The sequence below is a fragment of the Undibacterium sp. YM2 genome (assembly GCF_009937975.1).
Classification (GTDB): Bacteria; Pseudomonadota; Gammaproteobacteria; order Burkholderiales; family Burkholderiaceae_D; genus Undibacterium.
In genome coordinates, this window is sequence record NZ_AP018441.1 from 1094892 (window position 1) to 1152562 (window position 57671).

The 57671-nt window shown below is 50.6% G+C and carries 43 protein-coding genes (2 of these 43 cut by a window edge); 30 read left to right on the top strand and 13 right to left on the bottom strand.

The features are described 5' to 3' along the window. The 3 genes from UNDYM_RS05030 to UNDYM_RS05040 all read left to right on the top strand — a co-directional run. On the top strand, positions 1–761 hold the 3' portion of the coding sequence (locus UNDYM_RS05030) for a sugar phosphate isomerase/epimerase (protein ID WP_232063701.1). It extends 67 nt beyond the left edge of the window; only the last 761 of its 828 coding nucleotides appear in the window; its start codon lies off the left edge, out of view; the stop codon is at positions 759–761. 83 nt (positions 762–844) lie between these two features. Next, a complete protein-coding gene (locus UNDYM_RS05035; protein WP_232063703.1) occupies positions 845–1927 on the top strand; it encodes a hypothetical protein in 1083 nt (360 codons plus the stop codon). Between the two features lie 133 nt (positions 1928–2060). Continuing rightward, positions 2061–3152, top strand: coding sequence for a hypothetical protein (locus tag UNDYM_RS05040; RefSeq protein ID WP_162040070.1), 1092 nt, complete (start codon positions 2061–2063; stop codon positions 3150–3152). Positions 3153–3176: 24 nt separating this feature from the next. Here UNDYM_RS05040 and UNDYM_RS05045 read toward each other — a convergent pair whose 3' ends face one another. The 3 genes from UNDYM_RS05045 to UNDYM_RS05055 all read right to left on the bottom strand — a co-directional run bounded on the left by UNDYM_RS05045 (position 3177) and on the right by UNDYM_RS05055 (position 5628). Beyond that, positions 3177–4409: a hypothetical protein gene (locus UNDYM_RS05045; protein ID WP_162040072.1), complete on the bottom strand. Its 1233-nt coding sequence runs from the start codon at positions 4407–4409 to the stop codon at positions 3177–3179. 77 nt (positions 4410–4486) lie between these two features. Beyond that, positions 4487–5059: a 2OG-Fe(II) oxygenase gene (locus UNDYM_RS05050; protein ID WP_197740980.1), complete on the bottom strand. Its 573-nt coding sequence runs from the start codon at positions 5057–5059 to the stop codon at positions 4487–4489. Next, positions 5059–5628, bottom strand: coding sequence for a 2OG-Fe(II) oxygenase (locus UNDYM_RS05055; RefSeq protein ID WP_162040073.1), 570 nt, complete (start codon positions 5626–5628; stop codon positions 5059–5061). The genes UNDYM_RS05050 and UNDYM_RS05055 overlap by 1 nt, the downstream gene beginning before the upstream one ends. A 156-nt stretch (positions 5629–5784) precedes the next feature. Between UNDYM_RS05055 and UNDYM_RS05060 the strand changes: the two genes are divergently transcribed. The 4 genes from UNDYM_RS05060 (at position 5785) to UNDYM_RS05075 (ending at position 11905) form a co-directional block, all read left to right on the top strand. Continuing rightward, positions 5785–6537 carry an NUDIX domain-containing protein gene (locus UNDYM_RS05060; RefSeq protein ID WP_162040074.1) on the top strand — a complete coding sequence of 251 codons (753 nt, stop codon included), beginning with the start codon at positions 5785–5787 and terminating at the stop codon, positions 6535–6537. Between the two features lie 283 nt (positions 6538–6820). Next, on the top strand, positions 6821–9772 hold the full coding sequence (locus UNDYM_RS05065; protein ID WP_162040076.1) for a LodA/GoxA family CTQ-dependent oxidase: 2952 nt from the start codon (positions 6821–6823) through the stop codon (positions 9770–9772). 2 nt (positions 9773–9774) lie between these two features. Beyond that, positions 9775–10878: a tryptophan 7-halogenase gene (locus tag UNDYM_RS05070; RefSeq protein WP_232063707.1), complete on the top strand. Its 1104-nt coding sequence runs from the start codon at positions 9775–9777 to the stop codon at positions 10876–10878. Between the two features lie 130 nt (positions 10879–11008). Beyond that, on the top strand, positions 11009–11905 hold the full coding sequence (locus UNDYM_RS05075; protein ID WP_162040078.1) for a hypothetical protein: 897 nt from the start codon (positions 11009–11011) through the stop codon (positions 11903–11905). A 61-nt stretch (positions 11906–11966) separates the two neighbouring features. Here the strand turns inward: UNDYM_RS05075 and UNDYM_RS05080 are convergent, their stop codons facing one another. The 3 genes from UNDYM_RS05080 to UNDYM_RS05090 all read right to left on the bottom strand — a co-directional run bounded on the left by UNDYM_RS05080 (position 11967) and on the right by UNDYM_RS05090 (position 16828). Beyond that, positions 11967–13160 (bottom strand): PLP-dependent aspartate aminotransferase family protein, encoded by a 1194-nt coding sequence (locus UNDYM_RS05080; RefSeq protein WP_162040079.1) that lies wholly within the window; start codon positions 13158–13160, stop codon positions 11967–11969. Further along, positions 13157–14542 (bottom strand): cystathionine beta-synthase, encoded by a 1386-nt coding sequence (locus UNDYM_RS05085; RefSeq protein ID WP_162040080.1) that lies wholly within the window; start codon positions 14540–14542, stop codon positions 13157–13159. The genes UNDYM_RS05080 and UNDYM_RS05085 overlap by 4 nt, the downstream gene beginning before the upstream one ends. A 951-nt stretch (positions 14543–15493) precedes the next feature. Continuing rightward, entirely contained in the window at positions 15494–16828 is a 1335-nt protein-coding gene (locus UNDYM_RS05090) for an MFS transporter (protein ID WP_162040081.1), read from the bottom strand. An 858-nt stretch (positions 16829–17686) separates the two neighbouring features. Here UNDYM_RS05090 and UNDYM_RS05095 point away from each other — a divergent pair. Further along, positions 17687–19024 carry a GH1 family beta-glucosidase gene (locus UNDYM_RS05095; RefSeq protein WP_232063709.1) on the top strand — a complete coding sequence of 446 codons (1338 nt, stop codon included), beginning with the start codon at positions 17687–17689 and terminating at the stop codon, positions 19022–19024. 94 nt (positions 19025–19118) lie between these two features. Then, positions 19119–19865: a DUF6882 domain-containing protein gene (locus UNDYM_RS30465; RefSeq protein WP_232063710.1), complete on the top strand. Its 747-nt coding sequence runs from the start codon at positions 19119–19121 to the stop codon at positions 19863–19865. A 58-nt stretch (positions 19866–19923) separates the two neighbouring features. On the opposite strand, the gene UNDYM_RS05105 is transcribed toward UNDYM_RS30465, so the two are convergent. Both UNDYM_RS05105 and UNDYM_RS05110 read right to left on the bottom strand, forming a co-directional pair. Beyond that, positions 19924–20400, bottom strand: a complete 477-nt coding sequence (locus UNDYM_RS05105; protein ID WP_162040082.1) for a cache domain-containing protein — start codon at positions 20398–20400, stop codon at positions 19924–19926. A gap of 215 nt (positions 20401–20615) precedes the next feature. Then, on the bottom strand, positions 20616–23045 hold the full coding sequence (locus tag UNDYM_RS05110) for a TonB-dependent receptor (protein ID WP_162040083.1): 2430 nt from the start codon (positions 23043–23045) through the stop codon (positions 20616–20618). A gap of 286 nt (positions 23046–23331) precedes the next feature. Between UNDYM_RS05110 and UNDYM_RS05115 the strand changes: the two genes are divergently transcribed. The 4 genes from UNDYM_RS05115 to UNDYM_RS05125 all read left to right on the top strand — a co-directional run bounded on the left by UNDYM_RS05115 (position 23332) and on the right by UNDYM_RS05125 (position 26305). After that, positions 23332–23532 (top strand): hypothetical protein, encoded by a 201-nt coding sequence (locus UNDYM_RS05115; RefSeq protein WP_162040084.1) that lies wholly within the window; start codon positions 23332–23334, stop codon positions 23530–23532. Between the two features lie 18 nt (positions 23533–23550). Further along, a complete protein-coding gene (locus UNDYM_RS31030) occupies positions 23551–24039 on the top strand; it encodes a tryptophan 7-halogenase (protein ID WP_255456532.1) in 489 nt (162 codons plus the stop codon). Beyond that, complete coding sequence (locus tag UNDYM_RS05120) at positions 24036–25130, top strand: tryptophan halogenase family protein (protein WP_255456533.1); 1095 nt, start codon at positions 24036–24038, stop codon at positions 25128–25130. The genes UNDYM_RS31030 and UNDYM_RS05120 overlap by 4 nt, the downstream gene beginning before the upstream one ends. A gap of 152 nt (positions 25131–25282) precedes the next feature. Beyond that, positions 25283–26305 (top strand): LacI family DNA-binding transcriptional regulator, encoded by a 1023-nt coding sequence (locus UNDYM_RS05125; RefSeq protein ID WP_162040085.1) that lies wholly within the window; start codon positions 25283–25285, stop codon positions 26303–26305. A 117-nt stretch (positions 26306–26422) separates the two neighbouring features. On the opposite strand, the gene UNDYM_RS05130 is transcribed toward UNDYM_RS05125, so the two are convergent. Next, positions 26423–27382 (bottom strand): phospholipase A, encoded by a 960-nt coding sequence (locus UNDYM_RS05130; RefSeq protein WP_232063712.1) that lies wholly within the window; start codon positions 27380–27382, stop codon positions 26423–26425. A gap of 735 nt (positions 27383–28117) precedes the next feature. On the opposite strand from UNDYM_RS05130, the gene UNDYM_RS05135 reads away from it, so the two are divergent. The 9 genes from UNDYM_RS05135 to UNDYM_RS05175 all read left to right on the top strand — a co-directional run bounded on the left by UNDYM_RS05135 (position 28118) and on the right by UNDYM_RS05175 (position 38973). Continuing rightward, positions 28118–28747, top strand: a complete 630-nt coding sequence (locus UNDYM_RS05135) for a TetR/AcrR family transcriptional regulator (RefSeq protein WP_162040087.1) — start codon at positions 28118–28120, stop codon at positions 28745–28747. 140 nt (positions 28748–28887) lie between these two features. After that, the gene (locus UNDYM_RS05140) at positions 28888–30042 is read left to right on the top strand and encodes an efflux RND transporter periplasmic adaptor subunit (RefSeq protein WP_197740981.1); all 1155 of its coding nucleotides are present in this window, start codon (positions 28888–28890) and stop codon (positions 30040–30042) included. Positions 30043–30044: 2 nt separating this feature from the next. Further along, entirely contained in the window at positions 30045–33245 is a 3201-nt protein-coding gene (locus UNDYM_RS05145; RefSeq protein ID WP_162040088.1) for an efflux RND transporter permease subunit, read from the top strand. 40 nt (positions 33246–33285) lie between these two features. Then, entirely contained in the window at positions 33286–33936 is a 651-nt protein-coding gene (locus UNDYM_RS05150) for a protein-L-isoaspartate O-methyltransferase (protein ID WP_162040089.1), read from the top strand. Between the two features lie 27 nt (positions 33937–33963). Beyond that, positions 33964–34287 carry a rhodanese-like domain-containing protein gene (locus UNDYM_RS05155; protein ID WP_162040090.1) on the top strand — a complete coding sequence of 108 codons (324 nt, stop codon included), beginning with the start codon at positions 33964–33966 and terminating at the stop codon, positions 34285–34287. 23 nt (positions 34288–34310) lie between these two features. Further along, positions 34311–35636: a TolC family outer membrane protein gene (locus UNDYM_RS05160; protein ID WP_162040091.1), complete on the top strand. Its 1326-nt coding sequence runs from the start codon at positions 34311–34313 to the stop codon at positions 35634–35636. A 132-nt stretch (positions 35637–35768) separates the two neighbouring features. After that, a complete protein-coding gene (locus UNDYM_RS05165) occupies positions 35769–37028 on the top strand; it encodes an efflux RND transporter periplasmic adaptor subunit (protein WP_162040092.1) in 1260 nt (419 codons plus the stop codon). A 42-nt stretch (positions 37029–37070) separates the two neighbouring features. Further along, positions 37071–38300, top strand: a complete 1230-nt coding sequence (locus tag UNDYM_RS05170; protein WP_162040094.1) for an ABC transporter permease — start codon at positions 37071–37073, stop codon at positions 38298–38300. Next, the gene (locus tag UNDYM_RS05175) at positions 38293–38973 is read left to right on the top strand and encodes an ABC transporter ATP-binding protein (RefSeq protein ID WP_162040095.1); all 681 of its coding nucleotides are present in this window, start codon (positions 38293–38295) and stop codon (positions 38971–38973) included. Before UNDYM_RS05170 ends, UNDYM_RS05175 begins: the two co-directional genes overlap by 8 nt. Positions 38974–39041: 68 nt before the next feature. Here UNDYM_RS05175 and UNDYM_RS05180 read toward each other — a convergent pair whose 3' ends face one another. The 4 genes from UNDYM_RS05180 to UNDYM_RS05195 all read right to left on the bottom strand — a co-directional run bounded on the left by UNDYM_RS05180 (position 39042) and on the right by UNDYM_RS05195 (position 45358). Beyond that, positions 39042–39902, bottom strand: a complete 861-nt coding sequence (locus tag UNDYM_RS05180; RefSeq protein WP_162040096.1) for a metal-dependent hydrolase — start codon at positions 39900–39902, stop codon at positions 39042–39044. 87 nt (positions 39903–39989) lie between these two features. Next, a complete protein-coding gene (locus UNDYM_RS05185) occupies positions 39990–40787 on the bottom strand; it encodes a helix-turn-helix domain-containing protein (RefSeq protein ID WP_162040097.1) in 798 nt (265 codons plus the stop codon). 191 nt (positions 40788–40978) lie between these two features. Then, a complete protein-coding gene (locus UNDYM_RS05190) occupies positions 40979–43078 on the bottom strand; it encodes a TonB-dependent siderophore receptor (protein WP_232063714.1) in 2100 nt (699 codons plus the stop codon). A gap of 165 nt (positions 43079–43243) precedes the next feature. Continuing rightward, positions 43244–45358 (bottom strand): TonB-dependent siderophore receptor, encoded by a 2115-nt coding sequence (locus UNDYM_RS05195; protein WP_162040098.1) that lies wholly within the window; start codon positions 45356–45358, stop codon positions 43244–43246. Between the two features lie 204 nt (positions 45359–45562). On the opposite strand from UNDYM_RS05195, the gene UNDYM_RS05200 reads away from it, so the two are divergent. From UNDYM_RS05200 to UNDYM_RS05235, 8 genes are all read left to right on the top strand, one after another. Beyond that, a complete protein-coding gene (locus tag UNDYM_RS05200; protein WP_162040099.1) occupies positions 45563–45955 on the top strand; it encodes a hypothetical protein in 393 nt (130 codons plus the stop codon). A gap of 77 nt (positions 45956–46032) precedes the next feature. Beyond that, positions 46033–46899: a PhzF family phenazine biosynthesis protein gene (locus tag UNDYM_RS05205; RefSeq protein ID WP_162040100.1), complete on the top strand. Its 867-nt coding sequence runs from the start codon at positions 46033–46035 to the stop codon at positions 46897–46899. A 547-nt stretch (positions 46900–47446) separates the two neighbouring features. Then, positions 47447–50245: a TonB-dependent receptor gene (locus UNDYM_RS05210; RefSeq protein ID WP_162040101.1), complete on the top strand. Its 2799-nt coding sequence runs from the start codon at positions 47447–47449 to the stop codon at positions 50243–50245. An 84-nt stretch (positions 50246–50329) separates the two neighbouring features. Further along, entirely contained in the window at positions 50330–51838 is a 1509-nt protein-coding gene (locus UNDYM_RS05215) for a tryptophan halogenase family protein (protein WP_162040102.1), read from the top strand. Between the two features lie 96 nt (positions 51839–51934). Continuing rightward, a complete protein-coding gene (locus UNDYM_RS05220) occupies positions 51935–53134 on the top strand; it encodes a cation:proton antiporter (protein ID WP_370529440.1) in 1200 nt (399 codons plus the stop codon). A 365-nt stretch (positions 53135–53499) separates the two neighbouring features. Further along, positions 53500–54864, top strand: coding sequence for an MFS transporter (locus UNDYM_RS05225; RefSeq protein WP_162040104.1), 1365 nt, complete (start codon positions 53500–53502; stop codon positions 54862–54864). A 21-nt stretch (positions 54865–54885) separates the two neighbouring features. Further along, complete coding sequence (locus tag UNDYM_RS05230) at positions 54886–56583, top strand: alpha-amylase family glycosyl hydrolase (protein WP_162040105.1); 1698 nt, start codon at positions 54886–54888, stop codon at positions 56581–56583. 30 nt (positions 56584–56613) lie between these two features. Continuing rightward, on the top strand, positions 56614–57671 hold the beginning of the coding sequence (locus UNDYM_RS05235) for a TIM-barrel domain-containing protein (RefSeq protein WP_162040106.1). 1351 nt of this gene lie beyond the right edge of the window; only the first 1058 of its 2409 coding nucleotides appear in the window; its start codon is at positions 56614–56616; the stop codon falls past the right edge of the window.

Here is a 57671-nt window from a genome sequence, read left to right on the forward strand (position 1 = left end):
TCATTGCCAAGGTGCTGGAAGCTGGTTTTGATGGCATAGAAATGTCTTTGCCTATGGATGTGGCTGAACGCGATGCCTGGACAGCAGCGATTGCGGACGCCGGTCTGCAGCTGATCGCCCAGCAATGGGAGACGGTCTTTCACAGCGATTTTGCCGCGCACAAGCAAGCGTTGAATAACTTGCTACGCAATGCCAGCGCCGCAAAACCCCTGTTCGTGAACACCCATACCGGCAAAGACTTTTACACCCAGGCGCAAAACAATGAATTGCTGAATCTGGCTGACGAGATAGCTGCCGAAACCGGTATCCCCATCGTCCATGAAATCCATCGCAGCCGCTTCAGTGGACATCCCATGTTGCTCTTACCCTATTTGAAGCAGCGCCCACAATTGCAACTCAATGCAGACCTCTCACACTGGTGTTGTGCCTGTGAATCCCTGCTCGAAGACCAGGCGCATATACTGGAAAAAGTGTTCCCGTATGTGCGCCACATCCATGCCCGCGTCGGCCATAGCCAGGGGCCGCAAGTCAATGATTTCCGTGCGCCTGAACATGCAGCCGCCTTGCAACAACATTTATCCTGGTGGGATACCATCATCATCCAACAGCGTGCGTCAGGCAAACAGCAGATCACATTGACACCAGAGTTTGGACCATCACCTTATACGCCAAGCCTGCCTTACACAAACCAGGTCGTATCAGATGCCTGGGAATTGAATGTGGCGATGATGCAGTTATTGCGTTCTCGATATCAAAAATGAATTGAAGTTGTGGCAAGTATCTATCTGTGACATCATGCGTGCCTGAAGCTAATATTGCATGCCGGATCCGGCTCCTGGATATGATGAAAACTGTGCCCGAAACTTATGTGTTCACCTGGAAGAAAAATCAATATTCCTGGATATTATTGCTGTTGCTATCCGCGCTTACAATGAGCCTGTTCGCTGGGCTTTTTGGGCTCAAATATTGGGACTTGGTAAAGCTCGGAGATTACAAGAAGATAGCTCCACAATCACTAATTCCTTTGGCTGCTCTTCCCTTGGGCTTTGCCTTTCATTTTGCGATGCAGAAGTTCTTTCGTTCCGCCAGATTAATTGTGGATAGCTCCGGTGTACGTCTGGAGCAACTGCCTGGTCAAGGTCCGGCAATAATGAAATTCCTTGAAAGAAAAATTCTCTGGGCTGACGTGAAGAGTGTCACCTATCTGTCAAGTTTCGAGCTCATTCATTTGCGCTCAACACCGACAATGCAGCCTATGAGTATCAGAGTAAAGGAATGGCAGTTACAAAAGCCGGATATCACTCTCAACGCCAGGAATGCTGAGCCTGATTTGATCAAGCTGTTTCGCGAGTTGGAAGTCTTTGAATCTTTTTCCAAAGATAACAGTTTTGATGCGGCTACCTTTGATTTAATGAAACACCCTGCAACAAAAAAATTGCTATTGCTGAATGGCGGCCTGGTGATATACAGCTTCCTGGATAGCATGCTGCAACACGAAGGCTATGCTTTTTTCAAGCCCGGCCCACATGAATTGGCAGCCATGTCCGCTGCGGCGATTGTGGCTGGTTTGTTACTCAAGGCCAGAGTGCGGGATTATATTCCCTCGGGTATCGTTGCTGGGCTGGCGATGATGGCTGCGATAACATTTGGTGTCGCCAGTTATGTTGGAGGTGTACGCATTAATCAACTTGCAGGTGGTCCCTTGCTGGAAGCCAAATACCATCGGGATGAAAAATGTCTGAAATTACTGCCGGAAGATAAAAGTCTTCCAGTGGTTGAATATACCGAAATGACCACGGATTATTGGTGCAGCAGGGGCATTGATGAAGTCCAGACCGTCAGGGTGCGCAAAGGTTTGTTTAACTCTTATCAATTTGATTTACGAGAGCAGACAAAGGCAATTCGCGATTACAAACAAAAATCCTGATACTGGTTGCCATTGGGTGTGCAGCAAATGCCTGCTCTTGAAATTCATACTACTGAGGCCAGTGTCTGCACCATCAGATACAGAAACAGCTGGTTCAAATGTAAATCTTCAACGATAGAACAATATATCAACCATGCCTGCTAGTTATGTATTCGTCCAGAAGCAAGATAAGCATACCTGGGTCAAGCGTTTGTTATTTGGCACACTGTTATTGTTTCCTTTTATCGCATTTTTTCTTTGGATGTTTTATCAGAATTTGCTAAAATCGGAAATGCTTATTCGCATTCTGGCTGATTCGTCATTTCCTCCGGTATTTGTCCTTGCTCTTATAGCAGCGATTGTCTCCGATGATGTAGCAAAAATCTTTTATCGCTCCACCAGTTTGCACATAGACGATGTGGGTGTGCGTTTAAAACTGCCGCCAAAGAGTAGATGGGCTATCCTTGGCTTTCTTGAAAAAGATATAGCTTGGACAGAACTCAAAGATGCAACTTATGTTGAGCGTTTTCAGCTTGTTCAGTTACGCCCCCAATCTGGCGCACGTTTCCTGAATATCAGGCTTAAAGATTGGCAGTTGCAAAATACAGTCAGTAATTTGAATAGTGGGAATGCTGAGCCAGACTTGTTGACAGTTTTTCGTGAATTAAAAATCCTGGAAAAATACCCGGCCAATAGTCAGCTTGTAGAAGCAAATTTCGATTTGACGAAACATCCCGCAACAAAAAAATTATTGTTTGGAATTGCAATTTTGATCGCCTACAGCTTCGTCGATACGATGTTGCAACATGAAGAATATGCCTTCTTTAACCTCCATTATTTTTTGCCACATATTGTTTTTGGCGCGACTTTTGCGGTCGTGCTGATGGGCTTAATGTTCAAGGCAAGCAAACACGCTTTCATCCCGCGTAGTAATGTCATTGGCTTGGCGATCCTGAGCGGGCTGGTGTTTGGCGTTAGCAGCTATGTAGGCGGTATTCGCATTAATCAACTGGTGGGCGGTCCTTTGCTGGAAGCCAGATATCATCGCGATGCGAGTTGCCTCAATTTGCTGCCTGAAGACAAGAATCTTCCCGTGATTGAATATCCTTACCATGCCAGAAAGTACTGGTGCAGCAAAAATATTGATGAAGTCCTGACTGTAAAAGTTCGTCAAGGTCTGTTTGATCTGTATCAGCTTGATCTCGGAGAGTGGAATAAGGCAATCGGTCACTTTAAGAAGTCCTGATGCCGGTTGCGTTCCTGAGATGATTTAATCTTCAAAAGCAAACCGGAACTCGCCCGGTGGCAGCATCAATTTAGGCGGCGTTTTTCCTGCTTGCACCATCACTACATCGGCAGGCATGCCATCTGCCGGTTCTGACTTGTGGTAGGCATAGATCAGGCGGCGCCCTGTGACCGGTAGTAATTCTTTTGGAATCTCTGTGGCTGTAAAACCCGCCAGTGTCCCCAGCCAACTGGCTCTGCCAGTGACGGTGTTGGTGGAATATGCAGGGTAAATGACCTGCATATCGACGAGCTTATTGTCGATGCCCAGTTTCAAATATTGTTGCCCGCCAGATTTGAGAACAAAGGGTTTATCTTGCACCATCCTGGCAACAGCAGCTTTATACAACTTGCTTTGCCGTGTTGAATCAACATGCTCATACATGGCGGTCTGGTCTATCGTCAGTGGATTGATACCCGTCAGCCTTTTTAATTGCGCCGCCATTTTGGATTTGTCATCATCAGTTTCTGTTACCGGAAATTCATAGGCGTGACCATAGCCTACATAGATGAGGACTTTTGCCTTTGGGTCTTGCCTGAAGATTTTTTGCACCAGGTTCTTCGCCATGCCTGATTCACGCGGTCCATTAACTGGCTCGTAGCTGACAAACTTCCATTGATCGTGCATGGCATCTCGCAAGAAATTAGCATACGTGGATTCTTTAGTTAAAATTCCCGCCTTTTCGCTGACGTATTGTTTTTGCAAAGGGAAGTCGTCATACATATAGAAAGCTTCACAGGCCAGGTAGGTGTAACCTGCTTTCTTTAATTCCCGTGCCAGCTTCATTGCAAATGCTCTATGCATGGGCACATGATGTGCTTCGTTTAAAATGACTACCTGTGTTTTTTGGGCTTCGCGGACGATGGCGGTAATAGCATCTTCAGCCTTAGCATTATTGATGCTGTCGAATTCACTGCTTGTCGCTGGAGCGTCTTCAACAGGCATTCGATTGAATGCAGCAACCGCACCATCAATATCACCCACCATTGAGCGCATCAATCCTAAAGTCATATATCTGGAATTAAGCGTTAAACGTTTCGCTTTATCATCGCGGTAAGTTTTGACCTCAGCTTCCCGTAGTTCAGTTTCTGCTGCTGTTAGTTGTTTTAAGCGTGTTGCATTTGCCGTTGCGGTATCGCTGCCGCCTGCTTGTGCACATAAATGGACCAGGAAAAACAGTCCGGCTAAACACTTCAATTTGAATTGATTGACGACCATGCCTGGCAAACTCCTGGTGTAAAAATGGCAGATATCCACTGAGGTTTTATCCGACGCAACCTATTGCGTCTATCCTCTCAATGACATTCTGCCATCTTCTTGTACATCACGTCAGTACGCAAGACATATTTGATGCCAGCATCAATAGCAGCGCCCTGATGCGGTATCAAGTGAGGGAAAAGCAGCGCCATGCCAGCTTCAGGTTTGATGTCGGCAAAGCGGAATGCAGTATGGCCGCCTGCATAATCTGCATTCAGATAAATCAACAAGGTAAAGAAGCTGCTTTCGGCTTCTGTTCTTTTGAAATTGAGATCATGATGCCATTTGAAATACTGGCCAGCTTGATAGCGATAAAAACGGAAGCGCTCATTCAGGCCTGACAACTTCCATTCCTTTAATTGCGCCGGCAACATCATGCGGGCGCGTTCAAAAATCGACGCTGCAAGCATGGTGTCGTCGAAAATGATGCGGTCATTATTGCGCACCTGATCTTTCCCGCTTATCCCGGTTTTGACCTGTATAGCAGCTTTTTCATACTGCATTTGCTCGCTGCAAGCTATCATGCGCCTGCATTCTTCTTCAGTCAAAAAGCCTTTGATGCTATGCACGCCTGAACCATGGTCATGCACTTCCATGTGATTGCCTGCCATTATGCTGCAGGTGCATTTGTAGCTGCAGCCTTGCGGTACATGACATCCGTGCGCAAGACATATTTGACGCCGCTTTCCACAGGGGCACCCTGATGCAACATCATGTGCGGGAAAACCAGCGCCATACCTTTTTCTGGCTGTATGGTTTCCCAGCGAAAGGATGTGCTGCCGCCAGTGTAGTCACCATTGAGATAAATCAGCAGAGTTAAAAAGCTGACTTCATCTTCATTGCGGGCATAATTGCCATCCTTATGCCATTTAAAATACTGCCCCTCTTCATACCGGTAAAAGCGAAAACGCTCATTCAGGCCCAGCAAAGTCCATTCCTTTAATTCTGCAGGCAGGAACAGTTTTGCTCTTTCAAAGATCGCTGCTGCCAGGATTTTGTCATCAAAGATGACGCGGTCATTATTGCGCACATCTTTATACATACGCATGCCTGTGCCAGTCTGTATCATGGCTTCTTCATAGCCCATTTGTTCACTGGTAAAGATCATGCGTTCGCATTCTTCTTCAGTGATAAAGTTTTTGATGCCAAATACGCCTGCACCGTAGTTATTGAGTTCCATATCGTTCTCGGTTTTGTTTCGTCCTGACTATAATATAAGATACTTTGTTGTAAATTTCAACTAAGTTAGTTTTAAATATTTACGAACTTAGTGACGGATTTGTACTAAATCCAGCTATCGCTTACAATGGCGGTATTGAATACTCAGGGGAAAAGCATGGCGACTGCTAAGCAAAGCGAAAAAGAATTTCTGCTCAATTACAATATCCATGACTATGATGTGCCTTTGACGAGTGTGGATCTGGTGATTTTCACGATCAGGGACCAGGCTCTGCAAGTCTTGCTGGTCAAACGTGGCGATCATCCCTGCAAGGGGCAGTGGAGTTTGCCTGGTGGCTTTATTGATATCCACAATGATGTCGATCTTGATGGTGCTGCTTTGCGCAAGCTCAAGGAAAAAACCGGGGTGGAGGCGCCTTATCTTGAGCAACTCCAGGGCTTTGGCAGCCGCAACCGTGATCCGCGTGGCTGGTCTACTACCTTTGCTTACTTTGCCCTGATTTCTTCTGACCGCATCACGCTCAGCCATGGCGGCAATGCTGATGCTGTGCGCTGGTGCCCGGTCGATTCGGATGAGGGCCTGCCCAAGCTGGCCTTTGATCATGCGCAGATACTCGATGTGGCAGTCCAGCGCCTGCGCAACAAGGTGGAATACACATCCCTTCCTGCGCATTTGTTGCCGGAAGAGTTCACGCTGTCTGAGCTGCAGCGTGTGTACCAGGTCTTGCTAGGGCGACTGGTCGATAAGAGCGCGTTTCGCAAGCGCATCCGGGAAGGTGATTTCCTCGAAGAGTTGCCAGGCAAATGGCGTCTGGGCAGCAATCGCCCGGCTCAACTGTATGGCTTGCGCAAAGGTCAGGGTACGGTCTATTTCAATCGCCTCATGACGGGTGAAGTCGGAGCAAAATAGTTTTTCCTCCATCTTTAGTTTGGGGCGTTTTGAACTAATGCCCCAAACCAACATCGTCAAGTTTTGTCAAAAGTGCACTTCTGCACGCATCTAAACTTGACGAAAATTTAATATTATCAAATAATCATCCTGCATTCCTGATTTTCATGTTTGCCCGTAATTTAAAACAATGAGCATTGCTGCGCGTTGTGGTGAGTTGCGGGCAAATGTCCGCATCAATAATGCGCACCAGCCAAAACTAAAGCTGGCAATTGCGCATTCAGTACAAAAAGGGAGACAGTGTATGAGCAAAGATCAAGACCCCATTCCGCCATGTTTTGACCAGGCCAATCAGGCACCTGAGCGCTTGACCGAGATGTTCGTTGGGATAGCACAGGGAAACCGTATCAGACTCGGCCAGCGTCCGGCGGAGCGTGCGGTGTTCCGTAAATTGCATGGGGTTGCCAGCGCCAGGCTGGTCATGGAAAAGAAGATACCTGCCAAACTCAAGGTCGGCGTTTTTGCGCATGAGAGCCTGGACGCCTGGGTCAGGTTTTCCAGTGACACCACACCAACTTCACCTGACCTATATTCGACTTTGGGGATAGGTATCAAACTGTTTGGCGTGCCCGGCCCCAAGGCGCTGGGTGATGATGGCGACACGGCTGACTTCATCATGCAAAACTTCCCGGTCTTCTTTGTCGATAATGCCAAGGAGATGGTGGAGTTTACTTATGCTGGCGTGGTTGCGCAGGATTATCCCGGCTATCTGAAAAAACATCCCAAGACTGCAAAAATACTGGACCAGATGGAAAAGGTCGAGGGCAGTACCCTGACCACGACTTACTGGGCCATTCTGCCTTTCCAGGCCGGGAAAAAAGAATACGTCAAATACCGCTTGGAGCCAGTGACACCACCAGAGAATGTGCCGAATGATGAACGCGATTACCTGGCCGTTGATATGTGCAATCGCCTGGCCAAGCGTGAATACCAGTTCCGCTTCATGGTGCAACTGCGTACCAATCCCAAGACCATGCCGCTGGATGAAGCAACGGTGGAATGGCCAGAATCAGAAAGCCCTTTCATTCATGTCGCCACTCTGATCTTGCCGCAGCAGGATATCAGCGTGCGTGGACAGTCTGAATATGGCCAGGGCCTGGCCTTCAATATCTGGCGCGTGCCGCCAGAGCAGGCACCAGTGGGTTCCATCGCTGAAGCCCGCAAGGTCGTGTATGCAGCAGGTGCAGATGCCAGGCATGAAGCCAATGGGCAAAGCCTGCAAGACCCGCGTGAACCGCGTTCCCCGACTGCGGGCTGCCCCTTTCACGCAGTAGCGCAGGCAAAAGCAGAACCAGTCGTCAAAGACACTTGCATCGTCAAGGCCGTGATTTATCCCTCCATAGGCGTCGCACGTGTAGGCACCAGTGAGAAGGAATGGTTTTTGGGGCCAGAAGTACCTTATCCAAAACCAGAGGCACCAGGCTATTACCGTGACGCCCATAAAAAACTCAAACGCCAGGGTGCCAGGTTCCGAGTGTATGGTGTGAATGCCAAAGGCGAGATCGTCAAGGAACTGAATGCCGACAATGCAAAAGTAGAGTGGCAGGTGCAACTCGCCAATACCAAGTCAGCATGGTATGGCTTCCAGCTGGCGCTGGATATTCCAGAAGCCGCATCTGCACCGCAAACCACCTTGCGCAATGCGGCAGTGCCCGACAGGACCATGTTGTCCATTACGCCCAAGCAAAGAAAAGTCAGCGGTAAAAAATCCAAACCGCAGCGTTTTGATGATGGCAAATTCATGGGCAAGCCTGTATATCTGGGCGAGGCTTTCACTGATGAGCAAGGTCGTTTGATTGTACTGGGTGGGCATGGTGTATCAGCCTCTTACGATAATAGCCGCGCCATCACCTTTGCCAATAATGAAGGCTGGCATGATGATACTTCTGACGGACCCATCAATGCCAAGGTTGTCTATGAAGGTCTGGAATTGATGGTGGAGCCGTCCTGGGTCGTGGTTGCTCCTCCCAACTATGCGCCACAAAGAAAATCCGTGCGTACCATGTGGGACTTGATGCGCGATGTTGCCATCACTGCCGGTACCTTGCCCAAACCAAAGCGGCCCAGCTTTACTTTCGATATCCTGCCCCTGTTTGAGCGCCTGCATGGTTTGCAATGGGTGAATGCTGGCTTCAATGCAGGTTTTGGCTGGAAGGGCATGGTGGACCTCACGAGTGCGCAGGCATTGTCGCGCCTGGCGAGTACCAATACCGCCTATGTAGAATTGCGCCGTACCATCGCCAACCAGTTCCGCAACTATGAAGTCGATGCCTGGTCACCCAAGCCCTGGCCGTGGTTGTATGGTGATGCCATGGCTATCCCCGCTGCGCAAACGCCAAGGCAAAATGCCTCGCTGACGGCGACTCAACTGGCCATGCTGATGGAATGGGCAGAAGGCAATTTTGTAGAAGACTACGACCCTGATCGCAAACATGCTGAACGTATAGACCAGGTGCCGCTGGAGCAGCAAGGCGACACCCTGACGCAGGCAGCGCTGGACTTTTGTCTGGCCGATGCCTTTCACCCAGGTTGTGAAATGACTTGGCCAGTGCGTGCCAGCACCATGTATATGGCACCCTTCCGCTTTGCTCATGCCGTCGATGGCTGGATTGCGCCTGGCCTGGGTGAGATACTGACCAGCGATGGCGTTACTATACCTAATGGCCCCTTGTACGGCCAGCAGGCGGGCGGCATCACACGCTGGATGGCTGTGCCATGGCAGACGGATACTGCAAGCTGCCGCTCTGGTTACGATAAGTCTTATGACCCTTATGTACCGAGCTTCTGGCCAGCCCGCGTGCCCAATCAGGTTTTGACCAAGCAAAACTATGCCGTCGTCATGGATGAGAAAAAACCGCTGGGTGAAAGGCTGGCCGCATTCGCCAACCGTGCCTCGTGGATCAACCCGCTGGGCAGCACCAGTTATACCGACCAGATCAATAATATGATTCATCATTTTGATCATCTCGGTGTGGTGGAAGTGCATCCCGGCCCATCTGATCATGCACACTTCCCGGCGGAGTTTGAAGTCGAAGACCAGCACATACCTATCGCCGACATGCCTGCACCAAATGCTCAGCATGTCGCACATGATGAGCATGCAAGGGTAGGGGCGGCAGAAGTGACGAATGCTGAATCTGTCGATATCATGACGATAGAAAAAGTACGCCGCTTCCCGCGTGGCCTGCATCGTTAGACGTGGGAACTTTGCAGATAGATGCCTTGGTACTGGGGGCAGGGCCTGCGGGCTCTGCCTTTGCCCTGAACCTGGCGCCATTTCAAAAAGTAGTGATGCTGGAAGCATCACCAGCAGCAGCCATGCGCATAGGTGAATCCCTGCCAGCCGCAGCCGGTAAGCTGCTGGCTGACATGGGATTGTATGAAGCATTTTTGCAGCAAGGCCATCAGCCTGCGCATTTGAATATCAGTCAATGGGGCAGTGATCTGGCAACAGAGCAGGATGCCATGCGCAATCTCGATGGGCATGGTTGGTATCTCGATCGCCACCGTTTTGATTGCTGGTTGCAGGATGTCGCGCAAGAGCGGGGTGCAGCTTTGCTGAGGCAAAGCAAGCTGCTGTCTTTTGCACCGGCAAAAAGCAATGCTGAATATTGGGATGCTGTCATCGCCGTGCAAGGCAAGACGGTGCAGGTAGAAACTAAAATGCTGATCGATGCCAGCGGCAGAAAGTCACTACTGACACGGCAACTGGGCATAGCCCGCAAAGCCACGGATAAACTGGTGTGCAGCTGGCTGGTAGGCAGGGACACTGACAATACAGCAGGCTCAAGCCACATCAGTGCCGAAGCTGGCGGCTGGTGGTATAGCTCATCCTTGCCAGGGCAGGGCCGCATTGTGGCGTTCTACACTGATGCCGATTTACCAGCAGCGGCAGCCTGCAATCATCAGCAAGGGCTATTGCAGCGTCTGCGTCAGAATCCGCAATTGACAGCCTGTCTTGATGAATATGGTTTTGTACCGGGACAGCAGCATGGATATTGTGCTGCCCATACTGCAGTGCTGGAACAGTTTGCCGGTTCCAATTGGCTGGCTATCGGCGATGCCGCGCTGAGTTTTGATCCTCTATCTTCACAGGGCATTTTTAATGCTTTGTACACCGGTCTCGCTGCAGCAGAAGCTGTGTCTCATTATGATGCTGACGCACAAGCTGGCTATATAGCTGAACTGAACTCCATACAGGCTGCCTATCTGCATCATCTGCGTGTGTGGTACGAGCAAGAGCAGCGCTGGGCTGATCAGCCATTCTGGCAACGCCGCAATACTTCTTTAACGCCTGCCTGAATTTCCTGGTTGCAAAATTGTAAGCAGACGTGAAGCGTCTGTATGCAATAAAACCCCTCAGCTAGAATTGTCGCTTTCTTTGTCTGGGATGGTGTCAGTGTCTTATTTCTTGCGATGCATATTATTGTCCATGCTCTTGTTTGCGACTGCCTGTTCCAAGACAGAATATGCCGATACTCTGGAGCCTGAGGCGCTGATGAAGCTGGTTTTCAAAGGCTGGCAAAAAGAGGGGAAAAACTCCATCGTCAAACCACCCATATTGAAAATCCAGGATGGTGACATCTCAAAGAAAGGCATGGAGCTGGAGCCGGTAAAGGTTTTTAAACTGGCTGAAGACAGGGCAATGATGCTGGTCAAGGCGACACCGACCAGTGTCGATCAGGTCAGCCGCGACGTACTTGCTGCCTACTGGTTCAAGCGCGACGGAGAAAAATGGTTGCTCGAAGCCAGGCAGGATGAGATTGATACCCTGTTGTCCAAGCATGAAATCAAGCTTGTTAAACTTGTTGATCTGGCGACATCCACGCAAGGGCTGCTGCTTGAATATGGTGGCCACCAGCATCAGGAAAAAAGTGCATGGACCAGGTTGTACAAATTGGGACAACATCAGCTCATCAGCATGCTGGCTGAAAATGAGGATTTTTTATCTTCCATAAATGCGTTCAATAATGCAGATTGTCTTGCGCGCATGAAGAAGGGCTTAGGTAAACCTGAACGCCTGCGCCTGAATGACAGGGATGGGAAGTCCGGTAATTGCCTGGATATCAAAGTCAAACTCCAGATCAAGCCAGGAAAATCCATGCCCGGTGAAATCGTATTGAGTTCAAATGCAAGGATGGTTGAGTACCGTGAAATTGCGCATGAAGAAATCTCCAGTGCTGATGAAGGTGGTGAGCCTTATACAACTTATGAAGTCATTCCCAGTACGCCACGCTCAAGTATGGTGTATCGCTTTGATGAAGCCAAAGGCAAGTATCAGTTAGTCAGCGGTAGCAAGACTTTCTTGCCGGACTGGTATCGCGAATAAAGCATGACAAGCCCGGTTATTGACACCGGGCTTGTGAACTGCTGCTTAATTAAACCGCATATCAGACTGCATCCAGCGCAGACTGCAAATCCTGCCTCAAGTCTTCCACATCTTCTATGCCTACCGACAGGCGTATGAATGAATCTGTAATGCCCAGCTTGGCTCTTTGTTCTGCCGGGATCGTTGCATGCGTCATGATGGCCGGATGTTCTATCAGGCTTTCCACGCCGCCCAGGCTCTCAGCCAGAGCGAATACTTCGCAACGTTCGAGGAAGCGGCGTGCGCCTGCCAGATCGGTATCAAGTTCTATGGAAATGATGCCGCCAAAGCCATCCATCTGCTGCTTGGCCAGTTCATGTTGCGGGTGGCTTTCCAGACCTGGGTAATACACCTTCTTGACCTTGGGCTGTTTTTCCAGCCAGCGTGCCAGGTCCAGGCCATTTGAGTTATGGCGTTCAACGCGGATATTGAGGGTCTTGATGCCACGCAAGGCCAGGAAGCTGTCGAAGGGGCCGGCGATCGCACCAACGGAGTTTTGCAAAAAGCCCAGACGCTCGCGCCAGTCAGCCTGATGTGCTTCGCCACCAACGATGGCAACACCACCGATGATGTCCGAGTGGCCATTCAGGTATTTGGTCATGGAATGGACGACGATATCGAAACCCAGTTCCAGCGGACGTTGTACCTTGGGGCTGGCAAAGGTATTGTCAGCTACGGCGATGATATTGTGTTCGCGGCAGATTTTTGCAATCGCCCGCAGATCAGCCAGTTTCAGCATGGGGTTGGTTGGTGTTTCTACCCACAGCATCTTGGTGTCAGGGCGTATCGCAGCCAGCACTTCTTCTGGCTTGGTCATATCCACATACGTGAACTGCAGGCCAGCGCTGCGTTTGCGTACGCGTTCAAACAGGCGGTAGCTGCCGCCATACATATCATCGCCGGCGATGATATGAGCGCCACTGTCGACGATTTCCAGCACCGTGGCAATCGCTGCCAGGCCAGAGGCAAAGGCAAATGCCTGCGCGCCGCCTTCTAGGTCAGCTACGGCACGTTCCAGCGCCCAGCGGGTAGGATTGTGCGAGCGGCCATAGTCCAGGCCCTTGTGGACGCCAGGGCTGTCCTGCACGAAGGTGGATGTCGCATAGATAGGCGGCATGATGGCGCCGGTAACCGGGTCGGGGAATTGCCCGGCGTGGATGACACGCGTGCCAAAGGCTTGCGGATGGGTAGGCTTCTTGTATTCGGGATAGCTCATGAAAGTGTCCTGCGCATATGGTTAAGAAGGTCAAAGCGGGTAATCAGGCCATAAAACTGCTTTTCCGGTTTATCGGCTGCAATGATGGCGACCAGGCCGCGGCCCAGTGTTGCGCGTAATGCAGCGATGCTGGCATCTGGTGCCAGGGTTTCTATCTGGCTGGTCATGGTGTCTTCCACTGCACTGCGGAACAGGCTGGCATCGGCAGATACTTTCAACAGCAGGTCTGATTCATCAATGATACCGATAATCGCGCCATCGCGTATGACAGGCAGTTGTGATATATCGGCACTGCGCATGCGGTTGAAAGCCACCATCAGGGTGTCGCTGGCGTTCACGCTGATGACGCCGCCTTCATCGTAACGGCGGCTGATGATATCGCGCAGGTCGTGATAGTTTTTACGCTTGAGCAAGCCCTGGTCTGTCATCCAGTTGTCGTTATACACCTTGGACAGATAGCGTGTGCCAGTGTCGCAGACAAAAGTGACCACGCGCTTGGGTGTGGTCTGGGTGCGGCAATAGCGCAGGGCGGCGGCCAGCAGGGTGCCAGTCGAAGAGCCTGCCAGTATGCCTTCTGCGCGCAGCAGTTCACGTGCCGTACCAAAGCTCTCTGCATCATCAATCGTATAGGCATGCTTGACCGAACTCATGTCGGCAATGCCGGGGATGAAATCTTCACCTATGCCTTCGACCGCCCAGGAGCCGCTGACTTCATTGACATTGCCTGTTTCTATGTACTCGGCAAGGATGGAACCCTTGGGGTCGGCCAGCACGAATTCCAGTTCAGGCTGGACCTTGTTGAAATAACGTGTCAGGCCCGTCAGGGTACCGGCAGAGCCTACGCCAACGACGATGGCATCGACTTTATGGTCAGTCTGTGCCCAGATTTCTGGCCCCGTCGTGGTTTCATGCGCTAGCGGATTGGCTGGATTATTGAACTGGTCGGCAAAGAAGGAGCCGGGTATCTCTTTGGCCAGGCGGGCCGCATAGTCCTGGTAATACTCAGGGTGGCCCTTGCCTACATCCGAGCGGGTGATGTGGACTTCTGCACCCATGGCTTTCAAATGCAGGATTTTTTCTGTGGACATCTTGTCTGGTACCACCAGCACCACGCGGTAACCCTTGGCGCGTGCTACCAGTGCGAGGCCCAGGCCAGTATTGCCAGCCGTTGCCTCGATTACGGTGCCACATGCCTGCAAGCGGCCTTCGCGTTCTGCAGTTTCTATCATGGACCTGCCTATGCGGTCCTTGATGGAGCCGCCAGGGTTTTGTGATTCCAGTTTGAGGAATAATTCACATGGCCCTGTATCAAAGCGGGTAACCTTGACCATGGGCGTATTGCCAATCAACGCAAGTACTGCGGGATCAGTTTGTTTTGTCATCTTAGTGTGCTCCTGGGTGCATACGATATGTTGCGACAGGTTTAGCATTTGTTTATGAGGCAGCTATGCTAGCTATTTCATCTCCTGAGGCTAAGGAATTTTTCCAACTAAGCATAGTTGGAAAATGATTTACTTGCATTTGGGTAAAACTAGTTTTGAGGTCAAAGTGGCAAGTATGGGGATAGTATAGCCATAGTTTGGAAAATTGCTGGGGTATATGCGGTTTGCTTATATCGAGGCTTTGAGTATTTATGTTTGTGCAATGGGGGGCTGGTTGAGGCACTAAGGATTATTGTGGTTTTATGTTATTCGTCAAATCGCTCTGATTTGAAGTCGAAGAGCGTCTGGCTTCATTTGGCTGATTGAGCAGCGCATGACTGCAATCTATATAACGTCATTCCAGCGTGCTTTTGGCTGGAATCCAGTGGCGTTCGTAGTGTACCGAGAGGTCTATTAATTTCAGGTTTGAGGGATTTTATGGATTAGATTTTTTAAATCCGCATACGTAATTTGCGATTGCAGGCCGGTGGTAGACCGGCAGCTACACACCTTTTTGCTTCGCCAAAAGGCGACCCAGGCGTCGATTCCACTGCGCCGCTTGCAAGCGGCTTAGATGTTGTCAGCGCAAAGCATGTTGCACGAAACCCCTGCTACACTTCAAACAGCGGCCCTTCTTAATCCATTTTCTGTACCGCACAAACGGCATCGACACATGCGAACTGCGGACAGTCAAACCCAACTGCAACGTCAAACCCAGCAGCAACATCAATGCGACCTTGATTTATATTCGTGAATGCACGGCGAATCGTCTAATGTCAGATGAGTTCATCCGGTCTATCCACAGCCCAAAAAAATAAATGCCGCGCAAGGCGGCATTGAAAGTGGGGGACTTGTTACTTTAAAGCGTGAACGGTTGGGACGAGCCGCCTTTATTTTGTTGTGTACTGCATGTCAGTTTTCTGTTTGCCCTTCTTTATGATGGAAGGGCGCAAACCAGCATACCGCAAATGAGGGGATAGTGGCCAGCATGACGAAGATGAAATAATTTGTATATCCCAGTAATTGCTGCAAGTGGCCACTGATGACGCCGGTGACCATCATACACAGGCCCATGAGGCCGGTGCCGAAGGCGTAGTGTGTCGTCGTGTATTTACCGGGGGCTAACTGCTGCATCAGGTAGATCATGAAACCGACGGAGCCAAAGCCAAAGAAGAATTTTTCGATAGCAACGCCAGCGGTGATTAGCCAAAGGCTTTCTGGCTGGAAGATGCTCATGACCAAAAAGCTGGCATTCGGGATATTCACTGCACAGCAGAGTATGAAAAGCGTCGGTTGCAAACCACGCTTGGCGACAAACCAGCCGCCGAGCAAGGAGCCGAGCAAAACGGCGATCAGGCCATACGTGCCATAGGTCAGCCCCAGCATTTCATTCGATAAACCCAGTCCACCCTTGCTGACGGGATCGACCATGAAGAAAGGGCCGATTTTTTCCAGGAAGCCTATACTGAGACGGAACAGGAAGGCGAAAGCGATCATCAGCCAGACATCGCGTTTCTGGAAAAAGGTGATGAAAGAGTCGCGCAAGATGAACAGGGCTTCACCCACATTGGCAGGTGTGTTTTCTGCCTTCGCACCGTCTGGCATGGTGCGCAGATGCCATGCTGCCATCAGGGCCATGACTCCAGCGACGATGAGGAAAATGATGCGCCAGGCATCCATCCAGTCTGCACCAAATACCTTGGGGTCATGATGGAAAAAATCGGTATGCAACTTGCCACTCAAATACACCAGGCCACCTGCCGCCACGATGGGGCCTATATTCCAGCTCAGACTCTGGATGCCGCAATACAGGGACTGTGCCTTGCTGTTCAGTGAGGTGACATACACGCCGTCAGCCGCAATATCCTGGGTGGCTCCGAGGAAGGAAATGATCCAGAACAGGCTCATCAGTATCAGCATGTAGTTCGGCAGTGACATGACCAGCGCGACACCGACAAAGCCGACGGCTATGATCAGTTGCGTGCAAATGACAAAGAATTTCTTGGTCTTGTACATTTCTACAAAAGACGCAAACAGAGGCTTGATGGTATAGGCGAGAATCAGGTAACTCGCATATTCAGCGGCCTTGCCATTGTCCATGCCCATGTTCTTGAACATGATGGCGCTGACATTGGTCAGCATCATATAGGCCAGCGCCATCGTAAAGTAAGTGGTTGGCACCCAGTACAAGGGCGACCTTCTGACCGGATTTACCGGCGGAATATTGACTTCTGTCTCAGTAATCATGGGCTGCACGCTTCTTTATAAGTAGGCGGCATGCCTGCCGGTTTTCCTTTCTGCATAGCCCGTCATGGAGCGATGCATGAAATGATGCTCACTTGTTATCTGCCAGTACAGAATCCTCTTTGTGGAGGATATGACCAGTCATGAATGACAAATGAGTTGGCAGGCTGTCTCGTTAATAGTTTTAATTGGAACCGGTCATCATTTATGAAAACCTTTTCAAGCGCAGAATAACATGAATTTTTAAAACGGAGCATTGCATTCGCAAAAAAATATAAACGGATACTGAAAATCTTCCCGGATTGATAGCTTGATTCCTATGGAGAACGTCTTGTTTACAGCGTCAGCCGGGCAATGGTGACTCAGGTATTTGAATTGAAATCGTGTTGTATTCTCAGCAGAGAAACAGGGGGTTACGAGTGAAATTGATTTCAGTGCAGACATTGGAGATATGCAGCATGCGGCATGACAAAATCTGCATTTTTGAAGCTGGTTCACAATTTTATAGAGGGATGAATACAGTTTGCGAAAGTCTGGCGTTGACAGCCTACATATCCGGTGATAAATTCCCATTTGTGAAAACGTTTTCAATAATTTGTTCAAATAATCTTCATGTTGATTGTTTTGAGGTGTGAGCAGCGATTTTCGTTTCTACCTTGATTAATGAGCAAAAAATCATTTTTTACGATAATTTGAAAACGGTTTCAAATAAATGCATGCTGCATTGACACCTGGGTTTGGGCCCGGTGTTTGCAAGAGGACGGCTTGTAGTCAATTCCTGAGCAATGAAGCATGACAACTTATAAGAACAGTATGCATGCTTGCCACAAGCAGCATGCAAATTTATCCAAAAAAGAGACCATGACTAATCCATCAACGATGCCCGAGTTTTCCCCTGCTTTTACCTGGGGCGTTGCCACCAGTGCCTATCAGATAGAAGGGGCCGCAGCCACTGATGGCCGTGGCCCTTCCATCTGGGATACCTTTACCCACACGCCTGGGACTATCATTGACGGCAGCACCGGCGACGTGGCTTGTGACCATTACCATCGCTATGCTGAAGACGTAGGTATCATTGCCGGCCTGGGCTTGAAGGCTTATCGTTTTTCCGTATCCTGGTCACGGGTGCAGCCCCTGGGTTATGGTGACTGGAATGAAAAAGGCTTCGAATTTTATTCCCGCTTGCTGGATAAGCTGGAAGAGCATGGCATAGCGGCCCACCTGACTTTGTATCACTGGGATTTGCCCCAGGGCTTGCAAGACCTGGGTGGCTGGCTCAACCGCGATACTTGCCTGCGCTTTGCCGAATATGCAGCAGAAATTGCGCGCCGCTATGGTCATCGCCTTGCCAGCATCGCTACTCATAATGAACCCTGGTGTACTGCCAATCTTGGTTATGGCAATGCTCAGTTCGCACCCGGCGTGGCGGATACTGCACTATCGATACAGGTGTCGCACCATCTTTTGCTGTCGCATGGCCTGGCTCTGCAAGCCATGCGCGCCATCAATTGTCCGGCCAAGCTAGGCATAGTCCTGAATCAGTGGCCAGCTATGCCAGCCACCGACTCAACTGCGGACATTGCCCAGGCAGAATGGGAATATGCACGTTCTGTACAATGGTTCATGGACCCGATCTTCAAAGGAACTTATCCACAAAAGGCGCTGGACCGCATGGATATGAGCAAGTTTCATGTGCATGCAGAAGACATGGATATCATTCGCCAGCCTCTGGATTTTCTTGGTGTGAATTATTATTTCCGTGCTTTTGTCAGTACCGACAATCCACCCAAGCAGCCGGAAGGCAAGCTCGGTTTCAGTGATATGGGCTGGGAAGTTTACCCCTCAGGCATGACAGATTTATTGTTGAAACTGCGTGCCGAATATCCGGCCTTGCCACCGATTTACATCACTGAAAACGGCATGGCCGTTGCTGACAAACTGGAGAATGGCAAAGTGCATGATGAGCAGCGCATCAAATACCTGCAATTACACTTCCAGGCCATGCATGATGCAATCGCCGGAGGTGTTGATGTGCAAGGCTATTTTTACTGGAGTTTGCTGGATAATTTTGAGTGGAATTCAGGCTATGCGAAGCGCTTTGGCCTGGTGTATCTGGATTACGCAACTCAGCAGCGTACCCTGAAAGACAGCGCATACTGGTATCGTGATTTTGTCAGCAAGCAGTTGCAAAGCAAATGAGTTACAGAGCATTTTCCCATCAAAAGTAAATAGCCAGAACTGGATTTTCCTGTTAATTTCAGGTTTTCAAAAAACAAGAAAACCTGAATTTCGTATGAGCGAAGAACTGGATGAATTCGACGAGCTCGATTGCGCTCAACATGGTAAGGCACATACAACTTACGTATGTGAACACCTGATCGCCGAACCCGTGCAGAAGTGGCATTGCGATTATCCTGATGCCGACAACCCTTGGCCGGATGCGTGGTGTGCGGTATGTGATGCCCATTACCAGACTGCAGGAGAATGGAATGAGAGCAACGAAAACCTCGTGCCCATCAAATTGCTTTGTCACAGCTGCTATGAAGATGCCCGTTCTGCCAGTCTGGGCAGGATGAATGGGGAGCTTCTCACAAAATGGAACGATTTCCTTGATACCTGCTATGAAGACTTGCAAAAGAAAAATGCGCAGCTGAATCAAGAATTTGACCTGGGATCTCACAAGCGTTATGACTGGGATCAGGCCAGTGGCGAACTGGTGTTTTCCAATAATGGTGTAGCCGCTGTCATTGCCAAAATAGATTTCATAGGTTCTTATTCATCGAAGACTGATACCTGGCTGTGGGCCTGGGCGAATTTTCATTTACTTGAAAATGTCAGGACCAGCGTGCAGGCAGTACGTGACTTTGGTGAATTGCATGACTACCCATGCCTGACCACGCCCAAATGGGCAGCAGAAAAAGTGAATGCCTGGGAAATGGCTGCGGTTGCAGCCTGTGTGCTTAATGCCAGAGGCGTATACCAAAGTCCTTTTGAAGGCGGTGCCAGCTTTCTACTGATACGTGAAATCTCATCAGCCTGAGGCAGTCCGCGATAAGAATGCTGAGGCAGGTTTCCGTGCGTGCCTCAGCAGGACACCGCTACTTATAAATACCGCAACCTATCAAGACATCGCCTACGCGCTCAATGTAGGTCGATTTAGGCTCCATTTGCTTGGTCGTCGGATTCGGCCATTTGTAATCGACCCAGCCATGACCTGTTTTGCTGTTGGCAACATCGAGAAAACTTTTGACAATGGGCATGCCATCGGCGTCTTTTAATTCCAGCAAATTCTTGCCCACCATCTTGGCATTCGCACCATGGGCACGGTTGATGCCGTCGCCATTGGTGTTGTACACAAAAACATATAAATCCTTGACGACAAATTGCCCGGTGGGATTATTGAACTCGGCAAAGGCTTTGTCCTTGCCATTTTCTTTGAGATAAGCTGCTGCTCTTTTTACCAGGGCGATTGCTTCATCAGCACTTCCCTTGTCTGCGGCAGCAGAGATCTGGCTCAATGCCAGCATGGAAAAACCGACAAGCGCAAGCAAGGATTTGATAAATATTCTTCGCATCTTGATCTCCTGTTATTAAAAAATACATGGCAAGGGGGAAGCTTTATACTGCTGAGCCAAAATTCATTTTAATGGCGAATTTACGTAATGCAATGTTTGTGATTTGCACTTGTGTTAAACAATGCTAAAACGTCTGTTTTCCGGGCGAACAAAGAAAAACCCCGGGCCACTTGCGTGGGCCGGGGCATATATTGCCAGTTTGATTCTATGCGCTTTTAGAAATCAATGCCGACATTGACGCCAAAGGTGCGTGGTGGCAAGTACTGCGCTTGCCATGGCCCATTGGCATTCATGGCACTTGTCTTGACTTTGTTGTCACCAACATTGCGGACAAAGAAGTCTGCATACCAGCCAGCTTTGCCTGTGGATTGATAGCGCAAGCCCAAGTCAGCGCGGGAATAGGCTTCCTGCTTGTCACCATCGCCATAGTTGAAAACGCTGAGCCAGGTTTCAGTCTCGTAATGCAGGCTGATGCGTGGGGTCAGTGTGCCTTCATTCAAATGGAAGGTATGCTGATACAAAACCTGGGCAGAGAACTTCGGTGTATGTGGCATGGTATTGCCAGATACATCCAGGCAATTGCTGATGCCAGGTATTTTGCAGGCCGGCAAGGCATAGTCATTCGAGCCGCCGATCAAACTTCCCAAAGTAGCCTTGGCGATGGCGATAGTGACCTGCAACTTGTCATCCTTGCTCAGTTTTGCTGCTAACTCGGATTCAAAGCCATACACTTTTGCGCCGTCAGCATTCGATGTCTGCAATCCACGGGTGCCATCTGGAGCTGTCACTGGGGCACTGAACTGGAAGTCCTTGAACTTGCCATAGTACAGGGCGTTATTCCACCTGACAGCGCCGCCCATCAAAGTGCTCTTGGAACCAAGCTCGAAGTTGGTCAGGGTTTCCGGGCCATAGGTTTTACCACCATCTTGCAAGCCACCAGATTTGTAACCGGTGGAGATGCTGCCATACACCATATTGTCTTTGTCTATGTCATGCGAGATGCGCAGCAGGCCAGTGACCTTGTTGCCGCTGTAGCTGCCATCATTGAAAGAGTAAGCAGCAAAATTCGAATCGGCAGACGCTGGATTGACATTCGGTGTGATGGCCGACTGGCTGAGTTCGGGTTTGCCGGAAAAACCGTAGCCACGCCCGCCAACATTCGTGCGTTTGTCCTGGGTGTAACGCAGGCCGCCAGTGATATGTGTGTCATTGCTGGCATTCCAGGTTGCCTGGCCAAAGGCGGCAGCTGTTTCTACTGTTTCTTTAGGCTGAATAAAGGAACCCTGCCAGCCTACCGTACCCTGGTAAGTACCATTCAGGATAGGAATATCAAAACGGATATCATTGGTTTCTGAACCATAGTATAAACCCAGTTGCCAATCTACATCACGCGTGCCCATGGATTGCAGTTCTACTTCATGGCTAAAGTTTTTATAGTTGGATGAAACGGTATTGTTTGCCTGCATACTGCCACCAGAGGTAAAGCTGGTAGGTGCATTGGCACCACCGTCCTGATCAAAGCGGGACGAACCACTGAACTTGGAATAACCACCGATGTAAGTCAGTTGCATATCCTTGTTTACGGCATATTCTATGCGGCCCCGGATAGCATCGCTGTCGCGTTCAGTGAAGGGCGCTGTATCGATCAGGGCTGACCAGTGGCTTTGTCCTGCGCGCGGCGTTTGCAACAGGTTCATGGATGGTGTACCACGGTCTATGAATTTCTCATAAGACAGATCGATCTTGGTGGCCGCGTTTGGCTTCCACAACATGCTGATACGTGCCGCAGTCTGGTCTTGTGCACCATATTTAGGGCCATCCTGCACGAACAAGGCATAGTTGATAGGCTGGAAGGGAACTACCGTGCCACCGTTTTTGAGGTAAGTGGCAAAGGCTGCCTTCTGGCTATCCAGTGACAACATAGTCGGCGTTTGATAATCGACATAGCCATCATGCTTTTCATGCGCATAGGCAAAGCGCAGTGCCATTTCATTGCTGACCGGGATATTGAATGCGCCACGGGTGCCAAAGCGCTTGTAGCTGCCCAGGCCGCCTTCTACTGAGCCAGAACTTTCACCGATTTTTGGTTTGGCGGTTTGCATATTGACTGCGCCAACTGTGGCATTACGTCCCCACAAAGTACCTTGCGGGCCGCGCAATACTTCTATGCCTTCCAGGTCAAACAGCAGGGAGGTTGCGCCTTCAGGGCGGGGTGCATAGATGCCGTCGATAAACAGGGCAACTTCAGGATCGGCGTACTCGGTTTTGGCGCTGTCGTTGCCGATACCACGCATGGTCATTGTGATGACGCCGTGATCACCCTGGCCGGTAGCCTGGAAGCCTGGCACCAGATTAACGACGTCCTGCACGTTTTGCACATGGGCGTCTTCGAGTGCTGCGGCATTGATGGCGGTGATCGCTACCGGGGTTTTTTGCAGTGACGTGGCACGCTTGGTACCGGTGACGATCACTTCAGAAATGGTCGTGCTTTCGCTATTTGCCTTGGCTTGGCTGGCGCTTGTTGGTGCTGGAGCAGGCGCTTGTGTTTGCGCGTGGGCAGCGCCCATGCTGGTGATCAGGGTAATGATCGCCAGTTGTATAGGTGTGGTCGCGACTTTACGAGTCGCAAGATTGCGGATTTTCATATGTCTCCTGTTACAGGTTGGATTGGTTTTTTTGCTCTGATTAAACCATGACGTTTTTGAAAACGTTTTCTTATTGGTGTTTCTTTGATTTGCTTTTGAAACCGTTTTCATAATACATAAAACTTGAATTCTGTGTCAAACATAAAATGATAACGTTTTCAAAATGTTGTAATATAAGCCGGATAGAGGTGAAAACCACTGTGCAATGCGTAGTCTGCATTCCTGACTGGTTTGCAATAAGCTGGAATTGATTGCAGTCCAGCCAGTTGGTTTTCAAGGTGTTTGCATGTCACTGCCATTGATATTGTCCAGTGTTAGAGCAACTGATACTGCTGCTGCTACTGCTACTGCTACTGCTACTGCTACTGCTACTGCTACTGCTACTGCTACTGCTACTGCTACTGCTACTGCTACTGCTACTGCTACTGCTACTGCTACTGAAACAGACCTGTATGCCGTGAAGCTATTTACTCTTGACCGCAGCTAAACCGAGGAGCTTGCTCAAATGAAAGCCGTAAAAAATGTATTGATCGTAGGCGGTGGAACAGCTGGCTGGCTGACTGCATGTTTCATGGCCAAACACCTGTCATCTTCCAAAGAGGGAGAGTGCATACAGATCCGCCTGGTGGAGTCAAAAGACATAGGCATTATTGGCGTAGGCGAGGGCAGCTTTCCTTCGATACGCGGTACGCTGGCGGCGATAGGCATAGATGAGGCACGTTTTATCCGGGAGTGTCATGGCACATTCAAGCAGGGCATACGCTTTGATCATTGGGTCAGGCCAGCTGGTAGCCCAGGCGTTGATCATTACTTCCATCCCTTCAGTCATCCCAGCCAGCGTGGGCCAGAATTATTACCTTACTGGTTGAAAGGCCTGGCTGCGCACGATGGCCAACAGCCGGCCTTCGCGGATGCCGTGACCATGCAGAAATGTATAGCAGATGCGTCACGCGGCCCAAGAGATTTGCCGACAAGGACTTTTTGGGGCCGATGAATTATGCCTATCATTTCGATGCTGGCCGTCTTGCCGCATTATTGTCTGAGCATGGACAGTCACTCGGGGTGAAACAAATACTGGGCACGGTAGAGCATGTGCAACTCAATGATGATGGAGCCATTGCTGCCGTGCACACGCAAGATGGTCAGGTGCTGGCGGCAGATTTGTTCATAGACTGCACAGGTTTTAGCGCAGGCTTGATAGGCAAGACCCTGGGCTCCCCATTCAAGTCTTTGAATGATGTGCTGTTTGTAGACAGGGCCCTGGCCTTGCAAGTACCTTATGCAAAGCCAGATGCGCCTATACCTTCATATACCATTTCCAGTGCGCAGGAAGCAGGCTGGATATGGGACATAGGATTGCAGCAAAGACGCGGCATAGGCTATGTGTTTTCCAGTCGTCATACGGACGAGGCCAGGGCGGAACAAGTTTTGCGTCAATACATAGGTCCTGCGGCAGATGGCATGACCCCCAGGTTATTGAAGCTCAATGTCGGTTATCGCGAAACTCAATGGATAAAGAACTGTGTGGCCATAGGCTTGTCCGGTGGTTTTATCGAACCGCTGGAATCTTCAGGCATAGGCTTGATAGAAACAGCGGCGTATTTGCTGACTTATCTGTTCCCATTCAATGGCGAATTTGATGCGGTGGCAACCCAGTTTAATCAGCACATGAAAGCGCGTTATGAGCGCATCGTTGATTTCGTCAAAATGCATTTTAGCCTGAGCCAAAGGACAGACTCTGCATTCTGGCGTGATAACAGGGATGCGGCCTCCATCCCTCAGAGCCTGCAGGAAAAACTCAAGATGTGGAGCTGCCGTCCACCGCACCGCATGGACTTTATTGCAGACCTGGAAATGTATCCGCCATCAAGCTGGCAGTTCGTTTTATATGGAATGGAGTTCCAGACTGACATGGCTAATAACAAATTCGTGTATCCGCAAGAGCAGGAAGCCACCCAGGAATTCCAGATGATAGCCCAGATGGCGCAGCGTGCCCTGGCTGACTTGCCTGATCACAGAAAACTGGTTGAACACTTGTGCAAGGCGGCATCTCCGCTTCCTTCTGTTCTGGCAAGAAGGGCTTGATGGCGTTCAATACCATGCCTCTGTGGTTGGCAAGGTAAAACCACAGCGCAAGCACAAAAATCCATGATATGCTAATTGTGAAAAGCTTTTCACTGAATTGTGAAGACAAGTTGTCAATACTAAAATAATTACCCTGCTTGGGAAGGCATTGCGTGGTTGAGAGAACGAAAAGAAAAAACGAGCCAGTCACCTTATTGGATGTTGCGCGTGAGGCGGGTGTGTCGCCCAGCACGGTATCGCGCATCCTGAATGGCACGGCCAAGGTCTCTGATGACAAGCGCAAGGCAGTAGAAACTGCCATCGCAGAAATGAAGTTTGAGCCCAATCAGCTGGCGCAAGGGCTGAAAAGTGGTCGCTCCATGACCATAGGCATCGTCGTGCAGGATATCTCCAGCCCGTTCTTTGATGAAACCCTGCACGGAGTCGATGATGGCTTGAAGGGTACTGGCTATGCATCGGTGATCGTTAGCGGGCACTGGAATGCTGACGAAGAGGCTTCCCGCATCAAGCTTTTACTGGCACGCAAAGTGGATGGCATCATCTTGCTGTCTGGCCGTATCGCCGATAAAAAAGTGCTGGAATTTGCCCTGGATAAACCCATCGTCGCGACTGGCCGCAGCCTCAATAGCAAGACTGCGGTTGGTTTCAAGCTCGACAATGTCCATGGCGCTTATCTGGCAACCCGGCATTTGATCGAGCTGGGTCACCGGCGCATCGCCTTTGTTACTGGGCCGGCAAATAATACAGATGCTGCAGAGCGGCAAGAGGGCTATCAAAATGCCCTGCGTGAAGCCAATATTCCATTTGAAAAAAACCTGGTGGCTGAGGGTAACTTCCATGAGGCAAGTGGCTTGCTGGCGATTAACCGTTTGCTGGAAACCCAGCAACAATTCAGCGCGGTGTTTGCGGCCAACGATCTTTCTGCCTATGGTGTCAGGCTGGGCCTGTACCGCAAGGGCATACGCGTGCCGGAAGATATCTCCCTGATAGGTTTCGATGACTTGCCCAGTTCACTGTATACCACGCCACCGCTGACTACCATCCACCAGCCGCTGTACGACATGGGGCTGCTCGCGACCAAGACCCTGCTGGGCCTGATTGCGGGTAATGAAGTCGATACGACTTTGCCTGGTCTGGAACTGATTGCCAGGGAAACTACCCGACGGATGCGTTAAGGAGGGAGGCTGGACATATCTTTGCGCCTGTAAAACAGGTAAAAGATATGTCAGCGTGCATGCCTGGCCGTAAATAATGCACAGCCTTGCAGGGACAAAAGACTGCAATCAAAACAATCAGAAATCAACCATGAATCCCGCACCAATTGATTTTTGCGAATGATTATAATCAATCAGGCTCTGGCCATATCCCGAGAACATTTGCAAATAAGCCTTTAGATTGGTCGTAATAGGCATGGCAAGGCTGGCTTGCAATGCACCATGGCCGGTATTGAAATTGCGGCGTGCGGTCAGCGAAAATTCGCGCCCGCCTTTTTCGCGATAGGTGGCATGTATGTCGCCATGCCCCATGTAATCAACGATATCGATATTGTCGTTATCTGACCTGGCGTTATCAAGACGACGCCAGAGTCTTGTGCTGAATGAGAAATTGCCGTGCTCAACACCCAGCTCGGCATAGACGCGGTTCCAACTGCGCGATAAAGTCGAGGTCTGACCATTAGACTGATGTACCATGCCAAAATTAAGGTAGCGGATATTGAAATCACCCAGACTTTTATTGATCGGGATCATTGCCATGACTTCTGGCTGGTAATTGGTTTCGCGGAAAGGGCTGGATGCACTGCGGTTATACGCCTGCCAAAAACTTTGCTGGGTGTAGGCCACCCACAGATCAACAGGCGAGTTACCCACTTCTTCAGCCAGTTTCATTTTCATGCTCAGTTGATAAGTCAATTCCACATGCTTGGATTTGACGCCGGCAGGTGTGAATTTCTTGAACGGTTCATCATTCGAGGCATTGCTGTAATTTCCCACCAGCAGATAATTATCATGATGAGGCCGAAACACGAATTTGCCACGCTTGGATGCTTCATCGAGTTCCCAGCGTTGCACCATGCGCGACATTTCGGGTGCTGCTTCTGGTGGCTTTTCAGGTGTTACGGTCTCTTTCAAATCTTGCAGAACTTCCGCCTTGGCAATTGGTTTGTCAGCCTCTACTGGGGTAGCTGCCTTGGCGAGGGCATCAAAGCAACTAAGGCGGACACTCGCATCGCCGAGTACGGAACAACGCAACATTTGCTGTTCCATCTCGTTAGCCTGTGCCTGGTTAAATGACGCAGGCGAAATGATGAATAAAGGTAATATTATTTTTTTGAGGTGGGCGGGCATAAGTACTTTAACTGTCAAGATGCGGGTAGGTAACACGTCGCGTGATTAAGCTAACCAGTCGATGTGTTTGTTTTTTTGGGGCAAGGATATGCGGGCTTCATCAAGTCGTATGTTCGGTAGCGAACATAATTCTGGCTAATTGCTGACTGCATCGTTGACTCGCAAATTGACGGACTTTCTTTGTATTTTCTAAGGGGCGGCTGTTATATATCTGCAGCCTGTTCCAACATTCTTATGTTTGATCTACTCAATTTTGCATCCTGTCGCATGGCGATTGCAATAATCGAGGCAGCTTGGCAAAGTAGCTATAGATCAAAAGGGAATTGAGTTATAGCAAAATTTCAAAGCCTGCTCATTTGCTTTACATGTGTAATGGCTTCTAATTATTGTTGCTTATTATTGTTGTTTATTGTGGTTGCTTAATATGCATCTCTGAATGCTTTGAACTTTGGACTTGTGATTTTTCAAGGCGCTATTCAAAGCTTTATTCAAGACCTTATTGTTTGACTGTTGCTTGATATTTAAGAATTTATTGTTTCGTTCAAGACTTTATTTGGACCTGACAAGTGTTTATCTTGACGCTGAACAGGGGGCGGACTATATTACTGACTCAAAAGTAAGTTAATTTGAGTTGTTAATATTATGCTATGCCCTTTTAAGCCCAAGTGGGAGCGCCGCAAGGATGCCCGCCCGCAAGAATTACTCGCTGCTGCCCTCGATTTATTCGTTGAGCGCGGTTTCGCTGCAACACGTCTGGACGATGTGGCGCGCGCTGCCGGCGTCTCCAAGGGCACTTTGTACCTGTATTTTTCCAGTAAGGAAGAGCTGTTCAAGGCCGTGGTCAGGGAGAGCATAGTTCCTCTGATAGGTGAAGCGGAAGGGGTGATTGATCAGTTTGAAGGCAGTAGTGAAGAGTTGTTCCGCCTGATCATGGCAACCTGGTGGGGCAGCGTGGGGAATAACAAATTATCTGGCCTGCCGAAACTGATGATGGCAGAAGCCGGGAATTTCCCTGAGCTTGCCCGGTTTTACCAGGAAGAGGTCATAGACCGTGGCGAGAGCATGGTCGCCAAGATGCTAAAGCGCGGCATGGCACGCGGGGATATACGGGAAGTGAATCTGGAAATTGATTCCCGTCTTTTGATTGCCCCCATGATCATGATGATGATATGGAAGCATTCTCAGGGCGTCTGCAAGGTAGATCCTGAGCAGCTTGATACTTATATAGAACACTATATAGAAATGGCTTTGCGCAGTTTGTTGAAAAAATAGATTTTTTACTTATTGGAGAGTATGCGCTGCTTGACCCTCACATTATGTCAGGCTTTAAAGTCAGGGTTTCTTACGACCTGGACAGTTGATTGACCGTCTTAGCCCCAGGTCCCTGAAACAATTACTTTTGGAAAACAATCATGTTAAAGCGCAAGACTTTCTGGATCATTGCTGTAGTGCTGTTGCTGGCTACAGGCATGGTGGTAATGAAGAAAAAATCTCAGGGTACCGTAGCCCAGGCTCCGGCAAGTGCTGCGGCAGCGTCTGGGCAGACGGCACCTTCAACGCTGGAATTCTTGCCTGTCGATATCGCCGAAGTTGGCAATACTGAAATCAGAAAATTGCTGGCTCTGTCAGGAGCCTTGCGCGCCATCAATCAGGCTGCCGTCAAAGCCAGGGTGGCTGGTGATATTACCGAAGTGCTGGTACGTGAAGGCGAAGCCGTGCAGGCTGGTCAAATCCTGATCAAGATGGACAGTAGCGATTACCTGGCAAGACAGGAGCAGGCCAAAGGCGCTTTGACTGCTGCACAGGGGCAACTCGAGATTGCCCGTCTGGCACGCGATAATAACAAGGCCCTGCTGGAAAAAAGTTTTATCTCCAAAAACGCCTACGACAATACCAACAGCCAATATGCGATTGCACTGGCCAATGTCGATAGCGCCAAGGCAGCATTGAATGTGGCGCAAAAAGCGCTGGCAGATACTGTCATACGCGCGCCCATCTCAGGCATGATCAGCAACCGCATGGTGCAACCGGGCGAAAAGATTTCGCCAGATAACCGCTTGCTCGATGTCGTCGATTTGCGCATGCTGGAAATGGAAGCACCGATACCAACACAGGATATTGCCAGCATCAAAATCGGCCAGGCCGTGCAACTGAAAATAGAAGGCGTGCAAACGGCTGTCGATGGCAAGGTAGTGCGCATCAATCCTGCCACGACTGCTGGCTCGCGTTCCATCATGGCCTATGTGCAGGTTGCCAATCCCGATACGATTTTGCGTGCGGGCATGTTTGGCGAGGCACAACTGGTCGTTGATAAAAAGTCAGAAGTGCTGACCGTGCCGGAAACAGCGATACAGTATGAAGCCGAACAGGCGTTTGTGTATGCGATAGAAAACAATGTCCTGCAACAAAAGCCAGTCAAGCTGGGCCTGCGTGGCGAAAACCAGGGCAAGCCTGTGGTGGAGGTGTTGTCCGGCCTGGCACCGCAAGCAAAGATAGTTAAAGCCAATCTGGGGCGCTTGCGTGCAGGCGTGGCTGTGAAGCTGATTACCACGACAGGCAAGGTGTAATCATGTGGTTCACACGTATCAGCATAGGCAACCCGGTGCTGGCGACCATGATGATGGTGGCCTTTGTGGTGCTGGGTTTGTTTTCTTACAAACGCTTGCGGGTCGATCAGTTTCCCGATATTACTTTCCCGGTGGTGGTGATACAGACCGATTATCCTGGTGCCGCACCTGAGACCATAGAGTCGGACATTACCCGCAAGGTTGAAGAAACCGTCAATACCATCAATGGTATCAGCGCGCTGACTTCGCGTTCTTACGAAGGCACGTCTGTCGTTATCCTGGAATTTGACCTGACCGTTGATCCGGCACAGGCGGCGCAGGATGTGCGTGAAAAAGTCGCGCTCATCAAGGCGGGCTTTCGCAAGGAAGTCAAAGAGCCCAGGGTGACGCGTTATGACCCATCCGACAAACCCATTTTCTCGGTCTCGGTGACGAATGATGAGAAGATCAAAAAACGTGATTTCCGTGAACTGACCACCATCGGTGACCAGTTGGTGAAAAAGCGTCTGGAAAATGTACGCGGCGTCGGTTCAGTCACCCTGGTCGGTGGCGTCAAGCGCGAAATCAAGATTTACCTGAAGCCGGGTGAAATGGAATCGCTGGGCCTGGGTGTCGACCAGGTCATCAATGCCTTGCGCAATGAAAACCAGGAATTGCCTACCGGTGCCATCCGTGCGCTCGACAATGAAAAGGTCGTACAGATACAAGGGCGCATCAAGAACCCGCAAGACTTCGCCCGCATCATCGTGGCCCGTCGCGGCGGCCAGCCAGTCATGCTGTCGCAAGTCGCCAGTGTGGTGGATGGTCAGGAAGAGCAAGAAAGTTTGGCCCTGTATAACGGCCAGCGCACGGTCGCACTGGATATTTTGAAGGCGCAGGGACAAAACACCATAGAGGTCGCCGATGGCCTGACTGCAGCTTTGCAGGCACTGGAACCACAATTGCAGGCACAGTATCCCGGTGTCAAAGTACAAGTCATCAAGGATGGTTCGCGCCAGATACGTGTGGGTGTAGAGAATGTGCGCCGTACCCTGATAGAAGGTGCTGCACTGACAGTGCTGATCGTCTTCCTGTTTCTGAACTCCTGGCGCTCTACCGTCATCACGGGCCTGACCTTGCCGGTTGCCTTGATAGGTACCTTCCTGTTCATGGACATGTTTGGCTTTACCATCAATATGATTACCCTGATGGCCTTGTCGCTTTGTGTGGGTTTGCTGATTGATGATGCAATCGTCGTGCGTGAAAACATCGTGCGTCATGCGGGTATGAAGGTCAATGGCAAGTTCAAGGATCATCACACGGCAGCGCTCGAAGGTACGGCAGAGATAGGCCTGGCAGTTTTGGCGACCACGTTTTCCATCGTTGCCGTATTCTTGCCGGTCGGTTTCATGGGCGGGATTATCGGCCGCTTCTTCCACCAGTTTGGTATTACTGTTACCGCAGCTGTTTTGATTTCCATGTTCGTGTCTTTCACTCTGGACCCCATGCTGTCATCGATCTGGCCAGACCCGGATGCCCATGGCCATACTGCGCTGGATGCAAATGGCAAGCCTGTACGCAAGGGCTGGTATGCGAATAGCATAGGCCGTGTGCTGGAGCAGTTTGAGCGTGGTGTGCAATGGTTTTCGCGTGGCTATCAGGTGATGTTGCGCTGGTCGCTCAAGCATCGTATCAAGACCTTGCTGATTGCAGCGCTGACTTTTTTCCTTGGCCTGGCAATACCGGGTACAGGCTTGATCGGTTCAGAATTCGTACCGCAGGCTGATTATTCCGAAACAGGCGTTAATTACTATACGCCGGTAGGTTCATCGCTGGAGCTGACCGAGACCAAGGTACATCAGGTAGAGGCTGTCGTGAAGGAGTTCCCTGAAGTGCTGGACACCTATAGCACGGTGAACACAGGCTCGGCACAGGGCAAGAATTATGTGACCACCTTTATCCGCCTGGTACCACGCAAGGACAGGTCCAGGACTACCAGCCAGATGTCAGTACCGCTGCGTACCCGCCTGAGCCAGATAGCCGGTATCACAGTCACGCATATCGGTGCACTGGATGGTGTAGGTGGTGATAACAAGAACCTGCGTTTCAGTCTGCAGGGCAGTGATCTTGGTGAGCTGGCTAAATTGTCGGAGCAGGTACAGGACAAACTGCGTGCCATTCCCGGCCTGGTGGATCTGGATTCCAGTCTGAAGGCGCAAAAACCAACCATCTCGGTGCAACCACGCCGTGATATCGCCGCTGACCTCGGTGTAGGTGTGGCCCAGATAGGTGGTGCTTTGCGGCCTTTGCTGGCAGGCGAGATTGCCACGACCTGGCGCGCACCGGATGATGAAAACTATGATGTCACCGTGCGCCTCTCTCCGAACGACAGAAATAACCCTGAAGACCTGTCACGCCTGATGCTCAGCAGCACGCAAACCAATGCAGATGGCTCACCAAAAATGGTGCCCTTGCGTCAGGTGGCAGACATCAAGCCATCGACAGGCGCCAACCAGATCAACCGCCGTGACCTGAACCGTGAAGTCGAATTGTCTGCCAATGTGGTGGGCCGCTCTGCCGGCGAAGTCAGTGCCGAAGTCAAAAAAGTGCTGGATGGCATGCAATGGCAGCCAGGTTACCGCTACAAGATGGGTGGTGCCACCAAGAACATGACCGAATCTTTTGGCTATGCCTTGTCTGCCCTGGCGCTGGCGGTGATTTTCATTTACATGATCCTGGCGTCGCAATTTGCCAGCTTCTTGCAACCGATCGCCATCATGTCGGCCCTGCCCATGACTTTGATCGGTGTTTTCCTGGCTTTGATGTTCTTCCGCTCTACCTTGAACATGTTTTCCATCATCGGTTTCATCATGTTGATGGGATTAGTTACCAAAAATGCGATTTTGCTGGTAGATTTTGCTAATCAGGCAAGAAAAGATGGCATGGACCGCATGGAAGCCTTGCTGGAAGCGGCTCATGTACGTCTGCGCCCCATTCTGATGACAACTCTGGCGATGGTATTTGGCATGGTGCCACTGGCCTTTGCCCTGTCTGAGGGGTCTGAGCAGCGCGCACCGATGGGACAGGCTGTGATAGGCGGGATTATCACTTCGTCATTGCTGACTTTGGTGGTTGTTCCGGTGATTTACACCTATCTGGATGATCTGGGTCTATGGATTACGCAAAAATGGCGCGGTAATCGTCAAACTGCCCAAGCGCTTTGATAAAATGCCGTTTCCATCAATTTTGCAATCGAGTATAGAAATGAATATCGAAAAAGCACGCTTCAACATGATAGAGCAGCAAATCCGCCCCTGGAATGTGTTGAACCAGGAAGTACTGGATATGCTGATTGTGGTCAAACGCGAAGATTATTTCCCGGCGGAACAAAAAAGCCTGGCATTTTTTGATACTGAATTGCCTTTGCCGGATGGTAGCAAAGCCATGACGCCCAAGCTGGAAGCGCGCATTTTGCAGGAACTGGTGCTCAAGAAGCAGGAAAACGTCTTGCTGATTGGCGCAGGCACAGGTTATCTGGCCGCATTGCTGGCTTACTCTGCCCGCCATGTGACCGTGCTGGAATCATCCAAGGTCTTGCATGCACTGGCGACAGCTAATCTGCAACGCAATCATGTCAGCAATGTTGATGTGGTTCTGGCTGATGCCTTCAGCGACAAGAACACCGGCAGCTATGATGCCATCGTTATCGCTGGTGGACTCGAGCAATTGCCTGAACATCTGCAACAGCAATTGAATGTTGGTGGCCGCTTGCTGGCTTTCGTTGGTCAATTGCCAGCGCTGACAGCGAAATTGCTGACCCGTACTTCGGCGTCCGCAGTGGGCACGCAAAACCTGTTTGAAACTGTGGTGGAGCCTGCAGCAGGTGCCAAGCCGGTTTCGCATTTCAGCCTGTAATCCTGAAAAGAAAACGGGAGACATGACATGCAAAACATTACTGCAACAGAGCTGGCGCAATGGTTAAACGATAGTAGTAGAAAAGCCCCGGTTTTACTCGATGTACGGGAACCTTGGGAGCATGAGACTTGTCATATCCCGGGTGTGCAACTGATGCCCATGCAGACAGTGCCAGCCCGTTTTCAAGAGCTGGAACCGGATGATGTGATTGTCTGCATCTGCCATCACGGCGGGCGCAGTATGCAGGTAGCAAATTTTTTAGAGCGTCAGGGTTTTACCCAAACAATTAATCTGACTGGTGGTGTGCATGCATGGGCACAACAAGTCGATACGGGTATGCCCACTTATTAATTTACTTTTTTTCGGAGCCTTACATGCGTAATCCTATTCTTGCCACACTGCTGGCCTCAGCTTTCCTGACCTTGAATGCAAATGCAGGTGATTTGCTGCAAGTCTATAAGGATGCTCTGGCAAATGATGCGCAGTACGCAAGTGCCCGTGCCAGCCTGACTGCAGGTCAGGAAAAACCTGTGCAAGGCCGCGCAGGTCTGTTGCCCGGTATCGCTCTGAAAGGAAGTGACACCAAGTCCAGTACCGAGGCCGAAGTCGATGCGGTATCAGGTTCGCGCACTTTGAAAGGCGTGACCAATACCTGGACCCTGGCTTTATCCCAACCTTTGTTCAACTGGGGTAACTGGCAGCAATATGAACAAAGCAAATTGTCGCTGCTGGTCAGTGAAGCACAGTTTGCGCAAGCTAAACAAGATCTGATCCTGCGTGTGGCCCAGGCTTATTTTGATGTGCTGGCAGCACAGGATACGCTGGAAACCTTGCGCGCTCAAAAGAGTGCCATCTCCGAGCAACTGGCTTCTGCCAAGCGTAATTTTGAAGTGGGTACGTCAACGATTACTGATACCCATGAAGCACAGGCACGTTATGACCTGGTGACAGCGCAGGAATTTGCCGGTCAGAGTGATTTGCAAGTCAAGCGTGCAGCCCTGCAGCAAATTATCGCCAAGGATGCCGGTGAACTGGCAACCCTGAAAGTCGGTGTCAAACTCAGTGAGCCCCAGCCAGCATTGATTGATGACTGGGTTTCCTCCGCAGAAAAGCAAAATTTTAGCGTCGTCGCTTCACAAGTGGCTGTTGAAATAGCCAAGCGCGAGATACAGAGAAACCGTGCAGGTCACTACCCTACCGTTGATCTGGTCGCCAGTACTGGACGTACCTCGAATGCGGGTGCTGGCAATCCGAATGGCGCAGGTGTGGTCAAGCCAACGACCATAGGTGTACAGTGGAATATTCCTATTTTCTCTGGTTTTTCTGTCGATAGCCGCGTCAAGGAAGCGATTGCGCTGGAAGATAAATCACGCAGTGACTATGAAAATGCCCGCCGTACTGCAGCGCAGGGTGCACGTCAGGCATTTGTTGGCGTCAGCTCTGGCCTGGCTCAGGTAAAGGCCTATGAAGCGGCTGAAGTATCCAGCCAGTCCGCACTGGATTCCAACAAGCTTGGTTATCAGGTTGGTGTGCGTATCAATATCGACGTATTGAATGCACAGCAGCAGTTGTACACCACGCGTCAGACCCTGGCGAAAGCGCGCTACGACACTATCCTGAATGGCCTGCGCTTGAAATCAGCAGCAGGCACCTTGAAGGAAGATGATCTGGCCGAAGTGAATACCTTGTTGCAGCACTAAGTCCAATTATTTCCAGTTTATAAAAAGCTCGCTTCAGGCGAGCTTTTTTATTATTGCTTGCTTAAGATCAAGTCTGTTTCCCGAAATGCCATCAAACTCAGTTTGCGTGGTTCTGGCATGAAAGGCTTGAAGATGGAGAAAACTCAGGGATTTCTGAATAAATCCAATGTGATACTTTGGGCGCTTGGTGTCGCCATATTTTCCCTGCTTGCCTATTTTGCCTCGCCATATGTGCTAGGCAGGAAATCCGTGATATTCCAGGCTAAGCGAGGTGAACTTGTGCAGACGGTGGTCGCCAGTGGCCGGGTAGAAACGCCTGCCAGAGTCGATATTGGTGCGCAGGTAACCGGCATGGTGGCAGCCGTGCCGGTAAAGGAGGGCCAGACTGTCAAGGCAGGTGAGTTGCTGATAGAACTCGATGGCGCCGACGAGAAAGCTGCTCTTGATCTGGCCAACGCCAACCTGCATCAGGCAGAAATCAAACTCAAACAAATTCAGGAACTGAGCCAGCCGCTTGCAGAGCAGGCGGTGACGCAGGCTCAAGTTAACCTCGGGAACGTGCAAAAACAATATGACCGCACCAGAGAGCTGGTGGCACAGGGTTTTGTTGGTCAGGCACAACTGGATGACGCCAGGCGCAACCTGGACATAGCACGCAGCCAGGTTGATAGTGTAAAGCTGCAGGCACAGTCCACCCAGCCTGCGGGTAGTGACTATCAACTGGCACTCGCGGCCCTGGACCAGGCCAGGGCAAATCAAAAATCAGCACAGGCAAAATTGCAGCATACACAGATCAGGGCAGTGGCAGATGGCATCTTGATTTCACGCGATGTTGAGCGTGGCGACACCGTTCAGCCCGGAAAGGTATTGATGGTCTTGTCACCTGTTGGCCTGACACAGTTACTCATACAAATCGATGAGAAAAATTTACGGTATATGCAACTGGGACAAAGTGCGTTGGCTGTGGCAGACGCTTATCCTGGACAGAAATTTCCAGCGCAACTCAGTTATATCAATCCTGGGGTCAATGCTCAGCGTGGATCTGTCGATGTGAAACTGAATGTGTCAAATCCACCTGCCTATCTGAAACAAGACATGACCGTGTCGGTAGAAATAGAAGTCGCCAGACGCAAAGATACCCTGTCACTCAGTGCTGAAGCCATTCATGATGTGGCGACTTCGCCCTGGGTGATGGTGATCAATAAGGGGAAAGCAGAGCGTCGCGCGATTGGCATCGGTGTACGCGGTGACAAGTCCGTGGAGATTTTATCCGGCTTGAGCGAGCAGGACATGGTGTTGCCCGCAACTGGCGTTGCCGTTCAGGAAGGTAAGCGAGCCCGGGCAGACTTGCAGCACAGTGGCGCTGGCAATCCGGCCAGAAGCAGTAACTAGCCATAACTAGCCATAACCAGCCATGACCAGCCATGACCAGCTATGAATAAGCTCTTGCCATTTGAATGGATAGTTGCGATGCGCTTCTTGCGCGAGGGACGCATGCAATCGATATTCATTATCCTGGGCGTTGCCATTGGGGTAGGGGTTATCGTCTTTATGTCAGCGCTGTTGTCCGGCATGCAGGGTAATTTGTTTAAACGCGTATTGAGTTCGCAACCTCACATTACCCTCGAGAGACCCAAGCAACAGGCCACTGCCGTATTGAATGCCAACGAACAGCAGACCATTGCTGCGACAATACAAAAACCCTCACAACGCATGAATACCATCGATCAATGGCAAAAAGTGCGTGATCAGATGCAGGCACGCGGCGACGTTGTGGCCGTGTCTCCAAACGCGTCGGGCCCTGCTCTGGTCGTGCGGGGCAGTGCTACTCAGGCCATTTCGCTGATAGGCATAGAGCCAGACGCCTATGTCAGGATCGTGCCCTTGCCGGAGAAAATGATAGCGGGTAGTTTTCGCATGATGAATACCGATATGATCATCGGCATGCAACTGGCAGAGGATATGGGCGTACAGCTTGGAGACAAGCTGCGGGTGACCAGTGCAGCAGGCGCCAGCCTGAATCTCAATATTGCCGGGATCTTTGACCTGGGTAGCCGTGGCGCAAACCAGCGAACGGTATTTGTCTTGCTGTCGACAGCGCAGAATCTGCTGGGCATGACTGGCGGCGTCTCAAGTATAGATTTGACCGTACAAGACCCCTATGCTGCCGAGACGATTGCTCAGTTGATTGCGAATGCAACCGGGCTGACTGCCATGAGCTGGATAGCCAGCAATAACCAGTTTTTCCTGGGGATGCGTGCGCAAACCTATTCCAGTCTGTTGATACGTATCTTTGTCGCACTGTCAGTAGCGGCTGGTATTGCCAGCGTCCTGGTGGTCTCGGTCGTACAGCGCCAAAAAGAAATTGGTATTCTCCGTGCAATGGGGGGGAGCCGCAGCCAGGTGTTAAGAATCTTTCTGATACAAGGTGCCGTGGTCGGTTTGCTTGGTTCACTGGTGGGTTCTACACTTGCGACAGGCTTGCTGGCTGCATGGCGCATGATCGCGAAAAATCCGGATGGCACTCCCATGTTCCCAATCAGCATGGACTTCAATCTGTTCTTCTGGAGTGCCGTGATTGCCACGCTGACGGGCCTGCTGGCTGCAGTCACGCCTGCCTTGCGTGCATCCCGACTTGATCCTGTGGTGGCTATCCGTGGCTGAATCCCTGTTGCGTCTTGAGAACCTCAATAAATCCTATGGACTTGGCACGCCTGCAGAAACGCAGGTTTTACATGATATACAGATAGATATCAGCAAGGGCGAATTTGTGGCCCTGATCGGGCCATCAGGTTCAGGCAAGAGCACGCTGCTCAACATTATTGGATTGCTTGACAGACCAAGTAGTGGTTTGCTCTATCTGACCGGCAAAGAAACCAGCACGATGAGTGATGCCGAACTTACCCATTTGCGGGGGGCGGCAATTGGTTTTGTATTTCAGGCGCATTATCTGCTGAGCGCATTTACGGCAACCGAAAACGTCATGATTCCCCTGATGATGCAAAAAGGCCATGCTGATGCCGACATGCGCCAGCGGGCAGAGGCATTACTTGCACAAGTAGGCCTGGAGCAATGGAAAAACAATATGGTTGGCAATATGTCGGGTGGGCAGCAACAAAGGGTGGCCATTGCCCGTGCCCTTGCCTTGAATCCCCCGCTAATACTTGCTGACGAACCAACGGGTAACCTGGACACCAAATCGACTGACGCGATATTTGAATTGATGCGCAAGTTGAACGTGGAAAATGGCACTACTTTCCTGATGGTGACGCACAATATGGATTTGGCCCAGCGTTGCGACCGCATTATTGAATTGGTGGATGGCCGCGTTGTCTGAATTGTTTAATATGGACAGAGTTCAATGGCAAGTCCGTCGGGCAGGTTAATCAAATCCATATTCGCAAGTTACTCAGTACCTACGCCGATTTTTCTGTAGCTGGCGGCCTGGTCTCCCAACCACTGTTCAGCCAAGTGCAGATTCTCGCGTTCCCAGGGACGGAAGCCAGGCTTGAAATAAGCCAGGTAATGCGGCAGCGAAAACCATAGCAAGCCACGCGGGCGCAGGCAATATTTGATGGCCTGCCACCAGGTCTTCGGCTTAAATAACTGGCCATCCTTGTACAGGCAATGCATGGTTTGCAGTAGTGTATCAACGCTGAACAGCACGGTCACATACAGGAACCAGGCAATCCGACCGAAGTAACCACCACCTATTGCATGATAGGTATCAAAGGCCACGGATTTGTGTTCGGTCTCTTCTACCGAATGCCAGGTCCATAAAGTCTTCAGCGGCTCTTCTGCGTCACCTATCCAGCAAGCTTCGCTCAAGGTACCGTCAGCGAAAATGGCAGTGAAATGTTCGTAGGCCATGGTGATGGCGAGGTTACTCCTGACACTGAGCATGGCTGCCGTGCGTATGCGCCAGGCCACATAGCCTTCCAGGAGATAGCTCAGGCCCTGGGCATCCAGTTGCTGATTGTATTGCTTGTGGATATGACGATGACTGGCTTCCTGGCCGATAAATCCCCTGATGTCTTCTTTTAATTGCTCATCCTTGAGCAGGGGCAGAGCCGCCTTGACGCTGTCGATGAAATATTGCTCACCAAGCGGGAAGCTGTAGGACTGGGCATTGAATAAATGGGTACGGAAGGCATCACCTCCCAGCCAGTGACGTGAAAAGCCCTGGGATAAATCAATGTTCAATTGACGTACTTGCAGAGGCTTTCGTGGGCTATTTGGGCTGTTTTCTTGCTGGCTCATCTTCATCGTGTTTCTCATATTGGCAATGAAAAACAGTGTAAATAATTAGCCTTTTAGGTAATTGTATCGATGCGTCAAATTTGTACCGACCCGTCAATCAATCAATAAAAAGAGTTTATTGAAATCTTCATCCGGCATCAGATAAATCCAGTAGGCCGGATCGCGGGCACTGATTTTTTGCCTGAGCTGCGCAGGTGGTATGCCTGCCAGCTCCACATATTCCCTGTGCATGTGGGCCTGATCGTAGTAACCGGTATCCTGGGCAATCTGGGTCAGGTCTCCCCAGGCCACATCTGGCCTGATGATGTGGGGCAGGGAAAAACCAAACCTGACGATGCGCCTGACATCACGCAGGGTGACACCAAAATTCTCGCGTACCCGGCGCTCCAGCTGTCTTTGCCCTATGCCAAAATATTCAGATAACTCCAGCAGCGGGAAGAATATCTTCTTGTGCGCCGCCAGAAATGCCGCGCCTATGCTGCTCCTGGGTTTGTGATCAAGTACATCGAGCAAAAACTGTTGGAATAAATCCACGATGGCTTTGCCATCTTCTACTTTGTCCAGCTCTTGCAGGAATGCCTGGGTACGCAGGGGACAAACCAGATCCTGAAAAGGCAGGGCACTGCCGGCAATGCTGGCAACGTTGATGCCCATGGCCTGTTGCAGCATGCCAGGACGGAAACATACCGACAAGCTCAGGGTTCCAGGAGCGTAGCGCACATGTGCAGGTTCCATGAAGGGGCCACGCAAGAAAAAGCGCTCAGCGACGAATTCGCCTTGATCTGCCCCGATGACGGTTGCGCCGCCACGGGCGAACAGCATGATGGAGGGGCACAAGGTAGCAGGCAAAAATACTTCGCAGGCATCCAGTTCCACTATCATGATATGCATGATTAATGGAGACAGCCTAGGGTGCGAGGGGAAAACCTGGTATTTAATAGGAGTATGCAAGGCGGTCCGGATAGTCTTCTGGTACTTGGTCAGGCGTTATTTTACCCAAAGCCCGCACGCCGCTGCTATTTCATGCAGATGAAAAGCAGAGAACCCCATCATCTGCTGATGCTGCATGCGGAATTTGGCAATCACATTTTATACATGACCTGCAGGAAGAAATTGCGTTTTGGCAGCGGTATGTCATTGGTGATACTGCCTGGCGCAAAACTGGGTTCACGCGCATCGACATTCATCAGGTTGCGGATACTGCCAGATACTTCCCATGCACCCGCATTGGTACGCAGGCTGAGATCAATCAATTTGTAATCTGCCACTGGCGGGCGCAGATCGCCGACGGTGCGCTTGCGTCCTGCCACCCAGTTGAATTGCGGACTCAATAGCCAGTCTTGCGCAAATTGCCAGTCAGCGCGGGCAAAGACATGGTGGCGTGGCGCATAACCGGCATCCTGATTGGTGACCTGGTCGGTATTGATTTGATAGCTGTAATTGCCGCTGAATCTTAACTGGCGGCTGGCTTGCCAGTTCAACTCGGTTTCCACGCCATGCCCCTCCTGGCTATTGATATTGGCGTAGGAACTGCCCGTGCCCTTGATCGCATTGGGCACGGTACGTATCAGGTTTTTCATCCTGAACTGGAAGATATTGAGTTTTGCCTGCAGATCATTGCGTGCCTGCCATATCAGCGCAGCTTCCAGCGTCTTGATACTCTCGGGTTGTATGGACGAGTTGCCGCGTTGTGCAGGATTATTGATGCTGTAAAGCTCATTAAAAGAAGGTGCGCGGAAAGCCTGTCCATACAGGAGTTTGGCAGTCAGGTTATACGCAGCTTCCCACACCAGCGCTACACGTGGGTTGGTCGTGCTGCCTACATCAGAAAAATTATCATGCCGGATACCTGCAGTCAGATTCCAGTCCGGCGCGAATTGCCATTCATCCTGGGCATACACATAATCGATCTTGCGGCGGTGCGGCTCCAGAAATGCCAGTGCACCCGTGTAGGCTTGTACTGGGCCCGCTGGCTGCGGCAGGCCTGCCGGAGTGATCAGGAAGTTCTTGAATTCATAGGCGTCATACATATTCAGGTCGTCATGCCCGACACCAACACGTAAATGATGGTCACGCCAGCCTGAATACACGGCATAGGCAGAAGCGCGTAATTGCCGCTCTGAGGTATTGGGTGCACCTATGATTCCGGCAGGGAAATTACCAGTAGGGAAAGTCACTCCTGGCGGATACAAAACCAGGGGCGAAGGCAGGCGTTGCAGGTACTGCGAATAACTCATATTGAAGCCCAGGCCCCAGTCGTGGCCGATGTGATTATCGCTCCAGGACAAGTCTGATGTGAGGCGCTGGCTTTTTAATTTGCCGCTAGGGTCCAGGGCCGAAGAAGTCCCCGTTCCCGTACCCATGTTATCGCGCAGGATGAAATTGCTGCGCCAGCGCCATTTCTCATAACTCAGGTCAAGATGGGCATCCACTGCATCATGACCATTATTCAAGGGGCCAGGTGCCAGGCTGGCACGGGTGCCAAATACGCGGTCCAGGCCGGTTTGTGCATCTGCTGTAACGATTTCTGCACTACCTGCGCTTTTGCCTATCCGAAAATAAGCGGCGACATCGACGCTGCCCAGTTTGCCGCCATGCTGTATCCAGACATCGCGGGTGGAAAATGAGCCGGTGTTAATACCAAATTCTGTGCCCTGTATTTCTGCAGATGTTTTGGTGATGATATTGATGACACCGCTATAGGCATCGGCACCATATAAAGCTGAACCAGGCCCGCGTATGATTTCTATGCGTGAGATATGCTGCAAGGGATAACTGCCCCACAGGCGCGATCTGTTCCCTGTCAGCAGCACAGTCATCGGTACGCCGTTTTGCAACACCAGGATTTGCGAATTGAGTTCATTGATGATGCCCCGCACTACATAGGCAGAAAAATTGTTCGCACCGATTTTTTCTGCATGCACTCCTGCCACGGTTTCCATTACCTGATCGAGATCAGTTGCACCCATGGCGCGAATATCGGCGGCAGTGATGACACTGGTAACAGCGGGTGCCAGCCGCAGCGACTTTTGGCTGCCCGTAGCAATACTGACGGTCAGTTTGTCGCCATAGACGGCCTTGAGGTCATCGTCTTCTTCATTATTGTCTGCAGCAGCATTTGCCGCCAGTGAAAAAGACAAAAGCAGGGCGCTCAGCATGGCTGTATGTGGTGGCAATTGCATCATTCCTCCCGGAGCAGACATTGCTTGAATGCACCCATCATAAATCCGTCAGCAGAGACTGTCACCGGTTTCTGCGGATAGCCATGGAAAGTAGCAATGCTTAACAAGTCTGGCTGCATGCAGTGTGGCGGGAATGCCGCATTCTTTTTTATATCCCATGCTGGATTATATTTTATACATGACTTGCAGGTAGATGGCCCTGGGTGCCATGGGCAGGTCATTAGGAATCGCCAGTCCGGGGGCAATACTGGGTTCGCGTATGTCTGCGTTAAAAAGATTGCGCACGGTTGCGGTCCACTCCCACTTGCCCCTGCCGCGCAGTGAACGCAAGCTCAGGTCCAGGCTGGTGTAGTCTGCGATGCCAGGGCGGGCATCTCCAGCCGGGCGTCGGCGGTCTGCCACCCAGTTCAGTTGTGGGCTGAGGGCCCAGCCGGAATTGAATTGCCAATCCATGCGTGCAAACACATGATGATGTGGCGCATAGCCGGCATCGGTTTGCGTGCCCTCATCGACAGAGTGTTGATAAGAGTAGTTGGCCAGCAATTTGACATCCTTGTGTATGTCCCAGCGCAACTCGGCTTCCAGGCCCTTTCCATTTTGATTGCCGGTATTGAAGAAGGTCGAGCCTGTTCCAGGCATGGGGTTGACCACGGCGCGTATGATGTCCTGCATGTTGTATTGGAAGACATTCAGGTTCAGCGCAAGATCCTGGTGGGCCTGCCAGGCCAGTGCCAGTTCTGTGGTGGCGATGCGCTCGGGCTTCAGGTTTGGATTGCCATTCGCGACAGGGTTGAGACCATAAGACTCATTGAAGGCCGGGGCACGAAAGGCATGGCCATATAAGAGCTTGACAGTCAGGTCATGCCGCGCATCCCAGACGATGGCGAGACGCGGATTGGTAGTGCCGCCAAATTCGGAATAATGGTCATGGCGTATGCCAGCCGTGATGGTCCAGTCCCTGGCCAGATTCCATTCATCCTGCAGATACAGGTAATCGTTTTTTCTGCGGGCAGGCAGGATATGTGGCTGTATCTGGCTATAGTCCATGACAGGGCCTGTCGGTATTGGAATACCGGCAGGACTGAGCAGGAAATTCTTGATGGTCTGAGTGCGGTACAGATAGACATCGTCATGCCCTATACCTGCACGTAATTGATGATCGGCCCAGCCTGTATAACTGGCAAAGGCAGACAGGCGGAATTGTCTTTCCCATCGTGATGGGCCGCCTATCATGCCATCGGGGAAAATCCCGGTGGGCAACCTGGTTCCCGGTGGCAGCAGTTGCAGGCTGCTCTTTTCGGTGTAGTGCATGAAACTCAGCGTGCTGCCCAGTGCCCAGTCGTGCGTGAAAGCCGGGTCTGTCCATGACAGGTCAGAAGTCAGTCTTTCTGTCGTCGCCGCATCACCACCAAAATCAAGCGCCGAAGATACTCCTGCACCGGTCTGCATATTCGTCCTGCTTAATAAACTGGAGCGCCAGCGCCAGTTACCCATGCTGACATCCAGATTCGCATCGACAGGATTTAAGCCAGTATGCACGCTGCCTGGCGCCAGGCTGGCGTGGGTAGCAAACAATTTGTCATTCCTGGACTGGGCATCAGCCGTCAGGACTTCTTTCTGCCCATCCGTAGCTCCCACGCGCAGATAGGCGGCGACCTTGAATGGTCCCCATACACCGCCATGCAAGATCGAGGCATCCCGGGTGCGAAAAGAACCCAGACCGGCTCCGGCAAAAGTACCGGCTATTTCATCGGCTGTCTTGGTGATGATATTGATGACACCTGAATAGGCATCTGCCCCGTACAGGGCAGAGCCGGGGCCGCGTATGACTTCTATGCGGGAGATGTTTTCAACTGAGATCGCATGCCACAGTGCCTGTCCCTTGTCGCCAGTATACGAGGTCGTCATGGGTATGCCGTTTTGCAATACCAGCATGTGCGGGTTGGTCACGCCACCACCACCTATGCCGCGCATGATATACGCGGGGAAGTACAAGATGGCAGCACGGCTGACGTGCATGCCAGGTATGGTTTCCAGCACCTGGTCTATATCAGTGAAACCCTGGGCCCGTATCTCTTCAGCAGTAATCACTGAGGCTACCGCAGGTGCCCGTCGCAGGCTTTGTGATTTGCCTGTGGCGATGCTGACCATGGATTTGTCGCCATAGACCAGGGCAAGGTCTTCTTCTTCACTGGAGTCTGCCGCCAATGCATGCTGACTTAGCAGCAAGCTCAGCAGGGCGCAGACAGGGAGGGGTGACAACGGAGGCAGGAATGACATGGTTTTATTTTTTTATTCTGGAACACATCCAGTCCAGAATAATTCAGTAGCACCTGACTATCAAGTCATGCAAGGTTAAATCTTCAAAAACAACGCCGTTTTACAACGGCTGCAAGAAATTGTGGAAATTCAGGTGGTATGATGCCTGTTTAATACCGTGGCCTTTTGCCAGTATTTGCTTTCACTTTTCTGGTTTGACAGATCATGTTAATCACTATCATTGTGGCTGCCAGCTTGCTGGTACTGGCAGGAACTTACAGTCTGTGCAGCAATTTGTATCTGCTGTTTTCAGCGGATAGCCCGGCAAACTGGAAAAAGCACTTTTACCTCTGCCTGGTGGCCGGACTGGTGTTGGGTCTGGCCTCCTGGCTAGGCACTTTCTGGATGCTGCTGCCTTATCCGAATATAGCGGGTGATGGCTGGTTTGCCGGTTTCCCCTATGTAGCGGTATATATAGATGATACTGCCTATCACTACCATTTTGGTTTCACCAGGGCCAGTGTGCTCGCCAATGGCTTGTTCTGGTTTTTGTTGCCCATGACGGGCCTGCATTTATACGCCAGGCACTGGCAACGTCAACAAAAGAAAACTCGCTGAGAATTTGCCTGGCGTCAAAGATTTTTTGCCTATACTGGTGAGATGGTCCTGAACCAGGTCTGACCAGGGAGTGAAAAATGAAAAAACAAGTTTTCCCATTCACCATGGTGGATGTCTTTGCCAGACAAACACTGGCAGGCAATGGCCTGAGCGTCTTTGTGCTGGAGCAAACTCTATCCGCCTATATGATGCAGGCAATGACGCGCGAAATGCGCCAGTTCGAGAGTATCTTCCTGCAAAAGCTGGACGGGCAGCACAGATGGCGCACCCATATATTCACCATGGAAGAAGAGCTGGGCTTTGCCGGTCATCCCATCATCGGCGCGGCAGCATGCCTGCACCAACTTTACCAGCCGGACAGCAAGACAGCGGAATTTGAATTTGTCCTGAATGAACGCAGTGTATTTGCCAGCAGCAAACAAGAGAATGGCAATTTTTTTGCTGAAATGAATCAGGGCAAGGCCAGTTTTGGCGAACCCTTGAGCACAAGTGTTGCTGAAAATTTCCTGAAGGCCCTGAACCTGCATGCGCATGACCAGGTAGCGGATTTGCCACTGCAAGTGGTATCGACGGGCCTGCCCTATCTGATCGTGCCTATACAACAGCACCTCGACAAAGCCCGTATCTGCCATGAAAAGTTTGAAGCCCAACTGGCCAGCGTAGGTGCAAAATTTGTCTATGTGCTGGATGTGCAGCGCCGCGAAGGGCGTACCTGGGACAATGAAGGCAAGGTTGAAGATATCGCCACTGGTAGTGCGGTTGGCCCTGCCGGTGCCTATATGGTCAGGCACCAGCGTGCCCAGGCTGGTGATACGCAAATTTTTGCCCAGGGTGCCTATGTGCACAGACCCAGTGAATTGCATGTGAGCCTGAATGCCGAAGATGAAACTGTCCTGGTACATGGGCAAGTTTGTCTGGTTGCGAAGGGCGAGCTCTACGTCTAAAACCCTGAAGCATGAGTCAAGCATCAGTGGATCAGTCTTATTCAGGTGGGCCACAGAGCAGGCATCCATCAATGAATTGCAATAATGGAATCATGATTTTTGCTTCTTGAAACTATGGCCGCCTGATATTGACATGCCAGATGCTGCTTTTCTTCAGACTTGCCTTATTGGCCCCTGCATGGTCCAGGCGTCACATTTTTGTGCTGACCATAGCTCTTGCAAGCCCTCGCGGCAATCTTTGCACACGAAATCTTTTGGATTTAACAAGTAGTTCAATTACATAAAGTAGTCTAACTACATTGCTCTCTTGCCCCCTTGTGGGGCGTACACAACACATTTCAGTGCATAGAGGTGGCCTTGCTATAGAGGTCTTATCTGGTGCACGTATTTTGTTTGTAGTTTTTTGTAGTCTTCGTTTGACATTGAATCTAGTTTTAGTACAAAATTCATCTCGGAACGTTGGGTTCTGATTGCCGGGCTGGAATGTTGGGTTTCTGTCCGGTGACTCAAAGAGTGCAAGTCATATAAAAGTGTGAGGGGACATTACATGAAACAAGCTACGCAAAAGCGTCGGCAGGGCGAAGCTCTGCACCGTTTTTCTTTTAAGTTGAGTCCGGTCGCCGCTGGATGTGCCGTATTGATCTTTGGCATGACCGACATCGCTGCAGCGCAAGAAGCAACTGGTACTACCGTGGTCGTGACAGGCATCCGCAAGGGTATAGAAGAAGCCATCTCGATCAAGAGAAATTCCAATTCCATCGTCGAGGCCATTTCGGCGGAAGACATAGGCAAATTGCCTGATGCCAGCGTGGCCGAATCGATTGCCCGTTTGCCGGGTGTGACCGCGCAGCGCAGCCGTTCATCAGGTAAGGCGGCAGATGTCAGCGTGCGTGGCTTGTCGCCAAGTTTTAATGGTTCCTTGTTGAATGGCCGTGAACAGGCTTCTACAGGTAATGCCCGCAGCCCGGAGTTTGATCTGTTCCCGGCTGAGCTCATGGGTTCCGTATTGATCTACAAAACGCCAGACGCAGCACTGGTTGGTCAGGGTCTGGCAGCGACGATCGATCTGAATACACTCAAGCCACTGGATTTTGGCAAGCGTGTACTAGCAGCCAGCTATCGCAAACAACGCACGGGCGTAAAATCAGGCTCCGAAGAGGGCACAGGCGACCGCGCATCATTCTCTTATGTAGATCAGTTTGCGAACCGTACTCTGGGCGTGTCTTTGGGTTTGACCAAGTTCAAGGAAGATGGCGGCGGCCAGCAAAAGTTCGATTCCTGGGGTGGTTTTGCGCCGACTGTCGATTATAACGGTGCCAAAGTTGTGGCTCCGGGTGGTTTCAAGTCTGACACGGAAGTCAGTAAGAGTAACCGTGACGGCGCTTCCCTGACTCTGCAATACAAGCCAAATAAAAACTTCAAATCTACGGTTGATGTATTTTATTCTGCCGGTTCTACCAGCCTGAAGAAAACCGGTCTGGAAGGTGCAATTGCCGGTTCAGCCGGTGGCTATGATCCAGACGGCGTACTCAGTAATGCAACCATCGTCAATGGTGTTGCCACCGCCGGTACTTTCAGTAACTATAAAGGCGTCGTTCGCAATCACAAAGAAAGCGCTGACGACAAGTTGACGTCGATAGGCTGGAACAGTGAAATGAAACTCGACGATTGGACGGCAGTAGCTGATCTGTCTTATTCAAAAGCCGTCAAGCATAGCAAACGCTACGAAACCACGGCAGGTCAGCCGGGTGATGTAACGCCACTGGGTTCGATTTCATATACCGGTTTTAATGGTGGTAATTTTTCTGATGTGAAGTACTCCACCAGCCTGAATTATTCCGACCGCAATGTCTCCAGACTGACTGACGTCGATGGCTGGGGTGGCGGTCCAAATACGCCGCAAGCCGGATATGTTGCTTTGCCAGATATTAATGACAAGGTCAACAGCATACGTCTGAGCGCCAAGCGTGACCTGAATTTTGGTCCTGTGGTAGCGGCGCAGTTTGCCCTTAACTATACTGAGCGCGATAAGGCCCGTACTGGCCAGGAAGGCCGTCTGGTCGTTAAAGGCGGTGGTGGCTATGCTTCGGCAGCGGTGCCGGGCAGTGCAGTGGCAACTGCGGGCACGGTTGGTTTGCCAGTTGTTTCTTTTGATCCTGATGGTTCTTTGGGCTCGATTTATGAGTTGGCGCGCTGGGTTGATGCATCCGTGCTCGCAAAAGACTGGACCGTCAACGAAAAAGTAACGACGGCCTACGCAATGGGTGATCTCGATGGCCAGCTCATGGGTTTGAATTACCGTGGTAACTTTGGTGGTCAGTTCATCCACACTAACCAGCGTTCGACCGGTAACCAGGTTGATCTGGCCAAGTGCACGGGCATCACTGTAGATACTTGCCCATTCAAGACTGCCTTTGGTGGCAAGTCTTATTCTGATTTTCTGCCTAGCCTGAACGTCTCTTTTGATCTGGGTAAAGAGCAGTTCTTGCGTGTAGGTCTGGCAAAAGTTTTGTCTCGCGCAAACATGGATGATTTGCGTGCCAGCCAGGAATTTGGTGTCAAGACTGGCGGCGCTTTCCCTATCCTCACTGGCAGCGGTGGTAATGCTGAGCTCAAGCCTTTCAGTGCCAAGGCTTTTGATTTGTCGTATGAAAAATATTTCGGCAAGAAGGGTTATTTCAGCGTTGCCGGTTTTTATAAGCAGCTCGATACTTATATCTATCGTGCACCACGTACTTTCGACTTTAAGCCTTTTGTCAGTGCAACCACCCCTTTGCCTCTGAGTGGCCCATATCAAGGTTCTACCGTCGGTTTGCTGACGACGCCACAAAATGGTGAAGGCGGTAATATTCATGGCTTTGAAGTTGCCCTGAATATTCCATTCTCCATGATCACTCCTGTGCTGGATGGTTTTGGTGTCATGGTGAATCACTCTGATACCTCAAGCCAGATCACGCTGCCAGCGTTTGGTTTCGGTACTTCGAATATCAGTGCGCAAAATATTCCTTTGCCAGGCCTCTCCAAGCGTGTCAGTAATCTGCGTTTGTACTATGAAAAAAATGGCTTCCAGATCGCTGTTGCAGGTCGCAAACGTTCTGATTTCCTGGGACAGATCAGCGACTTCCAGGACAATCAGCAATTGACTTTCATCAAGGGTGAAACTATCGTTGATTTCCAGGTCTCGTATGAATTCCAGACTGGTTACCTGAAAGGTTTATCATTGCTGGCGCAAGCGAATAACTGGAACAACGCACCGTTCCAGCAATATGATACTGATCCAAACAAGATCACAGATAAAACTGTGTATGGCAGGACTTATCTATTCGGCCTGAACTACAAGTTCTAAGATCGTAAACAGGTTCTAAGCTGAACTGCAAATAGCCCCTGTCAGCGCAAGCTTACGGGGGCTAGTTTTTTTGGTGGAGACAACATGCAGAATTCAATTATAAAAAACGTGGTGATTGTAGGTGGTGGTACGGCAGGCTGGATGACGGCAACGGCGCTGGCGACTGTCTTGCAGGGGCAATGTCAGATACACGTAGTGGAGTCGGATGAAATTGGTATTGTTGGTGTCGGTGAAGCCACCATCCCGATGATACAAAGATTCAACCAGGTGGTCGGTATCGATGAAAATGAATTTCTGCGCGAGACTCAGGGTACGTTCAAGCTGGCGATAGAATTTGTCAACTGGGGCAAGCAGGGCGATCGTTACATGCATGGCTTTGGCACTATCGGCCAGGATCTGGGGAGTGTGCGCTTTGATCAGTACTGGCAAAAAATGCGCAAGCTGGGCAAGGCCGAAGAACTGGCTGCGTATTCGATTACCCGCATGATGGGCAAGGCAAATAAATTCATGCCAGCCCGTTACGACGTGCCAAATTCACCGCTGAACCAGATTGCGCACGCCTATCATTTTGATGCCAGTCTGTATGCGCGTTATCTGCGCAAGATTGCCGAGTCGCGAGGCGTCGTGCGTACCGAAGGCAAGATAGTCTCAGTTAGCCAACGCGAGGCCGATGGTTTTGTCGATGCCATCGTTCTGGAAAATGGTGAGCGCATAGAAGGTGATTTATTCATCGACTGCTCCGGCTTCCGTGGCTTGCTGATAGAGCAGACCTTGCAGACAGGTTATGAAGACTGGTCACACTGGTTGCCCTGCGACAGGGCGCAGGCCGTGCCTTGTGAATCTGCACCAGAACTACTGCCCTATACCCGCGCCACTGCGCACCGCGCTGGCTGGCAATGGCGCATTCCGCTACAGCATCGCATAGGCAATGGCCATGTGTATTGCAGCCAGTATGTCAGTGATGATGAAGCTGCTTCAGTATTGTTATCCAATCTCGATGGCAAGCCACTGGCTGATCCGCGCGTCATCAAGTTCAAGACTGGCATGCGCAATAAAACCTGGAACAAGAATGTGGTAGCGATAGGCTTGTCCAGTGGATTTCTCGAACCGCTGGAATCAACCAGTATCCACCTCATACAATCGGCCATTGCGCGGCTGATCGACTTCTTTCCTGACCAGAGTTTTAATGCCGTTGATATTGCTGAATACAATCGCCAGTCGCGCTTTGAATATGAGCGTATCCGTGACTTCGTGATCCTGCATTACAAGCTTAATCAGCGCGATGATTCTGACTTCTGGAAAGCCTGCGCAGCCATGCCCGTGCCGGACAGCTTGCAGCACAAGATTGACCTGTTCCGCGCCAGCGGCCGCTTGCTGCGCGTTGATAATGAATTGTTTGCCGAGGTTGGCTGGCTGCAGGTTTTTGAAGGTCAAAATTTAATTCCTGAAAGCCTCAATCCTCTGGTAAATTTGCAGACCGAAGCGGACACCATGGAATATCTCGACAGTGTGCGTGAGGTAGTGCAGAAATGCGTGGCCATCATGCCAGGACATGCTGCCTATATTGCCCAGCATTGCAAGGCCAGAAGCTGAGTCAGTACTGAGTGGGGGAGGAGGCGCCACTGTCATTTTTTACTGGTGGTGCATAGAAAAACAAACTGAAAAAAAGTTGAAATTATGCATACTGGTATGAGCACTACCGAGATTTTTCTGATCGCAATGTTTGTGATTTTTACCATACCTTATCTGATCTGGAGGGTCGCTAAAACCGACTATTACGCACCACTGGTAGTAGTGCAAATTATCACTGGCATTTTGCTGGGGCCTGGTGTTCTTGGTGCGATTTATCCCGACTACTATAAATTCGTCTTCAATCCCCAGGTGATACAGTCACTGAACGGCATCGCCTGGTGGGCCGTCATGATTTTTGTCATGATTGCCGGAATAGAACTGGACTTGAAGAAGGCCTGGGAATACCGCCGTGAAAGTACTATCACAGCGGGCCTGGCATTAGGCATGCCTTTATTGTTTGGTTGTGTAGCTGGTATGGGACTGCTGAGTATGGATGGCTGGATGGGGCCCAAGGCCATGAGCTGGCAATTTGTGCTCGGTGTGGGCATGTCCTGCGCGGTAACTGCCTTGCCCATCCTGATCCTGTTGATGGAAAAACTCGATATCCTGCGCCAGCCCATAGGCCAGCGCATATTGCGTTATGCCAGTCTGGACGACATTGCCATCTGGGGCGTACTGGCGGTTATCTTGCTGGACTGGACCAGGGTAGGGCGACAAATCGGCTTTTTAGTGGTGTTTGCGGTTGCTACCCTGTTGTTCCGAAAACTTATGGTCTGGCTGGAAGAACGTGACCGCTGGTATGTGGGGCTGATCTGGCTGGCCGCCTGTGCTTTTGCAGCTGACTGGGCAGGCCTGCACTATATGGTAGGCGCTTTCCTGGCGGGAGCGGTCATGGATGCGCATTGGTTTAATCAGGAAAAAATGGACCTCATGCGCCACCATGTCTTGCTGGCCATCATGCCAGTGTTTTTCCTGAGCACGGGTTTGCGTACCAACTGGGCGGTGGGTGGCGCCGCAGTTTTCGTCGCTGCGGCTGTGTTGCTGTTCGCCTCTGTCACTGGCAAGCTCATAGGCATACAGGTAGCAGGCAAGATACTCAAATGGGAAAAGGGCGAGGCTTCCATCATAGGCTGGCTGTTGCAGACCAAGGCTTTGATCATGATTATCTTTGTCAACATCCTGCTTGATAAGAACATCATTACCAGTGAAACCTTTACTGCCTTGTTATTGATGGCGATCGCCAGCACCATGATGACCGTGCCTGTGGTGTATCCGAAATTGCAGAAGATGAAGGAGTTGATTTTCAGGAGTAGGTAAGATTTTTTGAATCTCTGTTTTTGCAGGTGAAATGCCCGCTGCTTTTTGGAAGTGGCGGGCATTTTCTTGAAGTGGCTTGTATATCCGGATGTGTCAGGATGCGCTTGAAAAGTGCAGGCAATCATGGGTAGTATTGCTACAGTTTGCTGTTTTCAAGTCAGGGTTTTACGCCAGATTCTCATTTTTACTATGCATGACTTCTGTTTGTAGTGAGTCTTAAAAATTTATGTAGTTTGATTACATTTTGCTGTGGTAGTATTTCAGAATGCTGGCATTCTTGGTATGGTGACTTTGTTGGGAAGTCGTTTTTAGCCGCCAAGTAATACAGCAATAGTAGTTCATAATAAATTTGGGGACAAAACACCATGCAAGTATCTGCATACAAACCACGTCTGTCGTTCTGGCAGTTGTGGAATATGAGTTTCGGTTTCTTCGGTATTCAATTTGGCTTTGCGCTGCAAAATACCAATACCAGCCGCATCTTTTCTACCCTGGGTGCGAACCCGGATGAGCTGGCGCTGTTCTGGCTGGCTGCACCGATTACCGGTTTACTGGTGCAGCCCATCATTGGCTATCTGAGCGACAATACCTGGCACCCATTCTGGGGACGCCGTCGTCCTTTCTTTTTCATAGGAGCGATACTGGCATCGATTGCCATGTTCCTCATGCCCAATTCCAGCGTCTTGTGGATGGCGATAGCGGTATTGTGGATGATGGACAGTGCCATCAATATTTCCATGGAACCTTTCCGTGCCTTTGTCGGTGACAAGCTGGATGTCTCGCAACAAACCGCAGGCTTTGCGATGCAAACCTTCTTCATCGGTTGCGGTGGTGTGATTGCCTCCTTGCTGCCGACGATATTCACAGATTACCTCGGCGTCAGCAATGTGCCTGTGAATGGCGCGATCCCTGACACTGTGCGTTATTCCTTTTATTTCGGCGGCGCGATTTTTGCCTTGTCTGTCATGTGGACAGTTTTCACCAGCAAGGAAATTCCTCCAGCCGACCTGGAAAAATTCAAGCAGGAACGCAAGAATAATCAGGGCTTGGGCAAGGCAGTATCAGAAATTCTGGGTGGCTTCACCAAAATGCCCAAGACCATGGTGCAACTGGCGCTGGTGCAATTCTTTACCTGGGTCGCCTTGTTTGCGATGTGGGTGTATACCACGCCCTCGATAGCGCAAACTGTTTTCCATAGCAGCGATGCACAGTCAGCCGCTTTCCAGGAAGGCGGTAACTGGGTGGGCATCATGTTCGCCGTGTATGGTGGTGTCTCTGCACTCGCGGCTTTCTTGTTGCCTGTGCTGGCAAAAATGACCAGCCGCAAATTTGTGCACATGCTGTGTCTCGTGATAGGCGGTGTCAGCCTCATGAGTATCTTCCTGATCTCATCCAAACAAATGCTGCTCTTGCCTATGGTGGGTGTGGGCATAGCATGGGCCAGTGTACTGACCATGCCATATGCAATTCTGGCAGGTGCTTTGCCCGCGAACCGAATGGGTTATTACATGGGCCTGTTCAATTTCTTTGTGGTGATACCGCAGATTATTGCCGGTGTCGTGCTCGGTGCGATCTTGAAGCATTTTTTTGATAACCAGTCCGTCAAGGTATTGATGCTGGGTGGGGCTTGCATGATATTGGCGGGCTTGCTGACTTTGCTGGTCAAGGATGAAGCAGTCGAAGTTGCACCAGGTATGGACAAGACGGCAGCTAATGCTGCTACCGTTTAAGCAGACAGCCGGAGTTTCATCATGCAAGTGACTGCGTTAAAACTGGGCTTGGCAATGCTGCTGGTCGCGGGTTCAAATACTCTAATTTTTGCCGCGTCCGCTGCACAAGAAAATCTACAAAAAAATAATACAGTACAGCCATTTTTATGGGAAAACGCCATCGTCTATTTTTTACTGACCGACCGCTTCCATAACGGCAATCCCAAAAATGATCTGGCCTATGGCCGAAAGAAAGATGCCGCAGCTTTGCGCGGGTATGCTGGCGGTGACCTGGCTGGCATTACTGCAAAGATCAAGTCTGGCTATTTCAAAGATCTCGGCGTCGATGTCATCTGGCTGACACCGCCGGTCGAGCAAATTCATGCGGGTACCGATGAAGGTACGGGCAAGTCTTATGGTTTTCATGGATACTGGGCCAAGGACTTCACCCGTGTCGATGCCAATCTGGGTACAGAAGCTGACATGCGTGAGTTTGTCGACACTGCCCATGCACATGGCATGCGTGTCTTGCTCGATGTAGTCATGAACCACCTGGGACCCGTGACAGAGCAAGACCCTGTATGGCCAGATGAATGGGTCAGGACATCGCCGACCTGTGCTTATAAAGATACTGAAACCACGGTCAGTTGTACCCTGGTCAAAAACCTGCCGGACATACGCACAGATAGCAAAGCCACAGTTAGTTTGCCGCCAGTGCTGATAGCGAAGTGGAAGGCAGAAGGGCGGTATGACAAGGAAGTCAAAGAGCTGGATGACTTTTTCCAGCGCACGGGCCTGCCCCGCGCCCCGCGCTACTACCTCATGAAATGGCATGTGGATTGGGTAAAGAAATACGGTGTTGATGGCTTTCGGGCCGACACTGCCAAACATACAGAGCCAGAAATCTGGAAAGAATTGCATGGCCTTGCCAGCGTAGCTTATGAAGACTGGAAGCAGGCCAACCCCAAAAAGAAACTGGGTAATCAGGCTTTCTTCATGACCGGTGAAGTGTATAACTATGCACTCGCTCACGGCCAGGACTTTGACATGGGCGGCGGTCAGACCGTCAATTTTTACCAGAACGGTTTTGACAGCCTCATCAATTTTGGTTTTAAGTCAGATGCCAATAAGACTTATGAAGCCTTGTTCAGTGATTATGCCGCGCGTTTGCATGGGCCTTTGGCTGGATATTCCGTACTGAATTACATCAGCTCGCACGATGATGGCGGGCCATTTGATCTCTTGCGCCAAAAGCCATTTGAATCTGCCAATAAACTCTTACTCAGTCCTGGCGCTGCGCAGATTTATTATGGTGATGAAACTGCACGCTCGCTGAATGTCGCTGGCGCGCAAGGCGACGCAACTTTGCGCTCTTTCATGAACTGGGATGAGCTTGCAAAGAATGCCAGCCGTGACGGTTGCCGCATTGCTGAAGTGCGCCAGCACTGGAGTCGCCTGGGTTTGTTCCGGCGTGCCCATCCTGCCATAGGAGCGGGTCTGCACGAAAAACTCGCTGAGCAGCCCTATACCTTCAAGCGCACTTATGAAAAGAACGGTATCAGCGACAAAGTAGTGGTTGCACTGGATATCCCCGCGAACAGCAATCCTGCCATCAGCGTCGCAGGCGTGTTTGCCGATGGACAAAAACTGCGCGACCATTATTCTGGCAAGACAGCCACAGTCGTCAATGGCAAGGTGCAATTCAATAGCGGCTTGAGCACGATATTGATCGCGCCCTAGTATGCTCTGGTAAAAATAATTCGAGACAGCATGAAAAAAACAAGCATAGTCAAACTGAATATCTTTGCGACTGCAGTTTTTGCATTGGTGAGTACAGTCCAGGCGCAAAATTCTGCACGCACTATCGTGTCAGTCAGCAAGCAGGCTGAGCATCTGGAAATCAAGACCAATGATGGTCGCTACATCTTGAAGCCTTACAGTGACAAGATCATGGAAACCAGTTTTATTCCTGCTGCTGAAAAATTCAATCCGGCTTCGCATACTGTCGTCTTGTCGCCGGTGCGCGTCAAGACCAGTTTCAAAGAAACAGCAAACGGCATACAGTATGTCGCCGGTGACATCAGTGTCAGCATCACCAAATCACCGCTGCAAATTGCCTATGCATACAAGGGCAAGCCCTTACTGTCAGAAAAAAATGGCTATAGCAAAACCATAGATGCAGAAGTGTTGGACTTTAACCTCGATACCAGCGAAGCCCTGTATGGTGGTGGTGCGCGCGCGCTGGGTATGAACCGTCGCGGCAATCGCCTGCCTTTGTACAACAAGGCACACTATGGCTATGAAGAGCGCTCAGAGCAAATGAATTTTTCCATGCCGCTGGTATTTTCATCGAAGATGTATGGCCTGCATTTTGATAATGCAGCAATAGGCCAGCTTGACCTCGACAGCAAGAAAAACAATGTACTCGCGTATGAAACCATTAGTGGCCGCAAGACTTACCAGGTCATCGCTGGTGACAGCTGGGCCGACATCGTCAGCAATTACACCAGCCTGACTGGGCGTCAGCCTTTGCCACCGCGCTGGACTTTTGGCAATTTCGCCAGCCGCTTTGGTTATCACAATGAGGCAGAAGCACGCAGCATACTGGATAAATTCCGCGCTGAAAAAATCCCTGTCGATGCCATCATCTTTGACCTCTACTGGTTTGGCAAGGATATCAAGGGCACGATGGGTAATCTTGAATTTGATAAAGACAGCTTTCCCAATCCCAAGGGCATGATTGCTGATTTTGCCCAGCAAGGTATCAAGACTGTGTTGATTACCGAGCCTTTTATTTTGACGACTTCAAAAAAATGGCAAGAGGCTGT

Coding starts and splice junctions, on each gene's coding strand:
- UNDYM_RS05150 (WP_162040089.1), top strand. CDS start 33,286: ATGAATATCGAAAAAGCACGCTTCAACATGATAGAGCAGCAAATCCGC.
- UNDYM_RS05195 (WP_162040098.1), bottom strand. CDS start 45,358: ATGTCATTCCTGCCTCCGTTGTCACCCCTCCCTGTCTGCGCCCTGCTG.
- UNDYM_RS05115 (WP_162040084.1), top strand. CDS start 23,332: ATGTCACTGCCATTGATATTGTCCAGTGTTAGAGCAACTGATACTGCT.
- UNDYM_RS05180 (WP_162040096.1), bottom strand. CDS start 39,902: ATGAAGATGAGCCAGCAAGAAAACAGCCCAAATAGCCCACGAAAGCCT.
- UNDYM_RS05165 (WP_162040092.1), top strand. CDS start 35,769: ATGGAGAAAACTCAGGGATTTCTGAATAAATCCAATGTGATACTTTGG.
- UNDYM_RS05205 (WP_162040100.1), top strand. CDS start 46,033: ATGAAAAAACAAGTTTTCCCATTCACCATGGTGGATGTCTTTGCCAGA.
- UNDYM_RS05055 (WP_162040073.1), bottom strand. CDS start 5,628: ATGGAACTCAATAACTACGGTGCAGGCGTATTTGGCATCAAAAACTTT.
- UNDYM_RS05220 (WP_370529440.1), top strand. CDS start 51,935: ATGAGCACTACCGAGATTTTTCTGATCGCAATGTTTGTGATTTTTACC.
- UNDYM_RS05095 (WP_232063709.1), top strand. CDS start 17,687: ATGACTAATCCATCAACGATGCCCGAGTTTTCCCCTGCTTTTACCTGG.
- UNDYM_RS05145 (WP_162040088.1), top strand. CDS start 30,045: ATGTGGTTCACACGTATCAGCATAGGCAACCCGGTGCTGGCGACCATG.
- UNDYM_RS05040 (WP_162040070.1), top strand. CDS start 2,061: ATGCCTGCTAGTTATGTATTCGTCCAGAAGCAAGATAAGCATACCTGG.
- UNDYM_RS05065 (WP_162040076.1), top strand. CDS start 6,821: ATGAGCAAAGATCAAGACCCCATTCCGCCATGTTTTGACCAGGCCAAT.
- UNDYM_RS05135 (WP_162040087.1), top strand. CDS start 28,118: ATGCTATGCCCTTTTAAGCCCAAGTGGGAGCGCCGCAAGGATGCCCGC.
- UNDYM_RS05085 (WP_162040080.1), bottom strand. CDS start 14,542: ATGACAAAACAAACTGATCCCGCAGTACTTGCGTTGATTGGCAATACG.
- UNDYM_RS05090 (WP_162040081.1), bottom strand. CDS start 16,828: ATGATTACTGAGACAGAAGTCAATATTCCGCCGGTAAATCCGGTCAGA.
- UNDYM_RS31030 (WP_255456532.1), top strand. CDS start 23,551: ATGAAAGCCGTAAAAAATGTATTGATCGTAGGCGGTGGAACAGCTGGC.
- UNDYM_RS05155 (WP_162040090.1), top strand. CDS start 33,964: ATGCAAAACATTACTGCAACAGAGCTGGCGCAATGGTTAAACGATAGT.
- UNDYM_RS05120 (WP_255456533.1), top strand. CDS start 24,036: ATGAATTATGCCTATCATTTCGATGCTGGCCGTCTTGCCGCATTATTG.
- UNDYM_RS05140 (WP_197740981.1), top strand. CDS start 28,888: ATGTTAAAGCGCAAGACTTTCTGGATCATTGCTGTAGTGCTGTTGCTG.
- UNDYM_RS05200 (WP_162040099.1), top strand. CDS start 45,563: ATGTTAATCACTATCATTGTGGCTGCCAGCTTGCTGGTACTGGCAGGA.
- UNDYM_RS05190 (WP_232063714.1), bottom strand. CDS start 43,078: ATGCAATTGCCACCACATACAGCCATGCTGAGCGCCCTGCTTTTGTCT.
- UNDYM_RS05060 (WP_162040074.1), top strand. CDS start 5,785: ATGGCGACTGCTAAGCAAAGCGAAAAAGAATTTCTGCTCAATTACAAT.
- UNDYM_RS05075 (WP_162040078.1), top strand. CDS start 11,009: ATGCTCTTGTTTGCGACTGCCTGTTCCAAGACAGAATATGCCGATACT.
- UNDYM_RS05050 (WP_197740980.1), bottom strand. CDS start 5,059: ATGGCAGGCAATCACATGGAAGTGCATGACCATGGTTCAGGCGTGCAT.
- UNDYM_RS05225 (WP_162040104.1), top strand. CDS start 53,500: ATGCAAGTATCTGCATACAAACCACGTCTGTCGTTCTGGCAGTTGTGG.
- UNDYM_RS05045 (WP_162040072.1), bottom strand. CDS start 4,409: ATGGTCGTCAATCAATTCAAATTGAAGTGTTTAGCCGGACTGTTTTTC.
- UNDYM_RS05185 (WP_162040097.1), bottom strand. CDS start 40,787: ATGCATATCATGATAGTGGAACTGGATGCCTGCGAAGTATTTTTGCCT.
- UNDYM_RS05160 (WP_162040091.1), top strand. CDS start 34,311: ATGCGTAATCCTATTCTTGCCACACTGCTGGCCTCAGCTTTCCTGACC.
- UNDYM_RS05080 (WP_162040079.1), bottom strand. CDS start 13,160: ATGAGCTATCCCGAATACAAGAAGCCTACCCATCCGCAAGCCTTTGGC.
- UNDYM_RS05035 (WP_232063703.1), top strand. CDS start 845: ATGAAAACTGTGCCCGAAACTTATGTGTTCACCTGGAAGAAAAATCAA.
- UNDYM_RS05210 (WP_162040101.1), top strand. CDS start 47,447: ATGAAACAAGCTACGCAAAAGCGTCGGCAGGGCGAAGCTCTGCACCGT.
- UNDYM_RS05230 (WP_162040105.1), top strand. CDS start 54,886: ATGCAAGTGACTGCGTTAAAACTGGGCTTGGCAATGCTGCTGGTCGCG.
- UNDYM_RS05215 (WP_162040102.1), top strand. CDS start 50,330: ATGCAGAATTCAATTATAAAAAACGTGGTGATTGTAGGTGGTGGTACG.
- UNDYM_RS30465 (WP_232063710.1), top strand. CDS start 19,119: ATGAGCGAAGAACTGGATGAATTCGACGAGCTCGATTGCGCTCAACAT.
- UNDYM_RS05170 (WP_162040094.1), top strand. CDS start 37,071: ATGAATAAGCTCTTGCCATTTGAATGGATAGTTGCGATGCGCTTCTTG.
- UNDYM_RS05105 (WP_162040082.1), bottom strand. CDS start 20,400: ATGCGAAGAATATTTATCAAATCCTTGCTTGCGCTTGTCGGTTTTTCC.
- UNDYM_RS05130 (WP_232063712.1), bottom strand. CDS start 27,382: ATGTTGCGTTGTTCCGTACTCGGCGATGCGAGTGTCCGCCTTAGTTGC.
- UNDYM_RS05110 (WP_162040083.1), bottom strand. CDS start 23,045: ATGAAAATCCGCAATCTTGCGACTCGTAAAGTCGCGACCACACCTATA.